This window comes from Ensifer oleiphilus, assembly GCF_013371465.1.
Classification (GTDB): Bacteria; Pseudomonadota; Alphaproteobacteria; order Rhizobiales; family Rhizobiaceae; genus Ensifer; species Ensifer oleiphilus.
In genome coordinates, this window is sequence record NZ_JABWDU010000001.1 from 566,810 (window position 1) to 622,478 (window position 55,669).

General features: G+C 60.9%; 62 protein-coding genes (2 of these 62 cut by a window edge). 54 read left to right on the plus strand and 8 right to left on the minus strand.

Annotation, left to right across the window (positions count from 1 at the left end; translation table 11 throughout):
- The 17 genes from HT585_RS02725 to visR all read left to right on the plus strand — a co-directional run.
- A protein-coding gene (locus HT585_RS02725; RefSeq protein ID WP_176351502.1) for an ABC transporter permease crosses the window boundary here: on the plus strand, positions 1 to 70 show its final stretch. Its footprint begins 935 nt before the window's first position; the window shows 70 of its 1,005 coding nt (coding positions 936-1,005); its start codon lies beyond the left edge, outside the window; its stop codon occupies positions 68 to 70.
- A 7-nt stretch (positions 71 to 77) separates the two neighbouring features.
- Positions 78 to 392, plus strand: a complete 315-nt coding sequence (gene rhaM / locus HT585_RS02730) for an L-rhamnose mutarotase (protein ID WP_176351503.1) — start codon at positions 78 to 80, stop codon at positions 390 to 392.
- Positions 393 to 396: 4 nt separating this feature from the next.
- Positions 397 to 1,821, plus strand: a complete 1,425-nt coding sequence (locus HT585_RS02735; protein ID WP_176351504.1) for an FGGY-family carbohydrate kinase — start codon at positions 397 to 399, stop codon at positions 1,819 to 1,821.
- A 666-nt stretch (positions 1,822 to 2,487) separates the two neighbouring features.
- Positions 2,488 to 4,110: a globin-coupled sensor protein gene (locus HT585_RS02740; RefSeq protein WP_176351505.1), complete on the plus strand. Its 1,623-nt coding sequence runs from the start codon at positions 2,488 to 2,490 to the stop codon at positions 4,108 to 4,110.
- A 41-nt stretch (positions 4,111 to 4,151) separates the two neighbouring features.
- On the plus strand, positions 4,152 to 4,445 hold the full coding sequence (locus tag HT585_RS02745) for an STAS domain-containing protein (RefSeq protein WP_077504355.1): 294 nt from the start codon (positions 4,152 to 4,154) through the stop codon (positions 4,443 to 4,445).
- A gap of 3 nt (positions 4,446 to 4,448) precedes the next feature.
- Positions 4,449 to 4,814 (plus strand): response regulator, encoded by a 366-nt coding sequence (locus tag HT585_RS02750; protein WP_065784641.1) that lies wholly within the window; start codon positions 4,449 to 4,451, stop codon positions 4,812 to 4,814.
- A gap of 19 nt (positions 4,815 to 4,833) precedes the next feature.
- Positions 4,834 to 7,122 (plus strand): chemotaxis protein CheA, encoded by a 2,289-nt coding sequence (locus HT585_RS02755; RefSeq protein ID WP_176351506.1) that lies wholly within the window; start codon positions 4,834 to 4,836, stop codon positions 7,120 to 7,122.
- Positions 7,123 to 7,127: 5 nt separating this feature from the next.
- Positions 7,128 to 7,598, plus strand: coding sequence for a chemotaxis protein CheW (locus HT585_RS02760; RefSeq protein WP_077504418.1), 471 nt, complete (start codon positions 7,128 to 7,130; stop codon positions 7,596 to 7,598).
- The gene (cheR, locus tag HT585_RS02765) at positions 7,595 to 8,503 is read left to right on the plus strand and encodes a protein-glutamate O-methyltransferase CheR (protein WP_176351507.1); all 909 of its coding nucleotides are present in this window, start codon (positions 7,595 to 7,597) and stop codon (positions 8,501 to 8,503) included. Before HT585_RS02760 ends, cheR begins: the two co-directional genes overlap by 4 nt.
- The gene (cheB, locus tag HT585_RS02770) at positions 8,500 to 9,558 is read left to right on the plus strand and encodes a protein-glutamate O-methylesterase CheB (RefSeq protein WP_077504352.1); all 1,059 of its coding nucleotides are present in this window, start codon (positions 8,500 to 8,502) and stop codon (positions 9,556 to 9,558) included. The genes cheR and cheB overlap by 4 nt, the downstream gene beginning before the upstream one ends.
- Positions 9,558 to 9,947: a response regulator gene (locus HT585_RS02775; protein WP_025425902.1), complete on the plus strand. Its 390-nt coding sequence runs from the start codon at positions 9,558 to 9,560 to the stop codon at positions 9,945 to 9,947. The genes cheB and HT585_RS02775 overlap by 1 nt, the downstream gene beginning before the upstream one ends.
- Positions 9,944 to 10,498 (plus strand): chemoreceptor glutamine deamidase CheD, encoded by a 555-nt coding sequence (cheD, locus tag HT585_RS02780; RefSeq protein WP_176351508.1) that lies wholly within the window; start codon positions 9,944 to 9,946, stop codon positions 10,496 to 10,498. The genes HT585_RS02775 and cheD overlap by 4 nt, the downstream gene beginning before the upstream one ends.
- Positions 10,499 to 10,569: 71 nt before the next feature.
- Positions 10,570 to 10,962: a chemotaxis protein CheT gene (cheT, locus tag HT585_RS02785; protein ID WP_176351509.1), complete on the plus strand. Its 393-nt coding sequence runs from the start codon at positions 10,570 to 10,572 to the stop codon at positions 10,960 to 10,962.
- Positions 10,963 to 11,423: 461 nt separating this feature from the next.
- The gene (gene fliF / locus HT585_RS02790; protein WP_077504349.1) at positions 11,424 to 13,100 is read left to right on the plus strand and encodes a flagellar basal-body MS-ring/collar protein FliF; all 1,677 of its coding nucleotides are present in this window, start codon (positions 11,424 to 11,426) and stop codon (positions 13,098 to 13,100) included.
- Between the two features lie 395 nt (positions 13,101 to 13,495).
- Positions 13,496 to 13,918 carry a hypothetical protein gene (locus tag HT585_RS02795; protein ID WP_176351510.1) on the plus strand — a complete coding sequence of 141 codons (423 nt, stop codon included), beginning with the start codon at positions 13,496 to 13,498 and terminating at the stop codon, positions 13,916 to 13,918.
- A gap of 22 nt (positions 13,919 to 13,940) precedes the next feature.
- A complete protein-coding gene (gene visN / locus HT585_RS02800) occupies positions 13,941 to 14,681 on the plus strand; it encodes a transcriptional regulator VisN (RefSeq protein ID WP_176351511.1) in 741 nt (246 codons plus the stop codon).
- 12 nt (positions 14,682 to 14,693) lie between these two features.
- Positions 14,694 to 15,437, plus strand: coding sequence for a transcriptional regulator VisR (visR, locus tag HT585_RS02805; protein WP_176351512.1), 744 nt, complete (start codon positions 14,694 to 14,696; stop codon positions 15,435 to 15,437).
- A 12-nt stretch (positions 15,438 to 15,449) separates the two neighbouring features.
- Here visR and HT585_RS02810 read toward each other — a convergent pair whose 3' ends face one another.
- The 6 genes from HT585_RS02810 to motA all read right to left on the minus strand — a co-directional run bounded on the left by HT585_RS02810 (position 15,450) and on the right by motA (position 20,793).
- A complete protein-coding gene (locus HT585_RS02810; RefSeq protein WP_176351513.1) occupies positions 15,450 to 15,890 on the minus strand; it encodes a hypothetical protein in 441 nt (146 codons plus the stop codon).
- Positions 15,891 to 15,895: 5 nt separating this feature from the next.
- On the minus strand, positions 15,896 to 16,975 hold the full coding sequence (gene flhB / locus HT585_RS02815; protein WP_176351514.1) for a flagellar biosynthesis protein FlhB: 1,080 nt from the start codon (positions 16,973 to 16,975) through the stop codon (positions 15,896 to 15,898).
- Between the two features lie 236 nt (positions 16,976 to 17,211).
- The gene (gene fliG / locus HT585_RS02820) at positions 17,212 to 18,243 is read right to left on the minus strand and encodes a flagellar motor switch protein FliG (protein ID WP_176351515.1); all 1,032 of its coding nucleotides are present in this window, start codon (positions 18,241 to 18,243) and stop codon (positions 17,212 to 17,214) included.
- A 29-nt stretch (positions 18,244 to 18,272) separates the two neighbouring features.
- Positions 18,273 to 18,902 (minus strand): flagellar motor switch protein FliN, encoded by a 630-nt coding sequence (gene fliN, locus HT585_RS02825; RefSeq protein ID WP_176351516.1) that lies wholly within the window; start codon positions 18,900 to 18,902, stop codon positions 18,273 to 18,275.
- 60 nt (positions 18,903 to 18,962) lie between these two features.
- Positions 18,963 to 19,910, minus strand: coding sequence for a FliM/FliN family flagellar motor switch protein (locus HT585_RS02830; protein WP_176351517.1), 948 nt, complete (start codon positions 19,908 to 19,910; stop codon positions 18,963 to 18,965).
- A 4-nt stretch (positions 19,911 to 19,914) separates the two neighbouring features.
- Positions 19,915 to 20,793 (minus strand): flagellar motor stator protein MotA, encoded by an 879-nt coding sequence (gene motA, locus HT585_RS02835; RefSeq protein WP_077504340.1) that lies wholly within the window; start codon positions 20,791 to 20,793, stop codon positions 19,915 to 19,917.
- 185 nt (positions 20,794 to 20,978) lie between these two features.
- On the opposite strand from motA, the gene HT585_RS02840 reads away from it, so the two are divergent.
- The 14 genes from HT585_RS02840 to fliP all read left to right on the plus strand — a co-directional run bounded on the left by HT585_RS02840 (position 20,979) and on the right by fliP (position 30,727).
- Complete coding sequence (locus HT585_RS02840; RefSeq protein ID WP_176351518.1) at positions 20,979 to 21,758, plus strand: DUF1217 domain-containing protein; 780 nt, start codon at positions 20,979 to 20,981, stop codon at positions 21,756 to 21,758.
- A 2-nt stretch (positions 21,759 to 21,760) separates the two neighbouring features.
- Complete coding sequence (gene flgF, locus HT585_RS02845) at positions 21,761 to 22,486, plus strand: flagellar basal-body rod protein FlgF (protein WP_173418994.1); 726 nt, start codon at positions 21,761 to 21,763, stop codon at positions 22,484 to 22,486.
- 18 nt (positions 22,487 to 22,504) lie between these two features.
- Entirely contained in the window at positions 22,505 to 23,905 is a 1,401-nt protein-coding gene (fliI, locus tag HT585_RS02850; protein WP_176351519.1) for a flagellar protein export ATPase FliI, read from the plus strand.
- Positions 23,905 to 24,462 (plus strand): flagellar protein, encoded by a 558-nt coding sequence (locus HT585_RS02855; RefSeq protein WP_176351520.1) that lies wholly within the window; start codon positions 23,905 to 23,907, stop codon positions 24,460 to 24,462. The genes fliI and HT585_RS02855 overlap by 1 nt, the downstream gene beginning before the upstream one ends.
- A 175-nt stretch (positions 24,463 to 24,637) precedes the next feature.
- Positions 24,638 to 25,018 carry a flagellar basal body rod protein FlgB gene (gene flgB, locus HT585_RS02860; RefSeq protein WP_077504416.1) on the plus strand — a complete coding sequence of 127 codons (381 nt, stop codon included), beginning with the start codon at positions 24,638 to 24,640 and terminating at the stop codon, positions 25,016 to 25,018.
- 5 nt (positions 25,019 to 25,023) lie between these two features.
- On the plus strand, positions 25,024 to 25,443 hold the full coding sequence (gene flgC, locus HT585_RS02865) for a flagellar basal body rod protein FlgC (RefSeq protein WP_053250468.1): 420 nt from the start codon (positions 25,024 to 25,026) through the stop codon (positions 25,441 to 25,443).
- Complete coding sequence (gene fliE / locus HT585_RS02870) at positions 25,443 to 25,784, plus strand: flagellar hook-basal body complex protein FliE (protein WP_077504336.1); 342 nt, start codon at positions 25,443 to 25,445, stop codon at positions 25,782 to 25,784. The genes flgC and fliE overlap by 1 nt, the downstream gene beginning before the upstream one ends.
- Positions 25,785 to 25,794: 10 nt before the next feature.
- Positions 25,795 to 26,583 (plus strand): flagellar basal-body rod protein FlgG, encoded by a 789-nt coding sequence (gene flgG, locus HT585_RS02875; RefSeq protein WP_115420949.1) that lies wholly within the window; start codon positions 25,795 to 25,797, stop codon positions 26,581 to 26,583.
- Between the two features lie 17 nt (positions 26,584 to 26,600).
- Complete coding sequence (gene flgA / locus HT585_RS02880; protein ID WP_176351521.1) at positions 26,601 to 27,113, plus strand: flagellar basal body P-ring formation chaperone FlgA; 513 nt, start codon at positions 26,601 to 26,603, stop codon at positions 27,111 to 27,113.
- Positions 27,110 to 28,225 (plus strand): flagellar basal body P-ring protein FlgI, encoded by a 1,116-nt coding sequence (locus tag HT585_RS02885; protein WP_077504333.1) that lies wholly within the window; start codon positions 27,110 to 27,112, stop codon positions 28,223 to 28,225. The genes flgA and HT585_RS02885 overlap by 4 nt, the downstream gene beginning before the upstream one ends.
- Complete coding sequence (locus tag HT585_RS02890; RefSeq protein WP_176352166.1) at positions 28,225 to 28,758, plus strand: MotE family protein; 534 nt, start codon at positions 28,225 to 28,227, stop codon at positions 28,756 to 28,758. The genes HT585_RS02885 and HT585_RS02890 overlap by 1 nt, the downstream gene beginning before the upstream one ends.
- Positions 28,755 to 29,465: a flagellar basal body L-ring protein FlgH gene (gene flgH / locus HT585_RS02895; RefSeq protein ID WP_173419000.1), complete on the plus strand. Its 711-nt coding sequence runs from the start codon at positions 28,755 to 28,757 to the stop codon at positions 29,463 to 29,465. The genes HT585_RS02890 and flgH overlap by 4 nt, the downstream gene beginning before the upstream one ends.
- Before the next feature lie 18 nt (positions 29,466 to 29,483).
- A complete protein-coding gene (locus tag HT585_RS02900; protein ID WP_176351522.1) occupies positions 29,484 to 29,981 on the plus strand; it encodes a flagellar basal body-associated FliL family protein in 498 nt (165 codons plus the stop codon).
- 8 nt (positions 29,982 to 29,989) lie between these two features.
- A complete protein-coding gene (gene fliP / locus HT585_RS02905) occupies positions 29,990 to 30,727 on the plus strand; it encodes a flagellar type III secretion system pore protein FliP (protein WP_173419001.1) in 738 nt (245 codons plus the stop codon).
- A gap of 381 nt (positions 30,728 to 31,108) precedes the next feature.
- Here fliP and HT585_RS02910 read toward each other — a convergent pair whose 3' ends face one another.
- A complete protein-coding gene (locus tag HT585_RS02910; RefSeq protein ID WP_176351523.1) occupies positions 31,109 to 33,034 on the minus strand; it encodes an O-linked N-acetylglucosamine transferase, SPINDLY family protein in 1,926 nt (641 codons plus the stop codon).
- A 392-nt stretch (positions 33,035 to 33,426) separates the two neighbouring features.
- Between HT585_RS02910 and HT585_RS02915 the strand changes: the two genes are divergently transcribed.
- The 22 genes from HT585_RS02915 to HT585_RS03020 all read left to right on the plus strand — a co-directional run bounded on the left by HT585_RS02915 (position 33,427) and on the right by HT585_RS03020 (position 53,677).
- Positions 33,427 to 34,344: a flagellin N-terminal helical domain-containing protein gene (locus HT585_RS02915; protein WP_176351524.1), complete on the plus strand. Its 918-nt coding sequence runs from the start codon at positions 33,427 to 33,429 to the stop codon at positions 34,342 to 34,344.
- 262 nt (positions 34,345 to 34,606) lie between these two features.
- Positions 34,607 to 35,524, plus strand: coding sequence for a flagellin N-terminal helical domain-containing protein (locus tag HT585_RS02920; protein WP_176351525.1), 918 nt, complete (start codon positions 34,607 to 34,609; stop codon positions 35,522 to 35,524).
- A gap of 329 nt (positions 35,525 to 35,853) precedes the next feature.
- A complete protein-coding gene (locus HT585_RS02925; protein WP_077504326.1) occupies positions 35,854 to 36,822 on the plus strand; it encodes a flagellin N-terminal helical domain-containing protein in 969 nt (322 codons plus the stop codon).
- Positions 36,823 to 37,274: 452 nt separating this feature from the next.
- A complete protein-coding gene (locus HT585_RS02930) occupies positions 37,275 to 37,934 on the plus strand; it encodes a hypothetical protein (RefSeq protein ID WP_176352167.1) in 660 nt (219 codons plus the stop codon).
- Entirely contained in the window at positions 37,931 to 39,145 is a 1,215-nt protein-coding gene (locus HT585_RS02935; RefSeq protein WP_176351526.1) for a MotB family protein, read from the plus strand. Before HT585_RS02930 ends, HT585_RS02935 begins: the two co-directional genes overlap by 4 nt.
- 5 nt (positions 39,146 to 39,150) lie before the next feature.
- Positions 39,151 to 40,461, plus strand: a complete 1,311-nt coding sequence (gene motC / locus HT585_RS02940; RefSeq protein ID WP_176351527.1) for a chemotaxis protein MotC — start codon at positions 39,151 to 39,153, stop codon at positions 40,459 to 40,461.
- Positions 40,458 to 41,924: a flagellar hook-length control protein FliK gene (fliK, locus tag HT585_RS02945; protein WP_176351528.1), complete on the plus strand. Its 1,467-nt coding sequence runs from the start codon at positions 40,458 to 40,460 to the stop codon at positions 41,922 to 41,924. The genes motC and fliK overlap by 4 nt, the downstream gene beginning before the upstream one ends.
- On the plus strand, positions 41,875 to 42,432 hold the full coding sequence (locus HT585_RS02950) for a transglycosylase SLT domain-containing protein (RefSeq protein ID WP_425513722.1): 558 nt from the start codon (positions 41,875 to 41,877) through the stop codon (positions 42,430 to 42,432). The genes fliK and HT585_RS02950 overlap by 50 nt, the downstream gene beginning before the upstream one ends.
- 270 nt (positions 42,433 to 42,702) lie before the next feature.
- Positions 42,703 to 43,374, plus strand: coding sequence for a transcriptional activator Rem (rem, locus tag HT585_RS02955; protein ID WP_025425938.1), 672 nt, complete (start codon positions 42,703 to 42,705; stop codon positions 43,372 to 43,374).
- Between the two features lie 92 nt (positions 43,375 to 43,466).
- Positions 43,467 to 44,699 (plus strand): flagellar hook protein FlgE, encoded by a 1,233-nt coding sequence (locus HT585_RS02960; protein ID WP_176351530.1) that lies wholly within the window; start codon positions 43,467 to 43,469, stop codon positions 44,697 to 44,699.
- Positions 44,700 to 44,722: 23 nt separating this feature from the next.
- Positions 44,723 to 46,138, plus strand: coding sequence for a flagellar hook-associated protein FlgK (flgK, locus tag HT585_RS02965; protein WP_176351531.1), 1,416 nt, complete (start codon positions 44,723 to 44,725; stop codon positions 46,136 to 46,138).
- A 2-nt stretch (positions 46,139 to 46,140) separates the two neighbouring features.
- A complete protein-coding gene (locus HT585_RS02970) occupies positions 46,141 to 47,193 on the plus strand; it encodes a flagellar hook-associated family protein (RefSeq protein ID WP_176351532.1) in 1,053 nt (350 codons plus the stop codon).
- Positions 47,194 to 47,228: 35 nt separating this feature from the next.
- Positions 47,229 to 47,576, plus strand: coding sequence for a flagellar biosynthesis regulator FlaF (gene flaF / locus HT585_RS02975; RefSeq protein ID WP_025425942.1), 348 nt, complete (start codon positions 47,229 to 47,231; stop codon positions 47,574 to 47,576).
- Positions 47,573 to 48,022 (plus strand): flagellar biosynthesis repressor FlbT, encoded by a 450-nt coding sequence (gene flbT, locus HT585_RS02980; RefSeq protein ID WP_025425943.1) that lies wholly within the window; start codon positions 47,573 to 47,575, stop codon positions 48,020 to 48,022. The genes flaF and flbT overlap by 4 nt, the downstream gene beginning before the upstream one ends.
- On the plus strand, positions 48,013 to 48,423 hold the full coding sequence (gene flgD, locus HT585_RS02985) for a flagellar hook assembly protein FlgD (RefSeq protein ID WP_176351533.1): 411 nt from the start codon (positions 48,013 to 48,015) through the stop codon (positions 48,421 to 48,423). Before flbT ends, flgD begins: the two co-directional genes overlap by 10 nt.
- Positions 48,424 to 48,430: 7 nt before the next feature.
- The gene (fliQ, locus tag HT585_RS02990; protein WP_176351534.1) at positions 48,431 to 48,697 is read left to right on the plus strand and encodes a flagellar biosynthesis protein FliQ; all 267 of its coding nucleotides are present in this window, start codon (positions 48,431 to 48,433) and stop codon (positions 48,695 to 48,697) included.
- A 111-nt stretch (positions 48,698 to 48,808) separates the two neighbouring features.
- Positions 48,809 to 50,896 carry a flagellar biosynthesis protein FlhA gene (flhA, locus tag HT585_RS02995; RefSeq protein ID WP_176351535.1) on the plus strand — a complete coding sequence of 696 codons (2,088 nt, stop codon included), beginning with the start codon at positions 48,809 to 48,811 and terminating at the stop codon, positions 50,894 to 50,896.
- Positions 50,893 to 51,645, plus strand: coding sequence for a flagellar biosynthetic protein FliR (gene fliR, locus HT585_RS03000; protein WP_176351536.1), 753 nt, complete (start codon positions 50,893 to 50,895; stop codon positions 51,643 to 51,645). The genes flhA and fliR overlap by 4 nt, the downstream gene beginning before the upstream one ends.
- Positions 51,646 to 51,649: 4 nt before the next feature.
- Entirely contained in the window at positions 51,650 to 52,063 is a 414-nt protein-coding gene (locus HT585_RS03005; RefSeq protein ID WP_176351537.1) for a hypothetical protein, read from the plus strand.
- A 113-nt stretch (positions 52,064 to 52,176) separates the two neighbouring features.
- Entirely contained in the window at positions 52,177 to 52,728 is a 552-nt protein-coding gene (locus HT585_RS03010; RefSeq protein ID WP_176351538.1) for a rod-binding protein, read from the plus strand.
- Positions 52,729 to 52,742: 14 nt separating this feature from the next.
- The gene (locus HT585_RS03015) at positions 52,743 to 53,111 is read left to right on the plus strand and encodes a hypothetical protein (RefSeq protein ID WP_173419016.1); all 369 of its coding nucleotides are present in this window, start codon (positions 52,743 to 52,745) and stop codon (positions 53,109 to 53,111) included.
- Complete coding sequence (locus HT585_RS03020; RefSeq protein ID WP_176351539.1) at positions 53,111 to 53,677, plus strand: hypothetical protein; 567 nt, start codon at positions 53,111 to 53,113, stop codon at positions 53,675 to 53,677. Before HT585_RS03015 ends, HT585_RS03020 begins: the two co-directional genes overlap by 1 nt.
- 19 nt (positions 53,678 to 53,696) lie before the next feature.
- On the opposite strand, the gene HT585_RS03025 is transcribed toward HT585_RS03020, so the two are convergent.
- Positions 53,697 to 54,686, minus strand: coding sequence for a glycosyltransferase family 2 protein (locus HT585_RS03025; RefSeq protein ID WP_176351540.1), 990 nt, complete (start codon positions 54,684 to 54,686; stop codon positions 53,697 to 53,699).
- A 143-nt stretch (positions 54,687 to 54,829) separates the two neighbouring features.
- Here HT585_RS03025 and HT585_RS03030 point away from each other — a divergent pair, with 143 nt between their 5' ends.
- Positions 54,830 to 55,669, plus strand: partial view of a glycosyltransferase gene (locus tag HT585_RS03030; protein WP_176351541.1) — the 5' portion only. It continues 396 nt past the right edge of the window; 840 of the gene's 1,236 nt are visible here — the first part of the coding sequence; the start codon lies at positions 54,830 to 54,832; its stop codon lies off the right edge, out of view.

The following is a 55,669-nucleotide window of genomic DNA, read 5'->3' on the forward strand; positions in this document are numbered from 1 at the left end:
TTTGCTGTTGATCTCGGTGATCGCCCTGCCCATTCTGTGGCGCCGCGCCCGCCGCCGTCTCGCCCACTGAGGTTTTCATGGAAAAATACGCTTTTCGCATGCGGCTCAACCCGGGAATGGCCGCCGAATATACCGCGCGCCACGACGCCATCTGGCCGGAACTGGTGACGCTGCTGAAAGATGCGGGCGTCACGGATTACTCCATTCATCTCGACGAGGAGAACGATCTGCTCTTCGGCGTTCTCTGGCGCACGGACGATCATGGCATGGCCGATCTGCCCTCACATCCCGTGATGCAGAAGTGGTGGGCCCATATGGCCGACATCATGGAAACCCGTGGCGATAACGAGCCGGTCGCCGTGCCGCTCAAAACCGTCTTTTACATGAGCTGACCCGATGCGGATTGTGGGCGTTATCGACATCGGCAAGACCAATGCCAAGGTCGCAGCGGTTGATCTCGATCGCTTCGAAGAGATCGCTGTGCGAAAGACTGCAAACGGTGTCGTCCAGGGCTATCCGTACCCGCATTTCGATGTCGACCGTCTCTGGGCTTTCGTGCTCGACAGCTTGAAGGCGCTCCATGCCGAACACCCCATAGAGGCGATCTCGATCACCACCCACGGCGCGACGGCGGTCGTTCTCGACCAAGCAGGCGGACTTGCCTTGCCCGTGCTCGACTACGAATTTGGCGGGCCGGATACTCTGTCGGAAGCTTATGAGCGCGTTCGCCCGCCCTTTGCCGAAACCGGTTCGGCGCGCCTGCCGATGGGACTGAATGTTGGCGCGCAACTGTTCTGGCAGCAGCAGACCTTTGCCGATGCGTTCGCCAGGGTCACGACAATCCTGACCTACGCGCAATACTGGACTTTCAGGCTGACCGGCATCCGCGTCAACGAACTGACCTCGCTCGGCTGCCACACCGATCTCTGGAACCCGACGGCCGGCACGTTCTCGACGCTGGTGGAAAGCCAGGGGTGGGGCCAACTGTTCGCGCCGGTTCGCAAGGCTAACGATATCGTCGGTGCGTTGCTGCCTGAGCTTTGCGCCGCCACCGGCATTCCTGTCGGCACGCCCGTCTATTGCGGCATCCACGATTCCAACGCATCGCTGCTGCCGCACCTCTTGACCCGCAAGGCGCCTTTCTCGGTCGTGTCGACCGGCACCTGGGTGGTGATGCTGGCGGTCGGCGCTGACACGGTGACGCTCGATGAACGCCGCGACACGCTGATCAACGTCAACGCACTCGGCGACCCGGTTCCCTCGGCGCGCTTCATGGGCGGTCGCGCCTTCTCGCTGTTGCTCGGCGACGGCGCGGCGTCCACCTCGTTCGAAGACGAGCAGGCCGTTATTGCGGCCGGGCACATGCTCTTGCCTTCGCTTCCCGAAGGCTCCGGGCCTTTCCCGTCAGCCAGGGCCCGTTGGACGGTGGATGAAGAGAAGCTGACGCCAGCCGCCAAGGTTGCCGCCGTGTCTTTCCATTTGGCCCTGATGACGGCGACTTGCCTCGATCTTATCGGTGCGCGCGGGGATATTGTCGTCGAGGGGCCGTTTGCCGCAAACGCTGCCTATCTGCGCATGCTTCAGGCAGCAACGGGACGCCCGGTCCTTGCTGACAGCCGCAATGTGACCGGCACCAGCCTCGGAGCTGCAAGCCTTGTCGACGGCCGCCATGTGCGCACCGGAGCGCAAGCCTTCGCCGGCCCCATGCCGGAGAGTTTTGTGCGCTATGCGCAAGACTGGCGCGCGCTGACGAAACGCCATGTGCAGCAGGGCAATGACGAAGGTCGAGGTCGGCTTGGGGAGAGTAACGGCGTCGCGTGAAAGACGCCTGTGAGAAGACGAAGCGTGTTCTTCCGCTCAGAAAACCGAGCTGCGGTTTGCCGAACGGTTATGCTCGAGATTGAGCACGATGGATACGGCCATCATCGTCAGGATTGCTGTGAGTGCGGCGCCAATTCCAAGAACAATCATTGTTCGTTTCCCGTCAGCGCATCATCATGATTGCGCTTTGCTTGCTGCAAAGGTTTATTCCGCGCGATCCGCGCCGACTTCACTTTCGCTTCGATACGCGAGCGCAAGTAGAAGTACAATTCTAAACTCTTGTGAGTGAAAACCTGTTGAAATTCGAGGCTAATAGTGCGGCATTGCTGCGCTGCAAAAACAGTGCCCGAAAACGTCCGGCGAATTTTAGTGATTCCGGTTACAGGCTATCAACCGTTAACCTTCAAGCAAGGAATTAACCATAAACATTGTCCCACACGTCGGAATGGGAAAAATTCACAGTCTCCTCAAGGCATGATGCCGCCCCGCCGTACCGGTTCCGGTCCGGTATCGATTCTTCACCGAATTTACTTGCGGGATGGACGATAGCAGACGCCCAAGCGGCGGGGGCTGATCGCATCGATGTGGCGTGCACGTCCGGTGGACCGTGGACTGTCCTGATCCTCCCCAGGTGAATTCCAAGCATGAAAAACCGGGGATTGAGCGTTGAGGCAGGAAGCATCGTCAGAACAGGCAAGGAAGGGCCAGGCAGGCAGTCTGCTGGAGCGCTTGCGTTTTGCCGGGCTCGACGACGAGAGCTGTTCCCGCGTCCGTGACACCCGGCATAAGCTTTCCCCCCGCATCGACGCAGCACTTCGCGATCTTTTCCAGCGCCTGCAGAGTTATCCCGACGCAGCCCGGCACTTCGATAGCGACCGGCAGCTCGAGCGGCTGCAGGACATCCAATCCTCGCACTGGAACGTGCTGACCGACGCGCGTTTCGATGGCCTCTATGCTGAGCGCGTCAAGGTGCTTGCCGATACTTCGAACCGCATGGGCCTCGATCCACGTTGGCAGATGGCAAGCCATGCAGTCGTGCTTGAGCACCTGGTTATCGGCCTCATTGAAGAGGCTTGGCCGAAGTCCTTCCTGCCGATGGGCAGAGGACGACGCAAGGAACTGTGCGATCTGGTCGCGGCGCTTGTCCGCACCGTCTTCGTCGATACCGAGATCGGCGTCTCGCTCCGCTTCAACGCCCTGCGACAGCAGCACCAGCGCCAGCTCGCCGACCAGCACAGTGCCGACGAGCAGGCTGTAACGACGCTTTTCGGCGATTTCGCCAAGGGCTTGGGCGAGGGGGACCTCGGCGTGCGCCTGTCCGAGAACGCACCCGACGCCTACCAGCCGATCGTTGCCAGCCTGAATGCGGCGCTCGACACGATCCAGCAGAGCCTGCAGTCTGCCGATCAGCGCGGCCAGGCGGCCGAGACTCTTGTCGGTCGTTTGCGCGAAGGTGCCGCCGGTTTCTACGATAAGGCAACCGCGGAAGCCGATGCCCTCTCGGGCCAGATTGCGGCCCTTTCCGACATGACCGAACGCATGGCCACAGGCTCGAACCGCATCAGCGCCACCGAGATGAAGGCCAACGAGACGCGGGTTGCCGTCGAGCGCAGTGGCGAGATCGCCGGCCAGGCCATTTCCGCCATGGCCGACATCGAGGCATCGGCCGAGAAGATCGGCCAGATCATCGGCGTCATCGATGAGATCGCTTTCCAGACCAATCTCTTGGCGCTGAACGCCGGCATCGAGGCTGCAAGGGCGGGCGACAGCGGTCGTGGCTTTGCCGTCGTTGCCCAGGAAGTGCGCGCGCTTGCGCAGCGCTCCGGCGAGGCAGCGCGCGAAATCAAACAACTGGTAACGGGCACCAAGTCGCAGGTCGAGACCGGCGTCGAGATCGTCGGCCGCACGCAGGATGCGATCAGCAGCATCGTCCAGCAGGTCACATCGATCAATGCCGCGGTCTCCGGCATCGCCCGCGAAGCCGAGCAGCAAGTCGGCGACCTCAAGGGCGTAACATCCGACATCGGGGCGATCTCGCACGCCGTCAAGGCAAGTGCGGCGATGGCGGGCGAGACGGTCCGCTCTTCCGACGATCTGCACAATGTCATCGTCGAGCTTGGCGAGACGATCCGCAGGTTCCGTGTCGAACGTCGCCACGCGGTTTCACCAACACCGACTGCCAGCCAGGGACGCCGCCTCGCGGCTCCTGTGGCCACGGTCGAAGACGAAATGGCGACGCCGTTGTTCGATGACGGCCCGCAACGTCAGTTCGCCGGTTGGCAACGCTGATCCCAGGGACACTCAAGAGTTAGCAGTCGAGGAAAACAGGAATGGCCAGCAAGAAGACCGCCCGCAAGACGCTCAGCCTCGCTCCGGTGTTGGACCTGAACGAAGCGACGACGTTGCATGAGAAGCTTTTGGGCCTGAAGGGCAGCGATCTCACGATCGATGCCTCGGCGGTCGAGCGGGTGGGAACGCTTTGTGTCCAGGTCCTGATGGCTGGTGCCAAGACTTGGGAAGAAGAACATTTGTCTTTCACCTTCAGCAAGGTGTCGGACGCTTTCGAGAAAACGACACAGCTCATCGGGGTCGACATCGACCACCTGATGGCAAAGGAGATTTGAAGAATGAAAAAGCGAGTTCTGACAGTCGACGACTCCCGGACGATCCGGAACATGCTTCTGGTCACGCTGAACAATGCCGGCTTCGAAACGATCCAGGCGGAAGACGGCGTCGAGGGCCTCGAGGTTCTTGAGGAAGCCAATCCCGATGTCATCGTCACCGACATCAACATGCCGCGTCTCGACGGCTTCGGCTTCATCGAGGGCGTGCGCAAGAACGACCGCTACCGCGCTGTGCCGATCCTGGTGCTGACCACGGAAAGCGACGCTGAAAAGAAGAACCGTGCCCGTCAGGCCGGTGCCACCGGCTGGATCGTCAAGCCGTTCGACCCGACCAAACTGATTGATGCAATCGAGCGCGTAACGGCCTGAAGTCCGAGGATAGCCTCCAATGGATATGAACGAAATCAAAGAGATCTTCTTCCAGGAATGCGAGGAACAACTCGCCGAACTGGAATCGGGTCTGCTGAAGCTCAATGATGGCGACCGCGATCCGGAAACGGTCAATGCCGTGTTTCGCGCGGTGCACTCGATCAAGGGTGGCGCCGGTGCTTTCGGGCTCGACGACCTCGTCTCCTTCGCCCACGTGTTCGAGACGACACTTGATTGCGTTCGTTCCAACAGGCTCGACCCCGGCCCTGAGGTTCTGAAGGTGATGCTGAAGTCGGCCGACGTGCTCGCCGACCTGACGAACGCTGCCCGCGATGGCGGCAGTGTCGACGAGGCGCGCAGCCGCCAGCTGATCAAGGAGCTCGAGGCGCTTGCCAATGGCGAAGTGCCCCAGGCATCGTCCGTAGCCGAGCCGGTCGCCAAGGCCGCCCCGGTTGCCGCAGCACCCGTCGTCAACGACGAAGGCTTCCAGCCTGTCGCCTTCTCCTTCGACGATTTCGAGACGGACGAGCCGGCCTTGATGGACTTGCCGACCTACGAGATCGTCTTCAAGCCGAAATCCGATCTCTACGCCAAGGGCAACGACGCGACTTTGCTTCTGCGCGACCTCTCGCGCCTTGGCGAGATGAGCATCCATTGCGACATGGACGCGCTCCCGGCGCTCGATCGCCTGAGCCCGGAAACGGCCTACTTCTCCTGGAAGGTGTCGCTGAAGACGGACAAGGGTGAAGACGCGATCCGCACGGTTTTCGAATTCGCCGAGTGGGATTGCGACCTCGACGTTTCGCGGGTCTCGGGCGATGCCGCCCCTGTCGGCGAGGAGCTGCCGATGCAGCCGGTACCGTTCGATCTGTCGATCCTCGACGACGAGCCGGCTGGCCCCATCGGCGTGATCGAGGAAGAAGAACAACTGGCAGCACAGCAGGAGATCCGCAACGCGGCCGTCGCTGCTGCCGGTACCGCCAGCAACGTGTTGCAGATGGCCCAGTCCGCCGCCCGCGCACCCGCTGAAAAATCGGCCGGCGCCGCCGCCAGTGCTGCTGCTCAATCCGCAGCCGCTCAGCAGGCAGCAGCGTCCGCTGCGACACCGACCATCCGCGTCGATCTCGATCGCGTCGACCGCCTGATCAACCTCGTCGGCGAACTCGTGATCAACCAGGCAATGCTGTCGCAGAGCGTGGTCGAGAACGACGCCAACGGCACCTCGTCGATCAACATGGGCCTCGAAGAGCTGCAGCAGCTCACCCGCGAGATCCAGGACTCGGTGATGGCGATCCGCGCGCAGCCGGTAAAGCCGGTATTCCAGCGCATGTCGCGTATCGTTCGCGAAATCGCCGACATGACGGGCAAGTCTGTCCGCCTCATCACCGAGGGTGAAAACACCGAAGTCGACAAGACGGTCATCGACAAGCTGGCCGAACCGTTGACGCACATGATCCGCAACGCCGTCGACCACGGCCTTGAAACGCCCGAGAAGCGTCTCGCCGCCGGCAAGAGCGCCGAAGGCACCGTGCGCCTGACCGCAAAGCACCGTTCGGGCCGCATCGTCATCGAGCTTGCCGACGACGGTGCCGGCATCAACCGCGAGAAGGTGCGCCAGAAGGCGATCGACAACGATCTGATCGCCGCGGACGCCAATCTCTCCGACGAGGAGATCGACAACCTGATCTTCCACGCCGGCTTCTCGACGGCCGACAAGATCTCCGACATCTCCGGCCGCGGCGTCGGCATGGACGTGGTCAAGCGCTCGATCCAGGCGCTCGGCGGCCGTATCAACATCTCGTCGAAGCCTGGCCATGGCTCGGTCTTCACCATGAGCCTGCCGCTGACGCTGGCCGTTCTCGACGGCATGGTGGTCACGGTCGCCAACCAGACGCTGGTGGTGCCGCTGACGGCGATCGTCGAAACACTGCAGCCGGAAGCCGCCGCAATCCATTCCTTCGGCTCCAACCAGCGGCTGATTTCGATCCGCAACTCCTTCTGCCCGCTGGTCGATGTCGGTCGCATCCTCAACTTCCGCGCCAGCCAGGCAAACCCGGTCGAAGGTGTTGCGCTTCTGGTGGAATCGGAAGGTGGTGGCCAGCGCGCACTGATGGTCGACGCCATCCAGGGCCAGCGCCAGGTCGTCATCAAGAGCCTCGAGGCCAACTATACGCACGTGCCGGGCATTGCAGCCGCCACCATTCTCGGCGACGGCAGGGTGGCGCTCATCCTCGATGTCGACACGATCGTGGCCGCCTCGCGTGGCCAGTCGCTGAAGCCTGAAATGTCTCTCGCTGCTGCTGGATGAATGTGATGACCTATGCCGCAAAGAATCTGACCACGGACGGACGAGAGCTGATCGCTTTCCGCGTCGGCGATCAGGAATTCTGCGTGAACGTGATGTCCGTGCGCGAAATTCGCGGGTGGACACCGGCGACTGCGATGCCGCATGCGCCGTCCTACATGCTCGGCATCATCAACCTGCGCGGTGCGGTGTTGCCGATCGTCGATCTGTCGGCACGCCTCGGCATGAAGCCGGCCGAGCCGACCGTCCGCCACGTCATCATTGTCGCCCAGGTGAAGAGCCAGGTGGTCGGACTGCTCGTTGACGCCGTCTCCGACATCCTGACGATCACCGACGACAAGATCCAGCCGACGCCGGATGTCATCTCGTCCGAATTCGAAAGGAGCTTCGCCCGTGGCGTGCTCGCGATCGAAGGTCGGTTGATCTGCCTAATAGAACTCGAATCTGTCTTCCCGCAGGAAGAAAGGGAAGCAGCATGAGAAACCAGGCCGTTCTCGAACAGAAGCAGTCGCCCGACGAATGCCTGGCAAGCGGCGAGTATCCGCTGACGCGCCGCGATCTCAATGAAATCGCAGCGATGATCTACGCCGATGCCGGCATCTACCTCAACGAAACCAAGGCATCCCTGGTCTATTCCCGGCTGTCGAAGCACATCCGCAACCTCGGTCTCAAGGGCTTCCGCGAATACTGCCAGCTGGTCTCTTCGCCTGCGGGTGCCGCCGCCCGGCGCGATATGCTCTCGCACTTGACGACGAACTTCACGCGCTTCTTTCGCGAGAACCATCACTTCGAGCATCTGAAGACGGATGTTCTGCCGGAGTTGATTGCCCGCGCCAAGGCCGGAGGTCGCGTGCGCATCTGGTCGGCCGCCTGTTCGGACGGGCAGGAACCCTACTCGATCGCGCTGACGGTGCTGTCGCTGCTGCCGAATGCGGCGGACTACGACTTCCGCATTCTCGCCACCGATATCGATCCGAAGATCCTGGCGCTGGCACGGGCCGGTGCCTATGACGCTACCGCACTCGAAACGGTCAATCCGGCCATGCGCAAGCAATGGTTCGACGAGGTCAATTCCGGCGGCCGCTTCAAGTGGCAGATCGACGATCGCGTCAAGAAGCTCATCACCTTCAACGAACTGAACCTGATGGCGCAATGGCCGTTCAAGGGACCGTTCGACGTGATCTTCTGCCGCAACGTCGTCATCTATTTCGACGAGCCGACCCAGATGAAGATCTGGTCGCGCTTCGCCGGAATGCTCGGCACCAACGGCCATCTTTACATCGGTCATTCCGAGCGCGTGTCGGGCGACGCCAAGTCGCAGTTCGACAATATCGGCATCACCACCTATCGCCATACCGGCAAGTTTCATGGAGGACGGGTATGACCGCACCCGCTCGTGTTCTCGTCGTCGATGATTCAGCCACCATGCGTGGCCTGATCACGGCAGTTCTCAATTCCGATCCGGGCGTAACCGTCGTCGGCCAGGCGGCCGATGCGATGGAGGCGCGCCAGGCGATCAAGCAGCTCGATCCCGATGTCGTGACCCTCGACATCGAGATGCCGAACATGAATGGCCTGGAATTCCTCGACAAGATCATGCGCCTGCGTCCGATGCCGGTCATCATGGTCTCGACGCTCACGCACAAGGGGGCCGAGGCAACAATTGCAGCGCTTGAAATCGGTGCGTTCGACTGCGTCGGAAAGCCGCTTCCGGGTGACCCCAATCCTTTTGCCGGTCTCGTCGACAAGGTAAAGGCGGCCGCGCGTTCGCAGCGCAAGTTCATCATCACCGGCAACAAGACGGCAGCACCCGCTGCAGCCAATGCCAATGGTGCCTCTGACTATCGGGCAGGCCGCAAGATCATCGCGATCGGCGCCTCGACCGGCGGCGTCGAGGCCCTGATCACCGTGCTGCAGAAGTTCCCGGCAAACTGCCCGCCGACGGTGATCACGCAGCATATGCCGCACACCTTCACCAAGAGCTTCGCCGAGCGGCTCAATCGCCTATGCGCACCAACGGTGCAGGAAGCAACCGACGGCGCGCGGCTGGAAATCGGCAAGGTCTATCTGGCTCCGGGTGGCGAGCGTCACCTGCAAGTGGCCAATCCGACGGCACCGTGCTGCCGTCTGGTCGACCGAGATCCCGTCAACGGCCATCGTCCTTCGGTCGATGTGCTGTTCGATTCGGTCGCCGAACTTGCCGGTCGCAATGCGATCGGTGTCATTCTGACCGGCATGGGCCGCGACGGCGCATCCGGTCTCCTGAAAATGCGGCATGCCGGAGCAAAGACCTTCGGCCAAAACGAAAAGACATGTGTCGTCTACGGCATGCCGAGAGTTGCATATGAATTGGGTGCCGTCGAAACGCAGCTCCCCCTCGGTTCCATCGGGGAAGAGATACTGAAGACAGCGGCGCTCCGGAAGGAAGGAAGCGAATAATGTCCATCGCCGAAAAAATCAAAGTACTGATCGTCGACGATCAGGTCACGAGCCGCCTGCTTCTGGGCGATGCCTTGCAGCAGCTGGGCTTCAAGCAGATCACGGCTGCTGGTGACGGGGAACAGGGCATGAAGATCATGGCCCAGAACCCGCATCACCTTGTTATCTCCGACTTCAACATGCCGAAGATGGACGGCCTCGGCCTGCTCCAGGCCGTGCGCTCCAACCCGGCGACGAAGAAGGCGGCCTTCATCATCCTGACGGCGCAGGGCGACCGCGCGCTGGTCCAGAAGGCGGCCGCACTCGGGGCGAACAACGTGCTGGCAAAGCCGTTCACCATCGAAAAGATGAAGGCCGCCATCGAAGCCGTATTTGGGGCGTTGAAATGAACATGGAAGCCGTCGGTAAGCGCGTGCATGTCATCCAGGGCGAGTACAAGGTCTTCAACGATCCCAATGTGGTGTTGTCGACCATTCTCGGTTCCTGCGTGGCGGCCTGCATGCGCGATCCCGTGGTCGGAGTCGGCGGCATGAATCATTTCCTGCTGCCGGGATCGGCGTCATCGCCCGCTTCCGGCGGCGACGCTACCCGCTACGGTGTCCATCTTATGGAGCTGTTGATCAACGGCCTGCTGAAGCAGGGCGCTCGCCGCGATCGGCTCGAAGCCAAGATCTTCGGCGGGGCCAAGACCATCGCGCGGTTCTCGAATGTCGGTGAGCAGAACGCTGCCTTTGCCCGGCAGTTCCTGCTCGACGAAGGCATTCGCATCGTCGGCGAGAGCACGGGCGGCGAACACGGCCGCAAGCTCGAATACTGGCCGTCGTCGGGACGCGCCCGTCAGTACGCACTGACAGGCGTGGAAACCCAGCGCACCGTTCAGCTGGAAGTGCGTCCGGTCGTGGCGCCGCGTCCGGTCGAAAGCTCCATCGAATTCTTTTGATCCTGCGGGGTTTGTCCCGCAGGCGACCCAACACCTGCACTATCGCTAGAAAAACCACGTGAGAACCGACAATGCAGACTGACTACCAGGGCCACATGCCGCACGTGGAAGAATCACTGCCCGAAGTGTTGATGCGCGTGGTCACCGAACTTCACGACGTCGCTTATCTCATCGAACGGATCGAGCCGCAGCTGCTCGGCGGTCGAGGCGCCTCGGCGCTCGACAGTCCCGAAGAGATGATGGTGCTGCAGGGCATCGATTTGGCCGTGCAGAAGACCCGCGGACTTGCCGAGTTCATCGATACGATCACGGCGGCGATCCCCGATACCTGCCTCGTCGACGTTACAACCGCCGTCAATCTGGTCAAGCTCGCCGACATGAAGAAGGCGCTCGGCAACGGCATGTTGCGTCACGGCCATTCCCAGCCGTTGACGAAGGCAGCAGGCGACTTCGAAGCATTCTAGGTCGCCGAGCGTTCGGAAGGACACACCAAGGACGTTTCGGCACTTTGATACCGGCGCATCTTGTCCGCTTTCGGTGGATACGCTCGAAAGCGGTATGCTCAAGAGCATTTCCGGGAAGCGCGCGAGGCGGTTTTCCGCCAGGAAATGCGAGAAAACAAGCGGATAGAACGTTTCCACGCCTCCGTTCAAGACGGAGGCGCCTCGGCGATCGAGGCCGCATCGATCGCCGATGCATCCTGATTTCTCGCCAGCAATATCCCCCGAATTCGCCGAAGCTGTCGGCAAAAGCCAAGTTCGCACAAGTTTCGTTTCCTACGGTCCCGATCGAGGCTGATGGATTCGTGTGTATTGGACGTCGTTACGGGGCACACGACACTCATCAAACCCGAATGTTGGAACTGCGCAGGGCGCTCGTCGGATGACCGGCTTGAACGTCCTGCGATACTGGGTGCGGAAACAGAATGAGTCTGTTGAATCAATTTTCGATGTTCACGAAGAACCTCGCCGGGCTGGGGCAAGGCAAGCTGATAGCGCTGGCCGCCGCCGGCATTATCGCTGTCGGCATGGTCCTGGGGGCCGGTATCTACGTCAACAGACCATCGTTCGAGACGCTCTATGTCGGGCTTGAGCGAAGCGATGTCACTCAAATCAGCATTGCGCTCGCAGAGGCCAATATCGACTTCAACGTCGGTGCCGATGGTGGCAGCATCCAGGTTCCCGTCGGCATGACCGGCAAGTCCCGTCTGCTGCTCGCCGAGCGCGGTCTGCCGAGCAGCGCCAATGCCGGCTATGAACTCTTCGATAATGTCGGCTCGCTCGGCCTGACCTCCTTCATGCAGGAAGTCACTCGGGTTCGCGCGCTTGAAGGCGAAATCGGACGCACCATCCAGCAGATCTCCGGTATCGCCGCCGCCCGCGTCCACATCGTCATGCCGGAGCGCGGCAGCTTCCGCAAGGCTGACCAGAACCCGACCGCCTCGGTGATGATCCGCGCCAGCGCCACGGTCGGCCGCAGCGCGGCAGCGTCCATCCGCCACCTGGTCGCCTCGTCCGTACCGGGGCTCGACGTCGACGACGTCACCATTCTCGATTCGACCGGTCAGCTTCTCGCTTCGGGAGACGATCCGGCCAATAGCGCCCTCAACCAGTCTCTGGGTGTGGTTCAGAACGTCCAGACCGAGCTTGAGAAGAAGATCGACAACGCGCTCGCTCCGTTCCTCGGCATGGACAACTTCCGCACCAGCGTCACGGCACGCCTCAACACTGACACGCAACAGATCCAGGAGACGATGTTCGATCCGGAATCGCGTGTCGAGCGTTCCACCCGCGTCACCAAGGAAGAACAGAAGTCCAGCCAGCAGCAGCCGGACAATGCCGCGACCGTGCAGCAGAACATTCCGCAGGCTGCTCCACGCGGCGGCGCCGGCCCGCAGTCGAACGACCAGGCCGAGAAGAAGGAAGAACAGACCAACTACGAAATCAACAGCAAGACGATCGCGACCGTAAAGAACAGCTACACGGTCGAGCGCCTGTCGATTGCCGTCGTGGTCAACCGCGGTCGCCTCGCCGCCATGGTCGGCGAACCGGCCGACCAGGCGAAGATCGACGCCTATCTCCAGGAGATGCAGAAGATCGTATCGTCGGCCGCCGGCATCGATGCGAACCGCGGCGACGTCGTCACCTTGAACGCGATGGATTTCGTCGAGACGCAATTGCTTGACCAGGCCGTCTCAGGTCCTGGCATCATGGAGACACTGACGCGCAATCTCGGCGGCATCATCAATGCGCTCGCCTTCGTCGTCGTCGCCTTCCTGGTCGTCTGGATGGGCATGCGGCCGCTGGCTCGCCAGCTTGGCCTTGGTGGAAGCTCCGGCCAGCTCGCCAATGAGTCCGCCGGTCTCGAACTGCCCGATTTCTCCCCTGCGACGGCAGGTGCCGGCGGCGCCCTCATGGACGGCTTCGGCTCCGACTTTGGCTTCGACAGCACCGACGACCTTCTCAGCATGGGCGAAGACGCCGGCGCCTTCAACCGCCGCGTCAAGGAAGGGCCGGAAAGGCGCCTTGCACGAATGGTCGAGATCAGCGAAGAGCGCGCTGCCAAGATCCTGCGCAAATGGGCTATCGAGAAAGCCGCCTGATTACACACGGAAATCGTCTGTTCGAGGAAAATCCCGCCACTTCGGCGGGATTTTTCGTTTCGGTGGTGATGCGGAGGCCGCGCGGATGCCGACATGTCCGGCGCAAATATTGTGCGAGTCTCTGCGGTCGGCGGGCCCTGTCGCAGGATTCCCGGCAAGAATCGTTACGTCGTCGTCAGAGTCATGAATGCGACCCGCGATTGTAATACTTTAACGAGATCTTAATTTGTAGATTCGTTCGTCGCCGCGGGCCTGCGGAGGGCGGGCTAGTTTACTGCTTCCGTCGTGCTCAATACATAGATAAACCGGAATATAAATCCGATCATGCGATAATAATCGATGTCGCATTCCGTTTTTATATAGTGAAAGACTTCGATTGTTCGGTCGAATGACTGGTGCATTTCCGCAACAGGCGTGGTTCTAAAGTAAAAAATGCGTCTATTCGACGATTCTCCCGACTCCGTCGGGCAGCAACATTTCCGCTGGAATTGTGCTCAGCACTGCATCCGGCGCTGTGCAAAATCGATGCGGCAGCGGAGCAGGAGCAATTCGCAAACAAAAACTCTTTTAAATATCAACGCTGTGCCAAGGCAGCGTGCTGCGGGATGCCGGGATCCGGAAATGTCGAAGTGGCATCTTTGCGAATCGTTTCACGAAAGGTGGGGGAAGTAAATAGCGAGAAGATGGCGGTGGTTTTTTTTGAGGACGGATGTACATTTTTAACAGTTGATTCGCGTCCTGAATTGCGACTGGTGGTGATATTCGGCTTGAGCCGGCTGTCGGCGGCGACAGTGCAAGCACAGGTTCCAGGGCGGTGAATCCGGCACGGGGGCTGACATCATGGACATTTCGCAAGCAGACATAACTGTCTGGCCTTTGCCGACAGCGTCGACACGCATACGCGGTGGCGGGCTCACGCGTGACCAGTTGTTCCGGCGGCTGGGCGACATGGCCGGGCGCGCCAACCTGGGAACCGGGCTTGCGGCCCTGACCGAGTATGTCGGCGCGAGCCATTATCTCCTGGCACGATACGATCTCTCGCAAGACAACGGCCTGGACTTCGTCGTCTGCTCCGATTGGCCGTTCGATATCGTCAGGCGCCTTTCGGCCATCGTCATCGGGCTTCACGCCAAGACCACCGAGCTTGAGAAGTGCCTCTCGGTGTTGCAGCCAATGTTCTATTCGTTGCCCGACGACATCGACCTGCCGCGCGGTATCAGCCGCGAGTACTGCGCGGTCACCTTCAATGTCGGGCGGTTGCGCTTCTCGTTGATGCTGCTCGTTCCCGAGGACGTCATCCTGTCTCAGGAGAACCTGCGCGATGTGACCCTGCTTGCCGGATACCTGGCAAGTTTCACCACGCGCGCGGAAGTGCGGCACGATCGCGACTTCGAACTCACCGAACGCGAGCTGGAATGCCTGTTCTGGATCGCCGAGGGCAAGACGAGCGAAGAGATTGCCGTCATTCTCGGGATCTCCCGCAACACGATCAACAACTACATCACCAGCGTCATGCGAAAGACGGCGACGCGAACCCGCTCCGAAGCGATCGCCTACGCCGTCCGAAACAACCTGGTCTGAGAGGCGAGACCGATGACCCATTTCCTCGCCAATGGACGCAATGACGACGACCAGCGGCACAGCCGCAGCGGCAGAGCGGCGCGCGCAGCGACCCTGATCACGCGGTTGCAGGCGATGCAGCGCCAGATCAACGCCAAGCATTTCGCTGTCCTGCGCCTCAACAGCAAGGGCATGGGCGCGGTGCGCAAGATGACCTGCGTGCTCGACAACTGGGGCATTTCCTCGGAAGCGAATGCCCACGATCTCATAACCGTCTACGGCGAGGAACTGACGGCCCATCTCGATACGTCGCTGCTGCCCGTTCTTTGGAATGGCTCAGGCGAACATCAGGCGGCGGAGATGTCAGAGTTCGGACACTTCGGCCATCGTCTGAAAGGGCGCAAGCTGCCCTATTCCGGCATCGCCTTTCCCGTGCGCCTCGGTGCCCAGGGCAACGGATATGTCGTCTTTGCCGGCAGCTATGTCGACGCGACCACCGAGCAGGTCGTCGACCTGCACGGACGCAGCTGCACGATCATGACCGACCTTTTGGCCGCCGACGAGAAACGCATGGTGCAGGCCGAGACGCTCAGCGATCGTGAGATCGCTTGCCTGCAGATGGCGGGCGACGGCCACATCAGCGAGGAGATCGCCGAGCGGATGGGGCTTTCCGTCCACACCGTGAATGCCTATCTCGGCGCCGCCACCACCAAGCTCGATTCGGTCAACCGTATCCAGGCGATCGCCAAGGCCATTCGCCTCGGTTACATCAGCTGATGGCACAGCGGGTCAGCTCGCCAGTGGCAGCTGATACGATGTGATGAACTTCGCGTCCGCGAGGCTCTTTGCAAGAAAGGCCGTGTTCTCGTCCGGATCGGCCGACGGATTCTGGAAAGCGATGTGGCTGATCTCGATGCCGGCGGTTTCGTTGCCGAGAGAAAGCCGCACGTAGATGGTCACGCCGCGCGGCTTGAGCTCGAGATCGAGCACGATTTCCGGCTCGCTGTCCCAGTCGAGATTGTAGTTGCCGCCAAGACCGAAATTGACCGTCCCGGGCAGGAAATAGAGCTCGGCGGCCGATTCAACGAGGTCAGCGAGGCTGGCATAGGATTCGAACCGCAGGAGAGCGATGAAGTCCGCAGCGTCGATGAGACGCAATTCGGTCGCCACTGGGCGGATCGCTTCGGCTACTAATTGTTCCCGTCTCTCGGAGAATTCGCACTTTTTCATCGGCGTTACGTCATCCGTTTTGGTTGCGATTGCGCGTGCACCCTGTGAATGAGTTCGGCTACTGCCTTGTAAAACACGGGTGGAATCACACTATCGACCGAGACTTGTGCAAACATGGAGCGTGCAAGCGGCGGATCCTCAAAGACGGGGATGCCGTTTTTCTCAGCAATTTCACGGATTTTGAGGGCGACGAGGTCCTGGCCGAGAGCAACGACAACCGGTGCGTCGCTTTCTTCGCGGACATAACGCAGGGCAACGGCATAGTGAGTCGGGTTGGCGATCACCAGCGTCGCCCGCGGCACGGATGAAATCATGCGCTTGCGCGCGCGATCGCGCTGCATGGAGCGCAGGCGCGACTTGACGATCGGGTCGCCCTGCGCCTGTTTCATCTCCTCCTTCACTTCCTGCTTCGTCATCATCAGCTCGGTGTACCAATGATGGCGGGACCAGAAGATGTCGGCGATCGCCAGGACGGCGGTCGCCAGCATGATGACGATCATTACCTGGTTGAGATCGGACGTCATCGTCGCAAAGATCGTCACCGGATCGGAAAACATCAGGTCGAGCGTGGCGAAATAGTCGTTCCACAGAACCAGCACGACGAAGATCGACACGACGATGATCTTGAACAGCGACTTTCCGAATTCCACCAGGCCCTGAACGCCGAAGATCCGCTTCATGCCGGCCATCGGCGAGATCCGGTTCATCTTCGGTTGGATGCGGTCGAGCACCGGCCGCGGCAGGTTCTGAAAGATCGATGAGCCGACGCCGAAGACGATCAGCAGCACGAAGGCAGGAATGAGCAGTGCGGTCGATTTCCAGGCGAGGTGCGTCATCAGCGCGACGACATCCGTGGCGTTGTTCAGCCGCCAGGCCTCCGGCTGTTCGAAAATGTCCTTGAGCGCCTCTGCGACCGTACCTGCACCATCGGCGAGGAAAAAGACGAAAAAGATGTAGATCGCCACCGTCGAGGCAAAGGTCGTCGCCTCGCGGGAGAAGGGCAGATTACCCTTGTCGGCGGCGTCGGAAATCTTCTTTTCCGACGGGAGCTCTGTTTTACTGTCCTTATCCTGATCGTCCGACATGCGACAGGAAGTCTCCCGACCGGTTTCCACAAGCCAGCGCTGATCTTGCGCTGCCTGTAGTGAACCCGGAAAACAAGCCAGACAAGAGCCTCGCCGAGGCAATCATGCCGGGTCAACAGGAAATGCGGGGCGTTGAGCCCGCCAACGCAAAAACGCAGGCCCGAGGGCCTGCGTTGTCATTCTAGGGGCAGATGTAGCAGCCATCCTGGCGAGACAATCCCGCCGTCCGAAAGGGATCAGGCGGCCCGGGCTTCCTTGTCCTTCAGCTCCAGCTGACCGCTGGCGGCGAGACGGATCGCCTCCTGCGTGATCGAGCGGCGGGCAATGGCAATATCGCGCGGGTTGATGCCAGCGTCGCCCATGGCCAGATCGGATTCGATCATGCGGCGCTGACGTGCGCCGATGGAGGCGAGCACCGATTCGCGCAGATCCGAGGTCGAGCCACGCAGCGCCATGGTGATGATGTCGGTCGAGACATCGTTGAAGAGCTGAACGCGGCTGCGCTGCGGCATGTAGAGAACGTCGTCGAAGAGGAAGATCTTCGGGCGAACCTTCTTGGCCGATTCGGTGCTGAGAGTTTCGAGCGAGGCAAGCAGAGTGTCGACCTGCGGCTTGTCGAGCTCGTTCATGACCTCGGCGATCTTTGTCGGGCCGGCGGAGTTGCGCTCGGCTTCCATCTCGCCGATCATTTCCATGACGCGGTTCTCGATGATCGATGCAGCCTTGGGGCTGACGTCCTTCATGTTGACGGCACGCTTCAAGATGTCGGGGCGCTGCTCTTCGGCGAGCTGCAGCAGAACCTTGGCGCCGAAGTTTGAAGGCATCATCGACAGCACATAGGCGATGGTCTGCGGATGTTCCTTGGCCAGTTGCAGCGCGACTGCGACCGGGTCGCACTCCTGCAGCCGGTCCCAGATATTGGCTTCGTAGGACTGGAAGGTGGCGCGGCGGCCGAGCAGGCCGTCGACTTCATCCGGCGTCAGGCCTTCTTCGAGAATGCTCTCGATCGCCTTGGCGTTGTCCATGAGGCCCGCGCCCTCGGTGAAGAGGTCCTCGAACTCGTTGACCAGCGCTTCCAGCTCGTGGGGAGGGATGGCCCGAAGCGACTGCGCGGAGGCAATGATCGCCTGCAGTTCGCTCTGGGTGAAGAACTTCAGCAGCTTTCCGGCGACCGTCTTGCCCATCGCCAGCAGAACAGCCGCTGCCTTATCCGTCTGGTTGAGAGGCCTGGAAAGTGCCTGAGCCTCAAAACTTTCGAAATCCATCATGGATTCATCCCTCGCCCAATAATTGGGTTCTATGACTTCTTGCTGCCCTTGATCTCGATGAGCTTGACCCCGAACCGGGTGTCGTCGCCTTCGAGAACGGTAATTTCACCACGGCCGATGATGCGGCCGTTGACCATGATTTCGACCGGTTCGCCGATCCGCCGGTCGAGCGAAATCGTAGCACCTTCCGTCAGGTTCATGAGGCCCGATACCTGCATCCGGCTGGTGCCGAGAACGATCTGGACATCGATCGGAATGTCCATGATCAGGTCGAGATTGGCGGTCATGCCGCTGCCGGGCGGCGTATCGGTGGCGGTTTCACCGGCATCGAATGCCGGTGCGCCGAAATCGCTTGCGCCGAAACTGCTGCCGCCGCCGAAATCGGTGGAGGCAGGGGCAGCCGACAGGTCGCTGCCGAAAGTGTCCGAGCCGAAGTCGCCGCCAAAGGCGCCGAGACCGTCGGCAGGAGCCGCGAAATCGCCGCCGAATTCGGCGGTTCCGCCGAACGTATCTTCGCTGCCAAACTCAGCGCCGAAGCCATCCGGCGCGCTCGTGTCTTTCTTGAGAACACCGCGCAGATCGTCGATCGCCTGGTCGAGTTCCATGTCTCCGACAGCGACTGCGGCCTGTTCGTTGATTGGTGCTTTCTTGGGTGCCATGTGCGAACTATTCCAGTTGAAGCTTGCCTCAGGCCTACTGCCTGTCGACGGCGAGCCGAATTAACTCATGATGTGGCGAAGGATGTCCTGTTCGGAACCGTGGGTATCCTTGACCCGCACGGTATATTTCGCACCCGAACGACCGAACTCGCAGACGTAGAGGTCGCGGCCGTTGGCGTTGACGTCGACGCGAACGTCCTGGGCATCGTGGAAGGGAATGACGTCGCCGGCCTGGAGACGGCTGATCGTCTCGAGCGTCAGGCTCTCCAATCGGATCCGCGCCTCGATCGTGACGGCGGAGCGGCGAACCTGCTCCTCCATCTGCTCGGTCCATTCGGTCTTCTGCTTGCGGTTCTGCCCGGCGCCTTTTGGAAACACGACCTGTGTCTTCAAGAGCACGCTTTGCGGCACGATGATCGAGAAGGTGGACAGGACGGGACCGAAGCCGATCGTCATGTCGATTGCCGCCGCATGCACGTCCTCGACAACAGGATCGGGTTTGCCGCGCGCAGCGCTGTTCTGCGCGCGCGCTACGATCGGCTCGAAGCCGCCCGGCGCGTTGACCGCGGTGCGCAGCACGTCGGCAATCTTCTCCAAGATCGGTTGGGCGACGTCGATTTCGATCGGGGAAAGCGTGCGCGGCTGCGGCTCTTCTATATCCGTCGGCTCAGCCCCCAGCAGCGCCTCGACCATGGTGATGATGATCGGGCTGTCGCAGCTGATCTGAAAGTCGGGGCACCAGTTGCGCAAGGAGACGTCGCCGATCAGCACGCCGTTTCCGAGCTCGGCGATCAGAGTGTTGCGAAGTCCGGTGCGGAAGCCCGCATAGGCGATGGCGATGTCGAGGCCGGTTTCCGCCTTGCAGATGTCGGGAAGGAATTCGCCGAACACATGGCCGAGATCGAGCGCCACCCTGCCGATCGCGCGGTCGTCGCCGAGCGCGCCGGTCATGCGCGCCAGCAGTTTCCTGTCGAAGGGATGAACGTTTGTTGTCGTACCTGCAATCATCGGATCAAGCCGCCTTGCTCTCGCTGCCGCCGCCGGGGTTCATCATTTCCTGCTCGACCGCGTCGATCGAAGGACGCTCATAGGCGGAAATCGTCTTGCGGCCATATTCGAGCGCGACCTGCGGAACCGAGCCATTCATGTAGGCAAGCAGCGTCTGCTTGACGATGATGTAGAGGCGGTTCTGCTTTTCACGCACCGACTTGATGTTGGCGACGATGGGCGCGACGATCGAGTAGGAGAGGAAAACGCCGAGCAGGGTGCCGACGAGGGCGGCGGCGATCTTGGCGCCGAGAACCTCCGGCGCCTCGCTGATCGCGCCCATGGCTTTGATAACGCCCAGAACCGCCGCGACGATGCCGATCGCCGGGAAGGCGTCGCCCATGATCGTCAGGGCATGGTAGGACTTCATCTTGTCGTGGGTGATGGTCTGGATTTCCTCGTCCATCAGCGCCTCGATCTCGTGCGAGCGGGCATTGCCGATGATGATCAGCCGGACGTAGTCGCAGATGAAGGCCGTCAGTTCCTTGTTCTTAAGGACGGTCGGCGCTGACTGGAAGATCGACGATTCCTCGGGGTTGTCGATGTGGCTTTCGATCTCGTTGCGCGACTTCGTTCTGAGATCCCGCATCAGCGAGTAGAGAACGCCGAGCGTATCGAGATACTCCCGCTCCTTGGGAACCTTGTGGCGAAACGCTTCGCCGAGAGCCTTGCCGGTATCCTTCACCACCTTCATGGAGTTGGCCATGATGAAGCCGCCGATGCCGGCGCCGCCGATAATCAGCAGTTCGAAAGGCTGGTTGAGGACTTCCATATGGCCGCCCATGGCCACGTAGCCGCCGAGAATACAGCCGAAAGTCACAAGAAGCCCGATGATGATGTTCATTTTCGATACCCGTCACGATCCCATTTTCGTCTATCGGGATAAGGTCTCTGCCTTGTGTGAGGCTGGCCGCCTAGGTCGCGGGAATCATTGTGATGGAACAGGTTCGCGCAAGCCAATCCGGTCAGGATTTGGTATGGCCGGCTCTCCAGTCGCGCCCGTCTCATTCCGCTAAGGGCGATCCGACCGTGACCACGACCTATACGAGCTACAAGCTGATCACAGCCGACTTGGGCAAGTCGCTGGAGCGTGTCGCCAAAGAACCTGATGTCGCCCGCGAGACCGAGTATTACCTGTCGAAGATCGGCGACATCAAAACCATCGACCAGTTCTTCGCCGACACGCGGCTATATAACTACGCGATCAAGGCGCACGGCCTGGAAGACATGGGTTACGCCAAGGCGTTTATGCGCAAGGTGCTGACCGAAGGCGTGGACAATGAGGATGCGTTCGCCAACAAGCTGACCGACAGCCGCTACAAGCAGCTGGTCGAATCGCTGAATTTCGCCCGCCAGGGCGAGGCTGCCACGTCCTTCGATCGTGCCCAGAAGGGTGTCGTTGACAAATACGCCCGCGAGACGCTCGAGCAGAGTGCCGGCGAAGAGAACGCCGGCGTGCGCCTTGCGCTCTACTTCGCGCGGATGGCGCCGTCGATTACCAGCGGCTATGCCATCATTGCCGACGAGGCACTGGCGCAGGTGGTGCGCACGACGCTGCAGCTACCGAACGAATTCGCCGGAACCGAAGTCGATCGTCAGGCGGCCGCCTATGAGGCCGCAATCGATCTCAAGGACTTCCAGGATCCGGCCAAGCTGACGGATTTTCTCGATCGCTTTACGGCTCTCTGGGAAATCGACAATTCAACGGACGGTTATGACCCGCTTGCGGTTTTCGGTGCGTCGAGCGGCTACGGCATCTCTTCCGACCTGCTCCTGTCCATCAACAGTCTGAAACTCGGGGGACGCTGAACGTGCAGACCGGTCTTTACGTCGCGATTTCGTCGCAGATGGCGCTTGAAAAGCGCCTCAACACCCTTGCCGACAACATCGCAAACTCCGGCACAGTCGGTTTCCGTGGCACGGAAGTGAAGTTCAACCAGATGCTCGGCGATACCAAGCCGACGAAGGTTTCCTACGTCAGCAAGGGCGAGGAATTTCTCAATACCAACAATGGTTCGCTGACACGCACCGGGGCCGCGCTCGACTTTGCCGTCAAGGGCGATGCCTGGTTCCAGATCGACACGCCCTCCGGTCCGGCGTTAACGCGCGACGGTCGCTTTACCCTGACCGAAACCGGCGAACTGGTGACCATTCGCGGCTATCCGGTTCTCGACGCGGGCGGTGCGCCGATCCAGATCAACGGTTCGGGCGGCGAGGTGACCGTCGGCGCCGACGGCGCCTTGCACCAGAATGGTGTCGCCGTGGCCTCGCTCGGTCTCTACCAGGCGGATTTCAGCAAGGGTTTCATTCGCCTCGACAACAGCGCCGTGCTTCCGACCGTCCAGCCCGAACCGGTCGTCGATCGCTTCGATGTTGGCGTCATGCAGGGTTTCCTCGAGGAGTCCAACGTCAACGCCGTCGCTGAAATGTCGCAGCTGATCATGGTCACCCGCGCCTTCGACAACATCACCGCGCTGATGCGTGACAGCGAAGGATCGCTCAGTGAAGCGATCAAGACGCTCGGTGGCAGCCGCTAAGGCGTGACAGGAAACGGTATGGAACGCGAAGGCCTGAAGACGAGCGCCGCATCGACATCGCTGGCTGCCCTTGCCGGCCTGGTCGAGCGCTACGCCAAACCCGAACATTCGATCGCGCCGGGCGGTCATGTCCAGACGATCTCGCCGGGCCACTATACCGTGACCGGCCTGTCGCGGCATGTCCGGCTTGGTGATTTCGTGGCGCACAAGAGTTCGACCGGTACGCATCTCGGCGAAGTCGTGCGGGTCGAGCCCGAGCGCGTCGTCGTCTGCCCGATCGAACCGGGCGACCCCATCGGCATCCACGATACCGTCATCCGCAAGGGTGCCTTCCGCATCGCGCCGACCGACCAATGGTGCGGCCGGGCAATCAATGCCCTGGCCGAGCCGATCGATGGCCTCGGTCCGCTGTTGCAGGGTGACGTTCGCCGCTCGATTTCCAACACGGCACCGCCGTCGATGACCCGCAAGCGCGTGGAGCACGGCTTTCGCACCGGCGTGCGCGCGATCGATATCTTTTCGCCGCTCTGCCTCGGGCAGCGCCTCGGCATTTTTGCCGGCTCCGGCGTCGGCAAATCGACGTTGCTGTCGATGCTGGCGCGCGCCGATGCTTTCGACAAGGTGGTCATCGCGCTGGTTGGCGAACGTGGCCGCGAAGTGCGCGAATTCATCGAAGACACACTCGGCGACAATCTCTCCAAGTCGGTTGCCGTTGTCGCCACCAGCGACGAAAGCCCGATGCTGCGCAAGATGGCGCCGCTGACTGCCGTCACCATTGCCGAGCATTATCGCGACAACGGCGACAACGTGCTGTTGATCGTCGACAGTGTCACCCGTTTTGCCCACGCCATCCGCGAAGTGGCGACCGCATCCGGCGAGCCGCCGATCGCCCGTGGTTATCCCGCTTCGGTCTTTACCGAATTGCCGCGCCTGCTCGAGCGTGCGGGCCCGGGCGCCGAGGGCGCCGGCACCATCACTGCGATCATCTCGATCCTGGTGGACGGCGACAACCACAACGACCCGATCGCCGACTCGACCCGCGGCATTCTCGACGGTCACATCGTGCTCGAACGCAGCCTGGCGGAAGAAGGGCGTTATCCGCCGATCAATCCGCTGGCGTCGATCTCCCGTCTGGCGCGCAAGGCCTGGACGCCGGACCAGGAAAAGCTGGTGTCGCGGCTGAAGGCGTTGATCCACCGCTTCGAGGAAACGCGCGACCTGCGCCTGATCGGCGGCTACCGCCCAGGCGGCGACCCCGATCTGGACATGGCGATCAAGCAGGTTCCTGTCATCTACGACGTCCTGACGCAGACGGCGGGTGAACCGCCGACGCAGGACGCATTTTCCGATCTTGCCGGCGCGCTGAAAGCCGCTGCGATGGGCAATCAGCCGGGTGCTGCAGGGATGAGGCCGAGGTGATGGGTGTGACGGATTACGACGCGGACGAAACGATCCATCAGCGCAAGCGCGAAGGCGGCATGCCGATGATCGACAAGGCGCTGGCTGCGACCGGCATCATGCTGGCCGCACTTGCGACTTTCTTTCCCTGGTATGCCTTCTTCAACCAGGACAAGTTCACGATGCCGCCGTTGTGGCAGGGATCGACGCGCGATCTGCCGGAGAAGCCGGCGCGCAATGTTCTGTCCGTCTCGCCGCTGGCAATGTCCGACATGGACGGCGAGACCGTCGCGGCAATCGACCAACTGACGACTGCCACGGTGCCAAGCCTTGGCGGCGGTCCCGCGGCCGAGGGGACGGCACCGAAGGAAGGGCTCGAGCAGCCGTTCCCGGGCAAATCCGGCTTCAAGCTGATGCATGTCGCCAATGGCCGCGCTCTGATCGAGGATACGGCTGGCATGTACATCGTGCGCATCGGCTCGATCCTGCCTGACAACAGCCGTCTGGCGACGCTTGAAGAGCGTGACGGCCGCTGGGTGATGATCACCTCGAACGGCGACATCTACCGGGCCGACTGAACAGCCACAACATTTTGTCGAAGTCCTTCTCCGTTGCGGATTGATCGCCATCCGCGGCGGATAATATCGTGCGCAATTCTCGCGTATCGCGTGGTCTGCGACGAGGCCGTTTTCAACGACAAGTCCCACGCAAGATTACCCACCTAGGTTCGCATCACCAAGCATGGAGCTTTTGATGCAACCGATTCAGCTTTTCGAACTCGCGTCCCGGCAGGCCCAGTGGCTGACCGTCCGCCAGAACGTGGTGGCCGGCAACATCGCCAATGCGAATACGCCGCACTACAAGGCCAAGGACGTCAAGCCGTTCGAAAGCGTGTTGCAAAACACCGGCATCCAGATGGCCGCCACCAACAAGGCCCACTTCACCGAGAGCCTCGAAGCCTCGCAGGTGGCCGAGGTCGGCATGCTCGACGGCGTTCAGATCCAGCAATCCGGCAACAGCGTCGCGATCGAGCAGGAAATGATGAAGACAGGTGAGATCAAGCGCGACTACGAGCTCAGTGCCGGGCTCGTCAAAGCGTTTCACCGAATGATGCTCATGACGGTACGGAAGTAACAACCATGGATCCTTTGACTTCGGCCATGAAGGTCTCGGCCTCCGGTCTGCAGGCAGAATCGACCCGCCTGCGCATCGTTTCCGAAAATATCGCCAACGCACGCTCCTCGGGCGACGTCCCGGGCGCCGATCCGTACCGGCGCAAGACCATCAGCTTTGCAGCCGAGGTCGACAGGGCCAGCGGTGCGTCGCTCGTCGAAATCGAGCGGCTCGGCACGGATGATTCGAACTTCACCATCGAGTTCGATCCGGGCAACCCGGCGGCCGACGAGAAGGGCATGGTCAAGATGCCGAACGTCAACATCCTGGTCGAAATGGCCGACATGCGCGAAGCCAACCGCGCCTATGAAGCCAACCTGCAGACGATCAAGCAGTCGCGCGACCTGGTTTCCCAAACAATCGACCTGTTGAGAGCATCACAATAATGATCGACGCAATTAATTCAGTCGGCGCATTTTCGGTCATGAAAGAGGCCGAGGGTACCCGCCTTACGTCCTCTTCGTCGTCGGTCTTCGGCGCAGCTGCCGCGGCCCCCGCAGCCCCCCAATCCCAGAGCTTCGCCTCGGTTCTCGGCGACATGGCGACGGACGCCATCGGCGCCATGAAGAAGGCCGAAGGTGCCTCGCTCGACGGCATCCGCGGCCAGGCGAACACCCGTGAAGTCGTCGATGCGGTGATGAATGCCGAGCAGTCGCTTCAGACCGCAATCGCGATCCGCGACAAGGTGGTGACCGCCTACCTCGAAATCGCGCGCATGCAGATCTAAGGAACGAGACATGAAGGCCCTTTCCATTGCCGCAACCGGCATGAACGCCCAGCAGCTGAACCTTGAAGTGATTGCGAACAACATCGCGAACATCAATACGACCGGCTACAAGCGTGCCCGCGCAGAGTTTTCCGACCTGCTTTATCAAACCGAGCGCGCCCAGGGCGTGCCGAACCGCTCCAACCAGGCGATCGTTCCGGAAGGCGCGATCATCGGCCTCGGCGTCCAGACGGCTGCCGTGCGCAACCTGCATATCCAGGGTAGCCTCGTCAGCACCGGCAATGACTACGACCTCGCACTGGTCGGCCGCGGCTGGTTCCAGGTGGAAACGCCCGATGGCGAAACGGTCTATACCCGTGCCGGCGCCTTCAACAAGAATGCCCAGGGCCAGCTCGTCACCATTGACGGCTACACCGTCGTGCCCGGCATCACCGTTCCGCAGGACGCTACCGAAATCGCCTTCACCAGTTCCGGGCAGGTCATGGTGCGCGTCGGCAACGATCCGGCGATGCAGGAAATCGGCCAGCTGACGGTTGCCAACTTCGTCAATGAAGCGGGCCTCGAGCCGCAGGGCGAAAACCTCTTCAAGCAGACGCCTGCCTCCGGCGAGCCGATCGTTGGCACGCCGGCTGATCCGGGCTTTGCGCTGATCAAGCAAAAGTATCTCGAAGCGTCGAACGTCGATCCGGTCAAGGAAATCACCGACCTGATCTCGGCCCAGCGCGCCTATGAGATGAACTCCAAGATCATCCAGGCCGCAGACGAAATGGCGGCTACGGTGAGCAAGAACCTCAGGTAACGGAAGAGGGGGCAAACATGACGTTTCGCCGAGCCGCTGGCATGACAGCTCAGAAAGACGGTTCCGCGCCAGGCGCGCGGCACGTGGTGGCGGGCGTTTTGCTTGCCGCCGCTTTCCTGTCGCCTTCGGCAGGCTTTGCGGAACGGCTGACGGCAGTCATCCCCAAGCAGACGATCTACCCCGGCGAAGCGATCGACGCTAGCCGGCTCGAGGTCGTCGATGTGACCAACCCCGATCTGACGGACGGCTACATCAGGACGTTAAGCGAGATCGACGGCAAAGTCAGCAAGCGCACGCTGCTGCCCGGCCGCGTCATTCTGGCCTCGGCCCTGCGCGAGCAATACGCAGTCGAGCGCGGCTCCACCGTCCGTCTGGTCTTCAGCAATGGTGGCCTCACCATCAGCGCGGCCGGTTCGCCCCTTCAGGACGCCGCAATCGGCGATCTGATCCGGGCTCGTAACATTGATACTGGCGTTATCGTCTCCGGAACGGTGATGGCCGACGGCACGATACATGTGGTGGCGAAATGAAAATGCTTGCCTGCAAATGGTTCCTGACGCTGGCCGTCGCGCTGTCTACAGCGATGACGCCTGCCTTTGGCGCGTCGCGAATCAAGGACGTCGCCTCGCTGCAGGCCGGCCGTGACAACCAGCTGATCGGCTACGGCCTCGTCGTTGGCCTCCAGGGAACGGGCGACAGCCTGCGCTCGTCGCCGTTCACCGATCAGTCGATGCGCGCCATGCTGCAAAACCTGGGGATCTCGACCCAGGGCGGAGAATCGCGCACCCGCAACGTCGCGGCCGTTCTCGTCACCGCGAACCTGCCGCCCTTTGCCAGTCCCGGCAGCCGCGTCGACGTCACGGTCGGATCCCTCGGTGACAGCACCTCGCTTCGCGGCGGCACCCTGGTGATGACCTCGCTTTCGGGCGCTGACGGTCAGATCTATGCGGTGGCCCAGGGCTCCGTCGTCGTCACCGGTTTCACGGCGCAAGGCGACGCCGCGTCGCTCAACCAGGGGGTTACCACCTCCGGCCGCGTGCCGAACGGCGCCATCATCGAGCGCGAACTGCCGTCGAAGTTCAAGGACGGCTTCAACCTCGTGCTGCAATTGCGCAACCCCGACTTTTCCACCGCGGTCGGCATGGCCGCCGCGATCAACAAATATGCCGCCGGGCAATATGGCGGCCGTATCGCCGAGGCCCGCGATTCTCAAGCCGTTCTCGTCGAAAAGCCGAAGATGGCGGATCTGGCGCGGCTGATGGCGGATATCGAAAACATCGTCATCGAAACCGATGTTCCGGCAAGGGTCGTGATCAACGAACGCACCGGCACGATCGTCATCGGGCAGGATGTGCGCGTCAACGAGGTCGCTGTCAGCTACGGCACCTTGACCGTGCAGGTCAGCGAGACGCCGACGGTTGTTCAGCCGCTGCCGTTCGCTCGCGGCCAGACGGCAATGGAGCCGAACACCACGATCGAGGCCCAGTCCGACGGCGGCACGGTCGCGATCCTCAACGGGTCCAGCCTCCGGTCTCTGGTTGCCGGTCTCAACAACATCGGCGTCAAGCCTGATGGCATCATTGCCATCCTGCAAAGCATCAAAACGGCTGGGGCCCTTCAAGCGGAGCTTGTCCTGCAATGATGAACATCGACCGCTTTCTCGGAAGATCCCGCAACATCCTGCTCGCCTCAGTCGCCGTCGCGTCGATGCTGGCGATGCCCGGCGCCTTTGCCCAGGACGTCACAGCCCCGCCAGCCGGCAACGCGACGGCCAACGAGATCCAGCAGTTCTGCACCAATATCGCTGACGCTGCCCGCGACCAGCGCTATGTCCTGCAGCGCAAGGAACTGGAAACGCTTCAGGCCAATGTCGACGACCGGATCGCGACGCTCGAAAAGCGGCGCGAGGAATACGAAGACTGGCTGAAGCGTCGCAACGACTTCCTCAAGCAGGCCGAGATCGGCCTCGTCGGCATCTACAAGACGATGAAGCCGGACGCTGCCGCGGGCAAGCTTGAAATGGTCAATCCGGAGATTGCCGCCGCCATCGTCATGCGGCTACCGGCGCGCCAGTCGTCGTTGATCCTCAGCGAGATGAGCGATGAGAAGGCGGCCATCCTGACCAACATCATCTCGAGTGCCAGTGATCCGAACACCTCGAAGGAACCATCATGAAAATGCGTCTAACGGCCGTATTGGCCGCGGGCCTCCTCGCAGGATGTCAGAACCAGGCTTTCAACGAGATCGGCCGGGCCCCTGCCATGAGCCCGATCGGCAGCGGTCTGCAATATACGCAGACGCCGCAGCTTGCGATGTATCCGAAGCAGCCACGCCAGGTCTCCAACGGTTTCTCGCTCTGGAACGATCAGCAGTCGGCGCTCTTCAAGGATGCGCGCGCATTGAACGTCGGCGACATCCTGACGGTCGAGATCGCCATCAACGACAAGGCCTCGTTCGACAACAAGACCGATCGCAGCCGCAAGAACACCAGCGGCTTCAACATCGGCGCGAGCGGTCAGTCGGAGGCCAGCGACTTCGGCTGGTCGGGTGATCTGAAATACGGTTCGAACACCAAGACCGAAGGCGATGGCTCGACCGAGCGATCTGAGAAGCTGCAGCTGCTCGTCGCCGCCGTCGTCACCGGCGTGCTCGAAAACGGCAACCTCCTGATCAGTGGCTCGCAGGAAGTACGCGTCAACCACGAGCTTCGCATCCTCAATGTCGCCGGTATCGTGCGCACGCAGGACGTCGACGCCAACAACGTGATCTCCTACGACCGGATCGCCGAGGCACGCATTTCCTACGGTGGCCGCGGCCGCCTGACGGAAGTGCAGCAGCCGCCTTACGGTCAGCAGGTCATGGATTTGATTTCGCCGATCTGATCGGCAGGGAACGGCAAGATGGAAGAACTCGATACCGCCGCGCCTGCGAAATCACCGTCGAAGGTGATCACGATCGCAATCGTTGCTGTCCTGACGCTCGTCGCCGGTGGCGGCGGCTGGCTGGTCGGCGGCATGCTGGCGCCGCCACCGCCCAAGGAGCAAGTGGACGCGGCGAAGGAGGTCGCCCCGAACGCGACAGGCGAGGAGGGCGTGCCGAAGGTCGCGACGGAGGCCAATGGCGTCGTTCAGCTGGAGCCGATCACCACGAACCTTGCCTACCCCTCTGAAAACTGGGTCCGGCTCGAGGTGGCGTTGCAGTTCGACGGTATCCCGGACCCGGCCGTGGCCGAGCAGATCCACCAGGATATCGCCGCTTATATGAAAACCGTGTCGCTGCAGCAGATCCAGGGACCGCGCGGGTTTCAATATCTCAGGGATGACATCCAGGAACGGGTTGACCTGCGCTCGGATGGGCGCGTAACCAACGTTATGTTCAGAACCTTCGTCATTCAATGATTCGCTAAATGATCCGGCTCATCGCCTTCATAGTCGCCATGACGGCGATGTCCGGAATTGCCGGCGCCCAGAGTTTTCCCTCTGACATCCTGAACACGCCTATCGACGGCTCTGCCGCGTCCTGGATCATCCGGACCTTCGGCCTTCTGACCGTTCTGTCGGTGGCGCCTGGCATCCTGATCATGGTCACCAGCTTTCCGCGCTTCGTGATCGCGTTTGCCATCCTGCGCACCGGCATGGGTCTGGCGACGACGCCGTCGAACATGATCATGGTGTCGCTGGCGCTGTTCATGACGTTCTATGTGATGGCGCCGACCTTCGATCGTGCCTGGCGCGATGGCATCGACCCCTTGATGAAGAACCAGATCACGGAAACGGAGGCCTTGCCGCGCATCGCGGAGCCGTTCCGTGAATTCATGCTGGCCAACACCCGTGACAAGGATCTGCAGCTCTTCATCGATATCGCCAAGGAAAAGGGTCAGACCGTAGTCGTCGACGACAAGGTCGACCTGCGCGCCGTCGTCCCCGCCTTCATGATCTCGGAAATCCGCCGCGGCTTCGAGATCGGCTTCCTGATCATGCTACCGTTCCTGGTAATCGACCTGATCGTCGCCACCATCACCATGGCAATGGGTATGATGATGCTGCCCCCGACGGCAATCTCCTTGCCGTTCAAGATCCTCTTCTTCGTGCTGATCGACGGCTGGAACCTGCTCGTCGGCAGCCTGGTGCGCTCATTTAGCTGAGCAGTTTTGCCCGTCCTGGCTGCGGCAACGGCATCGCCTTGCCGGTATGCAGGCCCCTCCATATAGGGTTTCGGCGTACCGGTCTTCCGTCAAGCCCGTCTAGATTTCGCGATTTTATCGGTTTGTCTTAAGCAACGTGCCTTCAAAGAACGCACGAAGGAAGCTCGGGCATTTTGTTTTCCGGCGATCTTATCCGCGTCAGCGAACTCACCTGAAAGCGGGATGCTGCTAGGCGTCACCCTGTCATTGCCGCGCAGGCGTGAGACGATGGGCGCGGTGTGCCCGCTGCCGGCCCGCGGTCCCGAACGAAAAAACCCCGCCGTGTGGGCGGGGTTTAAGGGTAGGCAAGGCGTGTCGGCGGTTTGCTCCGCCGTTCTTGATTTACTGTGCGAATGATCCCGTTCGTGCCGGCAGGGCCGGCACGTCGATGAGCGCGGGCTCCAAGCCGTTCCTGGCGCGCTCGGCCATCATCTCATAAGCTTGCTCGAGGTGGCGGCAGAAGCGCTCTGAGTCGAAGAGCGGCATCTGCATCCTGTTATCGGTGAGCCGCTGCCTGTACTCAGCGACCTTCGCGCGGTTCCCGTAAAGGGCGACCGCCTGCTCGATGTAGGCGTCGATGTCTGCGGTAACGAGTTCCGGCACGCCGATCGCGTGCAGCAGGCTTTCGCTGACGCGTGAGGCGAAGTGGGTGCCTTTGGGCGTCAGGACCGGCAAGCCCATCCACAGCTGTTCGGAGGTTGTGGTGTGGCCGTTACAGGGGAAGGTATCGAGGCCGAGATCTGCCGCCGGGATACGGCCGAGGTGCTTTTCGTAGTCGACCTTCGCGCAGAAGATGATGCGCTTCGTGGTGATGCCGTAGCTTTGGAAGCGCCGGAGAATATGAGCCTGGGCCTCGGGTTTCGGGCACATGAGCCAGAGTACGCTATCGGGGGTTCTGCGAAGGATCTCCGCCCATGCCTTCATCGTCTCAACCGTAATCTTGCGGTTGGCGTTGAACGAGGCGTAAACGAACGCGTCTTCAGGCAAACCGATCTCGGCGCGGCTCGTCGTTGCGGGCAGGGGCCGGCCGGCGGGGTCGTTCGGCTGGTAGGTCTCGGGCAACCGGCAGAACCGCTCATGGTAGTGTTCCTCGCTGCCATCGGGCAGGACGTAGTGGTCGCCGATGATGTAGTCGAGGTCGGTGTTGACGGTGGTGCCTGGGAAGCCGAGCCAGGCGACCTGAACAGGGGCGACCTTGTGGTTGAGAATGGAGACGCGACTGTTCATCGTGTGTCCCTTGAGGTCGACGAGAATGTCGATCTGTTCGTCGCGGATGGCCTGGGCAGCGTGCTCGTCGGAAAGGTGTTCGACGCGGACAATCCTGCCCCAGCTTTCCCGCCCTTGGCCGACGACCTTGAGATATTTCTCCGGCGTGTAGCAGAACAGGACGATCTCGAATTTTTCAGGATCATGGGCGGTCAGCACGGCCCGCAGCAGCTTCATGGTGGCGTGCAGGCCCCAGAAGTCGTTGGACAGATAGCCGATCCGGATTTTCTTGCCCCAGCTATGCGGCATGGAGCGACGCTCCTTTGGCAGGCCGGGCGGGAATGGCTGATCGAGTGCTGCAGCCAGGCGGTTCAGCTTTTCGTCGCGGCACCAGTGGATATTGTAGAATGGCGTTTCCGCGCGCAGGAATTTGCTGTTGTTCGACTGAATCACGCGCTCCAGGGCCTGCGCATAGTTTTCGATTTCATTGAAGTTGTTCACTTCCTGCATGAAAACGAGATAGGCGGACAAGAGGACCGGGTTCGAAGGCGTCCGCCGGAACAGATTGGTGACGATCTCGCGGTCTTCGTTGTTGCCGACGTCTGATGTCAGCAGCTTGGCCGCAAGCACCTGGTGTTCCTGCCGGGCGCTGGCCGAGAGCGTCGACTTGAAGGGGCCGAGAATGTCGGCCTGGTCGCGCTTCAGGAACAAGGTCACGATGATGTAGGCAAGCTCGGGATCCGTCTTGGCCTGCTCGAGGAGGGGCCGGCCGAGGCTCAAGGCCTGATCGTCATTGCCGCAGGCGAAATGCAGCTTCATGGCCTCGGCCAGGAAATGCTCCGAACGCAATCCGCCTTCTTCACCCGCCAGTTGATAGGCTTGCGCCGCATCGCTCCGGAAGCCGAGTTTCAGCAACACTTTCGCTAAAAGCGCATAGGTCTTGGCATCGCGGGTAAGATCGAGCAGCTGATTAAGGGAATCGAGGGCCTCGGTGTACTGGCCTTTTTGATACTGCCGCGAAGCGGAAGAGAAAATGGTGTGGGCGTTCAAGGGAAGCTCCATGGAATAAGCGCAACCGTTGTCACCGCGCAAGCCTGTGCAACGTCAATGTACCAAGATACCGTTTTGAAGCAGAAACCTTGCCCGAGGCGGGATTGCCGGGCGAATAGCGTATTGTTTTCCAATAAATTCAGTGTCGCCGAAGTCATTCTCGCGAGCTTGGGCGAAGCGAAAGTAACGTGCTGTTAACCATAGGATTTTGCTTCGAAAATATCTTGCCGCCTTAATGAAATCGCAAGCATTGGGGGTGATATTCACCCTCACATGACGGGTTTGGTTTCCTTCACTTGAGTGAGCGGAGCCGAGTGGCATGAAGCCGGTCCGTCATTACCGGTAGACGTTTTAGTCCGGTATGTCCCCAACCATGTAACCTTGTAATTTTGAGGGACAGTCTCATGACTTCTATTATGACCAACAACTCGGCAATGGCCGCACTCTCCACGCTGCGTTCGATCAATTCCTCGATGGAAACGACGCAGGACCGTATTTCGTCCGGCTTCCGCGTTGGTAACGCTTCCGACAACGCCGCCTACTGGTCGATCGCAACGACCATGCGTTCGGACAACAAGGCCCTCGGCACCGTTCAGGACGCACTCGGCCTCGGCGCTGCCAAGACCGACGTTGCTTACACCGGCATGAAGGCTGCGATCTCGGTCGTCGACGAAATCAAGGCAAAGCTCGTTGCTGCCAGCGAGCCGGGCGTTGACAAGTCGAAGGTCCAGAAGGAAATCACGCAGCTTCAGGATCAGCTGAAGAGCGTTGTCAAGTCCGCTGGCTTCTCCGGCGAAAACTGGCTCTACACCGCTTCGGGCGCAACCGCTCCGGGCACCAAGTCGATCGTCGGTTCGTTCAACCGCGACTCCAACAGCAATGTCAGCCTGACGACGCTCGACGTCGACACGACCAAGACCATGCTGATCGACGAAGCTGCAACGGCAAACGGCCTGCTGACGGCAGAACTCAAGGATGCAGGCGGCACGGCTATCTCTGGCGTCAGCGTTCTGAACCTCAACATCACTGCTGCCGACACGACCGCGCTGAAGAACTACCTCAGCGGTGTTGACACCGTGCTGAAGAGCATGACCGATGCCGCTTCGGACCTCGGTGCTGTCAACAAGCGCGTCGACCTCCAGAAGGACTTTGTCGACAACCTGATGGACTCGATCGAATCGGGCGTCGGCAAGCTCGTTGATGCTGACATGAACGAAGAGTCGACCCGCCTGAAGGCCCTGCAGACGCAGCAGCAGCTCGGCATCCAGGCTCTCTCGATCGCCAACAGCAGCTCGCAGAACATCCTGTCGCTGTTCCGTTAATCGGTCCAGACACCGGCGACTTCGGTCCCGGTCTGCAATACGAAAAACCGCGTCTCGATCGAGGCGCGGTTTTTCTTTTGGCTATACGGTTTTTTGGGTCTCGGCTTCAACGTTCGTTAACCATCTTGGTGTTTTCTATGCCTATCGAAACGGCGGGTTAACCAACAAGATTAACGCGTTAGCAGGCATGAAGCTGGCCGCCGTTTCCCGGTAATCCCGGAATGTCCCTTTCAATCCAGAATTCCCAAGGGGCACTCAGCCAATGACTTCTATCATGACCAACAACGCCGCGATGTCCGCACTCTCGACGCTGCGTTCGATCAATTCCTCGATGGAAATGACGCAGGACCGTATTTCGTCGGGCTTCCGCGTTGGCAATGCTTCCGACAACGCCGCCTATTGGTCGATCGCAACGACCATGCGTTCGGACAACAAGGCCCTCGGCACCGTTCAGGACGCACTCGGCCTCGGCGCTGCCAAGACCGACGTTGCTTACACCGGCATGAAGGCTGCGATCTCCGTCGTCGACGAAATCAAGGCAAAGCTGGTTGCCGCCAGCGAGCCGGGCGTCGACAAGTCCAAGGTCCAGAAGGAAATCACGCAGCTTCAGGAGCAGCTGAAGAGCGTTGTCAAGTCCGCTGGCTTCTCCGGTGAAAACTGGCTCTACACCGCTTCCGGCGCAACCGCTCCGGGCACCAAGTCGATCGTTGGTTCGTTCAACCGCGACTCCAACGGCGCTGTCAGCCTGACGACGCTCGACGTCGACACGACCAAGACCATGCTGATCGACGAAACCAACACGGCAAGCGGCCTGTTGACGGCAGAGCTTAAGGATGCAGGCGGCACGGCTATCGCCGGCATCAGCGTTCTCAACCTCAACATCACGGCTGCCGATACGACCGCGCTGAAGAACTACCTCAGCGGTGTTGACACCGTGCTGAAGAGCATGACCGATGCCGCTTCGGACCTCGGTGCCATCGACAGCCGCATCGACCTCCAGAAGGACTTCGTCGACAACCTGATGGACTCGATCGAATCGGGCGTCGGCAAGCTGGTTGATGCTGACATGAACGAAGAGTCGACCCGCCTGAAGGCCCTGCAGACGCAGCAGCAGCTCGGCATCCAGGCCCTGACGATCGCCAACACCAACTCGCAGAACATCCTGTCGCTGTTCAAGTAATCAGCGCATCGAACATGGGGGCGGATTCGCCCTCATGATCATCCACTCAAGGAAACCGCGTCGCCCGAGAGGGCGGCGCGGTTTTTCCGTTTGTGGTCTGTGGCTTGCTGCCATTAACGCCTGCTTCATATTTCCTTATTTTTGTTCACCTTCGTTACTGACTTCTGAATGGCGTTAACCGTTTGTTAACCAAACAATCGTTACACATTCGTTAAGAGCGAAGGGTCGCCCCCAGGGCAAAACAGGGGCGGTTCGCATGACGCTGGTCCCGTCGCTGCCGGTCATTCACACCGGGATGTTCTCAGAAAATCATTCGGGGCAAGTGACCAATGACCAGCATCATGACCAACACGGCCGCCATGGCCGCACTCCAGACGTTACGCTCGATCAACACGAACATGGCCGAAGTGCAGGACAGGATCTCGTCCGGCTACCGGGTGCAGACCGCGGCGGACAATGCCGCCTACTGGTCGATCGCAACCACCATGCGATCCGACAACGCCGCTCTGTCGACGGTACAGGATGCACTCGGCCTCGGTGCGGCCAAGGTCGATACCGCCTATGAAGCGATGAAAGCTTCCATCGACATCGTCACGGAAATCAAGACGAAACTGGTTGCCGCGCGCGAGCCAGGTGTCGACAAGCTCAAGATCAACAAAGAAATCACCGAGCTGAAGAACCAGCTCATGTCTGCCGCGCAATCGGCGTCGTTCTCGAGCGAGAACTGGCTCTACAACACCAATACCGCCGCCGTCGGCACAAAGTCGATCGTCGCCTCCTTCAACCGCGACGGAAACGGCAACGTCTCCATTACGACGCTTGATTTCGACACGGCGCAATCGATGCTGATCGACTCAGGCAGCTCGGCACGCGGCCTGCTGACCAGAGGCTATGATGCCGACGCGCTCCTGGGAACGCCGACCGGCACCGCGGCTCCGTACTATCTGATCGTCGCACCGCCCGCAGCCCCTCCGACCGGCACCGAAATCAAGCTGTCCGCATCCACCACGCCTGCCGACATGGACGCGATGATCCGCGTCGTCGACAAGATCCTTGGACAGTTGACGGATGCCGGCTCGACACTTGGTGCGATCACCAAGCGCATCGACATGCAGGAAAGTTTCGTCGCCAACCTGATGGATACGATCGACAAGGGCGTCGGCCGTCTTGTCGATGCCGATATGAATGAGGAATCGACGCGGTTGAAGGCGCTGCAGACGCAACAGCAGCTCGGTATTCAGGCGCTCTCGATCGCCAACACCAATTCCGAAAACATCCTGCGCCTCTTCCAGCAGTAAGGTTTTCCAACCGGTGGCCCTCTGGCCCGCCGGTTTGAGATCGCTCGGCCGCATCCACTGAGAAGCGGATGCCGGAACGGGTTGAGTTCTGCCATGTCGTCGGTCACGGCACCCGGTGGAAACGGTTGGACCGCGCTAATTGCCCTGGCGCGGTCCAACACATTCATTTTCGCACAAGTTTGACCGAATAGCCTTCCCTCGCAGTCCTGTCGGTTGACTGCCGGCCAATATGAGATTTGCGCCGCCGCCTGCATCGGTCCACCGCCTGGATGAGAGTTTCCGAGCGCGACCTGTGTAAGTCCAAGCATGCAGGGTTCGCCGCTATCGGCGACCGGACCCGAGGGAGACATTTCAGCAGTGTCAGCATCATGGGAATTCTGCGCCGTAAGGCGGCGCCTGTCGGGCAGACGGGGATCGCCGGCTGTCGGCCTGCGCGCATCGAGGTTCCAGCCATGAGCGCGATGCTGTCCCGCTATCTCAAGGATTTCAGCGCGCCGAAAGTCGAACTGTCGATGATGCCGCCGAAATATTTTCCCGACCTTGATATCGACTATTCGGATAGCGACCGTTCCGCACCGCGGTCGATCGTCCCTCAGATCGATGTCGATGTCGATGCCGAGCGCCGTGAAGCATTCGAGCAGGGCCGTGCGGAAGCGCAGGCAGAGCTTGCCTTTGAACACGCCAACCAGATTGCCGACCTCCAGGCTGCCCACGCAGCCGAAATCGAAGCCCTGACCAAGCGCTTCGAGGAAGAGGCGGCAAGCCGCGTTGCCGAACGATTCAACGCGATGACGGACGAATTGGCCGTTTCCCTGGGCGACCAGACCGCGCGTGTGCTTGCTCCTGTCATGGAGGATGCGCTTTTGCAGCGGGCCGTTGCCGATATGGCTCAGATGATACGGCAAGGCATCGTCTCCGGCGAAGGGTGCGCAATCACCGTCAAGGGCCCGCTTCCCCTGTTCGAAGCGTTGAAGAGCAGCCTCGGCGACGACATGCCGGTGTTCCGCCACATTGAAACAATGGACGTCGATCTCGCCATCGAAATGGATGGCACGATCCTCGTCACGAGAATGGCGGCTTGGGCCGACACTGTCCGGAAGGTTCTCGCATGAGCGACGAAAGCCACCACAACGGCAAGAACGAAATCATCATCGTCAAGCGCGTCAGCGGCGGTCATGGCGAACATCACGGCGGGGCGTGGAAGATCGCCTATGCCGACTTCATGACGGCGATGATGGCCTTCTTCCTCGTCATGTGGCTGATCAATGCCGCCAACGAAGAGACGAAAGCGGCGATTGCCTCCTATTTCAACCCGGTGCAGTTGACCGACCAGAAGCCCGCCGAACGTGGCCTCAAGGACCCTGCCAAGGATGCGCAGGGCGAAGAGACGCAGCAACGATCGAAGGTCGACGGCGAGCAGGAAAAGTCCGGTGGCTCTGCCAAGACCGGCGACCAGCTGACGGCGACCTCGGGCGAGGAAACGAAGTATTCCGACGCCGACTTTTTCGAAAACCCCTATTCCGTGCTTTCCGAGATCGCGCAGGAGGTGGGCCAGCAGGCAAACATCAGCGTCAAGGGTGACGGAGGCGCAGCGCAATCCGGGCCATCGACCGGTGCGGAGGGCGGCGAAGCCTATCGCGACCCATTCGATCCGGATTTCTGGACCAAGCAGGTAGAAGTCAAGGAGGCCGGCAACACGGCCGAGACAGATGTAGCCCTGGCGTCCAAGGCGGCCATGGAAAGCGGCTCAGCGCCGCTGCAGAAAACGGCGGAAGACCAGAAGGCCGAGGACGGTGCGAAGCCTGCCGAAGCCGGCAAGACCGATGCCGAAAAGGCCGAGCTCCTGAAAAAGGATGCCGCGGCGCAGGCGGAAGCGCTGAAGGCCGAGATCAAGAAGGAGCTCGGCGCCGATGCCGGCAAACTGGCTGAAGGCCTCGTGGTGACGCCCGCCGAGGGCGGCCTGCTGGTGACGATCAGCGAGCAGACGGATTCCCAGATGTTTGCCGTCGGTTCGGCCGTGCCGCAGAAGGAACTGGTCATGGCCATGGAAAAGATCGGCAGGCTGTTGTCTGAGCGCCAGGGCGCCGTTGCTATCCGCGGCCACACCGATGGTCGTCCGTTCAAGGACGGAACCTACGACAACTGGCGCCTGTCGGCCGCGCGGGCTCAGAGCGCATATTACATGCTCGTTCGCGGCGGTCTGAAGGAAGATCGCGTCAGCCAGATCACCGGCTTTGCCGACAGACGGCTGCAGATCCCTGGCGATCCCTATGCGCCCGGCAACCGCCGCATCGAAATCCTGCTGCAGTCGGCAAAGGGCTAGGACCGATGCTGCGACGCCTGAGATCCGCCTTGATGATGTCGGCACTTGCCATCCCGCTTTCGGCGGGACTGGTCAGTGCCAACGATCTCGAGGAGCTTGCACCGTTCAAGATGATCCGGTCGCTGCAATATGTGCAGGATTCGGTGGTGCTCGGCGATCATTCGGCCATCGAGATGCAGCGCTTCATGCTGGGGGCGATCGACAAGCGGCTCAGGGCCGCAGACGCCTCCGTGTTCCGTGATCCGCGCAACGTCGATGCAGCGCTCGTCTACGCCATGAGCGGCGGCAACCCGGAGACGCTCAACTATCTCGCCGACCACGATGTCGACGGCAATTTCGATTCGCGCGTTACCGATGCGCTCCGCCAGTATCTCGGCGGCAAGGGCGGACTGATCGTCGAGAGCCTGTCGAAGGCGGCGCCCGAGTACCGCAACTCCCGTGTCGGTCCCTACCTGTTTCTGATCCTGGGCAATGCCACCTCGCAGCAGGATCCGGTTGGGGCGATGAAGTTCTACGACTGGGCGCGATTGACGGCTCCAGGCACGATCATCGAAGAGGCGGCACTTCGCCGCTCTGTCTACCTCGCAGTGCAGGCGAACTTGCCGGAGAAGGGCTTCCGCTACGCGCTGAACTACGCCCGCCGCTACCTGACGTCGCCCTACGCGAGCCAATTCGCTGATGTCTTCGTCGAGCTGGCCATGGGGCATTTCGAAGAAGGTGCACATGAGCGGATCTCCGAAGTCCTGACTTTCATGGACGCGCCGCGCCAGCGGGAGGTCTATCTGCGCGTCGCGCGGCGCGCCGCCATCAGCGGCAAGCAGACCCTGGCGAAGCTCGCGTCCGAACGAGCCGAACAGCTTGCAGTCGACGGCGCCTCCGAGCCGCGCGTGCTTGCCAATTTTTACGCCGGGCTGGCGTCGGTGCCATCGTCCGATGTTTTCGCCGCGACCCAAAGCATCGCCGCGATCCCGGACGCGGAACTCTCGCCGCGCGACCGCGCCCTGCGCGATGCCGCCAAGGCGGTTGCAGACGCGGTCGTCAGACCACCGGACGATGAAAGCTTCACGCAAGCGTTGTCCGTTAGACCGGTTGGACCAGTCACGCCGAACGATGACGTCGACGGCGCGGAAACGGGAAGCGGCATGAGCCCGTTCGGGGAACCGAAGGCGCAGACCGGCGCCCCGACAGCGGAAGAGACGACAGAGGTTAGCGCCGACACTGCCGACGCCTCCGACCCCGCCCACGATGGTTTTGTGGCGAAGGGCCGGTCAAAGGTCGACGAGATCGATGCGCTGCTGAGGGGGGAAGGCAAATGAGAGCTCTGGATGAAAGCCTGCGCGCACCGCCTCCAACCCAGACGGGCAAGGCGGGCGCCCGCGCGGGCGGCAAGGAGCAGGCCCCAGGTGGCTTCGAGGATGCCGTCGCGACCGCCGGGCGCCAGAAGGCGAACGGTCAGGGCGCACAGGGTTCGATCGCCGGAAGCGGCGATGCCGCAGAGGGCGATCATTCGGGAGCTGCAACTTTGATCGGCAACGATGGCATCAAGGGCGGTGACGCAAAGATCTCGATCTCCAAGCCGACGCACCGCGCGCCTGGGGATCTCGAAGATCCGACGCCTGAAAATCAGAATGCTCAGAACGAGCGCTTCTCGCTCGCAGCGCGTGAAAAGGACGCCAAACGTCTTGCTGCCGCCAGGGCAACGCTGGCCCGGGAGAATGCGGGCGCGCCCGACCTGGCCGGCGACACGGACGACGTGGCTGCGCGCATAGCTGCGCTGTCGCGCGGGCTTGGCAAATCCCAGGCCGGCGGCCCTCAAGGCGTCGACGGCAACAGCGAGGCGACGGACGGGCAGGCGGCTTCCGATGCCAAGCCGTTGCCAAACGCCAGCATGGACGATCTGCTGACGCTGCTCGGCGGCAACGCGATGCCGTCGGCGCGTCCGGATGCGCAAGGCGGCGCGGCCGGACCGGCCGACGCTCACGCCATCGGCGACAGCAACGCCAAGGGCGCAGCCCACGGCGATATGGCCGATGCGCATGGCGCGAATGCGGAAGGTGCCGAGGGCGAACAGGGCACGGACCGGCTGTTTCGCTTTGCCCGCGCCGATGGCAAGGGCCAAGCGATCTCCATGAGCATATCGAAGGACGGCGAACACGCGACGGTCGACGCAGCGCGGTCAAATGCCAAGGCTGAGAACGTCACCGTGCTCGAGGCACGACGGTATCTCGGCATTTCGATGAGCACGAACTCCACCAATGTCACCAGTGCGATCGCCGGTGACGCAGGTTTTGCCCAATCGTTGCAGCCCAGTACGGCCCTCGGCCAGCCGGGCGCCTGGGCCCAGGCAGGCAAGACCCTGAACACGCTCAAGATCCAGATGCATCCGATCGAACTCGGCCTTGTGACCGCGACGTTGCGGTTGAAGGACGACGAGTTGCAGGTCGAGTTGAAGGTCGAAAACGCCGACGCTTTCCGACAGCTGCGCGACGACCAGAGCGAAATGGTCAAGGCGTTGCGGGCCCAGGGCTTCGCAGTCGATCAGATCAACGTCGTCTTCAATTCTGGCAGCGATGCCTCGACCGGCGGCGGCAGTTCGCAGCAGCAGGCTCAGGCGGGCCAGCAGAGCCGCGAGCGCGCCGAGGACGGGGGCGGCCAGGGGCGGCAGCGACAGAATGGCGACAGCCAGGCTTCAATGGCGGAAAGGCGAGTTGGCAATGGCGGTACGGATGATGCGGTTTCCGGCACTGAGCGTTCTCGCACTGGTCACGTCTACATGTAGCGCATTCGCCAGTGCTGACACCGGCATCTGCGAGCGTGAAATCATCACGGCAGCGTCGAAATACGGCGTCCCGGCAGGCATCCTCTATTCCGTCGGGCTGACGGAGACGGGCCGCAAGGGATCGCTGCAGCCATACGCGATGAACATCGAGGGCAAGGCTTACTTCGGCAACAGCACCCAGGACGTGCTGGTCCACTTTGCCAATGCCCGGGCTGAGGGTGCCAAGCTCATCGATCTCGGTTGCATGCAGATCAATTACTACTTCCATGGCGATCAGTTCGCATCGCCGACGGAGATGCTTGACCCGCGCAAGAATGTCGAATATGCCGCGCGCTTCCTGTCCAACCTCCGCGCGAAGCACGAGAGCTGGACCATGGCCGTTGCGCGCTATCACGCCGGCCCGAACAACGACCCGGCGCAGAAGAAATATGTCTGCCGGGTGATCGCGAATCTGGTCGCGACGGGCTACGGCAAGTGGACGCCGAACGCCACGCAGTTCTGCCAATAGACAACCAATGATTGCTTGATCTCGGGCTGTGCCGCATTGTGGCGACAATGCGCGGAGAATGTGACGGCAAGTGGTTTTGTCGCAGGCCGTTAACTTTTCCACATTATTTTAGTGCGATCGTTAACGTCGAGCCACTAGATGTAGATCAAATCGGCGCGACATGGTTAATCAATTATTAATTCCACCCATTCACTTCCTCTAGTTGTTCATGAATCCCTCGATTCGTACCTCTCAATCAGTGCGGTGCCATACTGATTCGGAGGCGGACGAATGATCGTAGTGGTTGACGATAGAGAACTCGTGAAGGACGGCTATACGTCGCTTTTCGGGCGAGAAGGAATTCCCTCGACGGGCTTCGATCCCAAGGAGTTCGGTGAGTGGGTGAATGCGGCGGCGGATTCAGATATCGATGCGGTCGAAGCGTTTCTGATCGGCCAGGGTGACAGCACCTTTGCCTTGCCGCGCGCGATCCGCGACCGGTCGATGGCGCCCGTCATCGCCGTCAGCGATACGCCCTCCCTCGAAAACACGCTGGCGTTGTTTGACTGCGGCGTCGACGACGTCGTTCGCAAGCCGGTCCACCCTCGCGAAATCCTGGCCCGGGTGGCGGCGATCCGCCGGCGTCTGAAGGCCATCAACAACTACACCGACATCGGCCCGATCCGCGTGTTTGCGGACGGTCGTGATCCGGAGATCAACGGCGACGTGTTTGCCTTGCCGCGCCGCGAGCGCCGCATTCTCGAATACCTGGTCTCGAACCGCGGCCGCCGGGTCTCCAAGTCTCAGATTTTCAACGCGATTTACGGCATCTTCGACGAAGACGTCGAGGAGAACGTCGTTGAAAGCCATATCAGCAAGCTGCGCAAGAAACTGCGCAAGAAGCTCGGCTTCGACCCGATCGATTCCAAGCGTTTCCTTGGCTACTGCATCGACTGGAACTAAGGCGCGCTCAAGCGGTCGACTGCGGCACCTAAGACAGGTTCACGCAAGGCCCGCTTCCTAGTGTCGCTGCAACGTGGAAATGAGGATCCGATATGAGTCTCTATGGCAGCATGCGAACGGGCGTCTCCGGTATGAACGCTCAGTCGAACCGTCTCGGCACAGTCGCCGAAAACATCGCAAATGCGAACACGACGGGCTACAAGCGTGCCTCGACTGAGTTCTCGTCGATGATCCTGCCTTCGGGCGGCGGCAACTACAATTCCGGCGGTGTCGAGACCCAGGTGCGCTACAGCATCTCGCAGCAGGGCGGCACCAGCTACACGACGTCGTCGAGCGACCTTGCGATCAACGGTGGCGGCTTCTTCATCGTGCAGGGCAATGGCGGTGAGAACTTCCTGACCCGCGCCGGCTCTTTCGTGCCGGACAAGGACGGCAACCTCGTCAACACTGCCGGCTTCAAGCTGATGGGATACGAGTACAAGGCCGGCGCCGACCCCACAGTCGTCGTCAACGGTTTCGACGGCCTGACGGAAGTCAAGCTCAAGGACGAAGGCCTGGTGGCATCCGGTTCCACCAAGGGTGCGATGGAAGCGAACCTTCCTTCGGGTGCGGCCATCGGCGACGAAAAGCCGACGTCGCTCGTCGTCTACGACAGCCAGGGCAACACCCGCATCCTCGATTTCGTTTACAAGAAGACCGGCGTGAACCAGTGGTCGGTTGAGATCAGGGACCGTTCGACCTACACGGCTGGCCCGCCGGCAACGGGCGTGATCGGCTCGCAGAGCATGACTTTCGATGCGGCCGGCAAGCGCATTTCGGCCACGCCCGCTACGCTGACGACGACGCCTATCAACAACCTGCCGGGCACGGGCGCCAATCTCGGCGCCCTGACGATCGACACGACAAAGACGTCGCAGCTCGGCGGCGATTTCACCAGCACCGGCGGCGGCATCGACGGTTCGAAGCCGAGCAAGATGTCGGGCTTCGAGATCGACAAGGAAGGCATCGTCTACGTCAAGTACGGCGACGGCAACCTCATTCCGAAGTTCCGTATCGCACTTGCCACCGTACAGAGCCCGGACAGGCTCCTGCCGCAATCTGGCAACGTCTATTCGCAGGGAACCGATTCCGGCGTCATCGTCACCGGTTTTGCCGGCTCCGGCGCTTTCGGCAACATCCAGTCCAAGGCGCTCGAGAACTCCAACGTCGATATCGCCAACGAGCTGACCTCGATGATCGAGGCCCAGCGCAACTACACGGCAAACTCCAAGGTGTTCCAGACCGCGTCTGACCTGCTTGAAGTTCTGGTCAACCTGAAACGGTAATTGAAAGAGATACGGTCCGCGTCATGTCGCTGTCCTCCGCAATATCCATCGCACAACAGGCCTTCAGCAACACGGCGCAGCAAACCGCGATCGTGTCGAAGAACATCGCGAATGCGGGCAACGCGGACTACTCGCGTCGGCTTGCGCTGCTCGGGAGTACGGCGAACGGAGCGCAGGTCGTATCCATCTACCGTGCCCAGAACGAGGCGTTGCTCAAACAGAGCATCGCCGGCATGGGCGAGGCTTCCGGTCAGGCACGGCTCCGCGAGGGACTGGAACTGATGAAGTCGGCGCTCGGCGGCAACAATTACGAGACGGCGCCGTCCAAGCTGCTGGCCGACTTCCGCAACAGCCTTCAGACCTTTGCAGCGACCCCCGGCAACAAGTCGATCGCCGCCACGGCGGTGTCCGATGCCGGGGACCTGGCAGATTCTCTGAACAAGGCGTCCAGGTCCGTTCAGGACATGCGCGAAAATGCCGACAAGGAAATCGCGCTGGAGGTCGACAAGCTGAATGGCTTGCTGGCGGAGTTCGAGAAGGCCAACAATGCGGTCAAGGCGGCAACCGCTCAGGGGACCGACCCGAACGACGCGCTCGATGAGCGCGACAAGATCCTGAAGCAGGTTTCCGAGATCGTCGGTATCTCGACGACGACGCGCGGCAACAACGACACCGTGATCTTCACCACCGACGGAACCGTTCTGTTCGAGAACATCCCGCGGTCCGTCACCTTCGCGTCGCAAAACACCTATGATGCAACGACTGTCGGCAACAAGATCTATGTCGACGGCGTGCCGATCGCAGCCGGAACCGGCGCCGACACGACGGCCAAGGGCAAGCTTGCCGCACTCGTGCAGCTGCGCGACGACGTCGGGCCGAAATTCCAGTCGCAGCTCGACGAGATTGCACGCGGTCTGGTGACCTTGTTCCAGGAAGGCGGCCAACCCGGCCTGTTTACCTGGGGATCGCCCGGTATTCCGCCCGTGGGCATCGTGCCGGGCATGGCATCGAAGATCACGGTCAACGCGCTTGCCAAGGCAAACCCGCTGATGTTGCGCGACGGCGGTTTCGACGGCACGTCGAACAACCCGACCGGCAATGCCGGCTACACCGATCTGCTGGATGGCTTCGTCAACAAGATGGGCGAGAACATGGCGTTCGACCCATTGTCCGGCCTCGACAGCAGCAGCAACATCATGAACTTCGCCACCAGCTCCGTTGGCTGGCTGGAGCAGTTCCGCAAGACGGCGTCGACCGCCGACGACAGCAAGCAGGCGCTGCTGTCACGCACGGCGGAAGCACTGAGCAAGCAGACGGGAGTGAGCATCGACGAGGAACTGTCGCTGCTGCTCGATCTCGAACAATCCTACAAAGCATCGGCCAAGCTGGTCAGCACCGTGGACGCCATGATGGCGGCCCTTATGGAAGCTGTGAGGTAATCATGAAGACGTCCTTCGTTTCAAACCTGGCGATTCAGAGCGCCATGCGCCTGACGATTCAGCAGACTCAAGCCGAGCTGCTGAAGCGTTCGCAGGAACAGACAACCGGCATTCACTACGATCTTGGGTTGACGCTCGGCGCAACGACGTCGCGATCGCTCAACCTCCAGCGCGAGCTGGACAGGATGTCGGCGATGAAGAGCACCAATGCCGTCGTCACGCAGCGCCTTTCGGCGTCCCAGGGTGCGCTTGAGACGATGCAGAAGGCGGCCGAGAAGGTGCGTGATACACTCGTGACCTACAAGGGTAACGACGGCGTCGACGCGATGAAGATCCTGAAAACCGAAGTGAACGGCGCCCTTCAGATCTTTACGTCGGCGGCCAACACCTCCTTCAACGGCGAGTTTCTATTCTCGGGCATCAACACCGACGTCAAGCCGCTGGCCGAATACAACTCCGTGCCTCCGTCTGCGGCGAAGGCCGCTTTCGATACGGCGCTGACCAATTACATGTCGGCGAACAGTCTCACCGACATGAGCCAGTTCACACCGGCACAGATGCAGGATTTCATCAGCAACACGCTGGAGCCGATGTTCACCGGCCCTGGCTGGGATGCCAACTGGTCGGATGCGTCGAGCCAGAACATGACGAGCCGCATCAGCGCGAGCGAGGTCATCGAGAGCTCGACCAACGCCAACACCAAGAGCTTCCGCATGTTCGCGCTTGCAAGCGTGATTTCGTCGGAGCTGATGGACAAGAACGTCAATTCGCAGGTTCGCAACACGATCAGCAATGCGGCATTCGGTTATGTCGAGCAGGCCATTGCCGGCCTGAATGGCGAACGCAGTTCGCTCGGCATCTCGGAATCGCGCGTCAAGAAGGCGACCACGTCGCTCGAGGCGCAACAGAAGCTGCTCAATACACACATCCTGGACATCAATGGCATCGATCAGATCGAAACGGCGACCCGTGTGAACACCTTGAAGACCCAGCTCGATACATCCTACGCGCTGACGTCGAGACTGCAGCAGATGAGCTTGCTCAACTACCTCTGAGAAGAGGAGACCGGACAAACATGAAGGATGTCTGAATGTACCAATTTTCCTATGCCGAGATCATGGAGGACGGCGTTGCCGACTCCAAGAATCGAGAACGGCAGGTACTCGATCGCTCGATCGCGCTCCTGGAAGCCGCGAGACAGCAGAACGGGTATTCGAGAGAGGCCATCGAGGCCATCTATTTTACCCGGCGCGTCTGGATCCGCTTCATCGAGGATCTTCGCGCACCGGAAAACCAGCTCAACGAAGAGCTGCGCGCCAATCTGATTTCGATCGCCATCTGGATACTCAACGAGACGGAAAAGATCCGCAAACGCGAATCCTCCAACTTCCAGGGCATAATTGACATTACCACCATCATCAGGGATGGACTGAAATGAAGAGCACACTGCGTATCTCGCTGAAATCGGGCGAAAGAATTTTTGTAAACGGCGCGGTGCTTCGCGTTGACCGCAAGGTCGCCGTCGAATTCCTGAATGACGTGACCTTCCTTCTGGAAAACCACGTCCTTCAGCCGGAAGATGCGACCACGCCGCTGAAGCAGCTCTACTTCATCGCCCAGATGATCCTGATCAACCCGGAAGGCGCCGAGCAATCGACCGCCATGTTCCGCAAGTCGGTCGTCATGCTGCTCAACTGCTTCAAGAACGAAGAGATCCTGGCTGAGCTGAAGCGGGTCGACGGCCTGGTCACCAATGGCCGCGCCTTCGAGGCGCTGAAGGCAATCCGCGGGCTCTATGCAATCGAAGACCGCATCCTCAACACGCAGGAAATCACGCCGGCCACGGTCGAGCAGATTCGCAAGGAGATTGCACCATGGCGGTAAGCGGCGTCAGCAACAAGGACTACTCCCCGATCGTCTCGGGTGCCGATTCTGGCAACGACGCCAGCAAAGCGTCGCTGAATTATGAGAGCTTCCTCAAGCTGCTCGTCGCCCAGATGAAAAATCAGGACCCGACTCAGCCGATGGACGCCACGCAGCAGATCGCGCAGCTTGCGACATTCTCGCAGGTCGAGCAGACGATCAAGACCAACAAGAATCTCGAGAGCCTGCTGCAACGCACGTCGCTCAGCGAGGCGGATGCGGTGATCGGCAAAACTGTCACCAACGCTGACGGTACGGTCACTGGCGTCGTCAAGGAAGTCAAACTATACTCTGACGGAATCATTGCAGTGCTCGATAACGGCAAGGAGCTCGTTATCGGCCCAGGCGTCAAGGTAAAGTGATACCCGAATGAATGAGGCGGATGCCCTCGATATTGTGCAGGCTGCGATCTGGACCGTGATCGTGGCCTCAGGGCCCGCCGTTCTTGCCGCGATGATCGTCGGCGTCGTCATCGCCTTTATTCAGGCGCTGACCCAGGTTCAGGAAATGACCCTGACCTTCGTCCCGAAGATCCTTGCGGTAATGATCACGGTCGCCATTTCCGCGCCCTTCATCGGCGCGCAGATCTCGATCTTCACCGACATCGTCTTCTCCAGGATACAGTCCGGATTCTGATCGCGCTTTCGCGCTACCACCTTCGCGCAAGCTTGGGCCTCTATCTCCAGTCTTAGATTGGGGCAGCGCGTGTGAATGCTGCCCGACCTCTCATGAAGAGACGGAAGAGACATGGCACAACAAGCAGCGCTGATCATCCCGAAAGTAGCACCAAAGGGCCGGGACATCGGCTTTGCGCTCGGGATCGTCATGATCCTGGCAATCCTCTTCCTGCCGATCCCGCCGTTCCTCATCGACATGGGGCTGGCGTTCTCGATCGCCTTCTCGGTTTTGATTCTGATGGTGGCGCTGTGGATCCAGCGGCCCCTCGAATTCTCGTCCTTCCCGACGATTCTTCTGATTTCGACCATGGTTCGCCTGGCGTTGAACATCGCAACGACGCGCGTCATTCTTTCCCACGGTCATGAAGGCCACGGTGCTGCAGGCGGCGTCATCTCCGGTTTCGCCAGTCTCGTCATGTCCGGCGATTTCGTCATCGGTCTGATCGTCTTCCTCATTCTGATCACGGTGAACTTCATCGTCATCACCAAGGGTGCGACGCGTATCGCCGAAGTCGGCGCGCGCTTCACCCTCGATGCCATTCCCGGCAAGCAGATGGCGATCGACGCCGACCTTTCGGCCGGTCTGATCGACGAGAAGGAAGCGCAGCATCGTCGTCGTGAGCTGGAGCAGGAGAGCTCGTTCTTCGGCGCCATGGACGGTGCGTCGAAGTTCGTCCGCGGCGATGCGATCGCCGGCCTGATCATCACCGCGATCAACATCTTCGGCGGGATCATCATCGGCTATCTGCGCCATGACATGCCGATCGGCGAAGCGGCCGACGTGTTCGTCAAGCTTTCCGTCGGTGACGGTCTGGTCTCGCAGATCCCGGCGCTGATCGTTTCGCTGGCCGCCGGCCTCCTTGTTTCGCGCGGCGGAACCGCCGGTTCCACCGACCAGGCCGTTGTCGGGCAGCTCGGCGGCTATCCCCGCGCCTTGATGGTCGCGTCCGGCCTGATCATCCTGCTTGCGCTGGTTCCGGGCCTGCCGTTTTTCCCGTTTGCGGTTCTCGGCGGCGGCATGGCCTTCTTGAGCTGGGTCATTCCACGGCAGATCGCGGCGGAAAACGAGGCGCGCCGGATGCAGGAAGCAGCGACTGCCCAGCAGACCAAGGAAGGCGAAGCAGACTCGGTCAAATCGGTGCTGAAGACCGCCGAGATCGAGCTGCTGCTTGGCAAGCAGGTGTCGACCCGCTTGCTCGGCGCCCACCAGGAACTGGCGTTCCGCGTCGGCAAGATGCGCCGCAAGTTCGCCGGCCAATACGGCCTCGTCATTCCGGAGATCAAGGTCTCCGACGATATCAGCATCCCCGACAAGGCCTATCATGTCCGCATTCACGGCACGACGATCGCGTCCAACACGGTGCGTGTCGGTGAAGTTCTTGTTGTCACCGGCGGCGGCCGCCGCCCGAGCGTGCCGGGAGACGAGATCCGCGAACCCGCCTTCGGCATGCCGGCGGTCTCGATCCTCGAGACCTTCACCGAGGACCTCAAGCGCGAAGGTTTCCATCCGATCGACAACGTCTCGGTGGTGCTGACGCATCTGTCCGAAGTGATCCGCAACAACCTGCCGCATCTCCTGTCGTACAAGGACGTCAAGGTGCTGATCGATCGGCTGGATCCGGAATATCGCAAGCTCGCCGACGAAATCTGCACCTCGCACATGTCCTACTCCGGGCTGCAGGCGGTGTTGAAGCTGCTGCTGGCGGAGCGGGTATCGATCCGCAACCTGCACCTGATCCTAGAAGCGGTGGCCGAACTCGCGCCGCATGTCAGAAAGACAGAACAGATCGTCGAGCATGTGCGCGTGCGCATGTCGCAGCAGCTGTGCGGCGACCTCGCCGACAACGGCATCCTGCGTGTCCTGCGCCTCGGCAACAAATGGGACATGGTTTTCCACCAGGCGCTGAAGCGTGATGCCAAGGGGGAGGTTGTCGAGTTCGACATCGATCCGCGCCATCTCGAAGAGTTCAGCGAACAGGCGACGAAAGTTATCCGTGAACATCTCGATCGCGGCATGCCCTTCGTACTGGTAAGTTCGCCCGAATCCCGCTCTTATGTCCGCATGATCATCGAGCGTCTTTTTGCCACTTTGCCCGTGCTCTCGCATGTCGAGCTTGCCAAGGGACTCGAGATCAAGATCATCGGCTCGATTTCATGATAACCGACCCCGAGGGCACGGTGCTCGCGCTGTTTGCGGCATTCTGCCGGATCGGGGCGTGCATCATGATCATGCCGGGGTTCTCGACCGCGCGCATTCCCATGCAGATCAGGTTGTTCATCGCCGTCGCCATCTCCATGGCGATCCTGCCTGTCATGTGGACCGATATCTACCCGCAGGTGACCGGCAAGGGCCACACCTACATCTACCTGATCGCGGCCGAAACGGCGGTTGGCGCGGTGATCGGTCTGGTGGCGCGCTACTATGTGCTCGGCCTTCAGTTCGCCGGCACGGCGATAACGATGCTGATGGGCTTCAACCCGCCGCCATCGTCGGACGTGCTCGAAGACACGGCGGAAAACCAGATCACCAGCATGATCAGTTTTGCCGGGCTGATGATCCTGTTCATGCTCGACTTCCACCACGTGATGTTCGAAGCGATCGCCCAGTCCTATCGGGTCATGCCCGTCGGCAGCGTCTTCGATCCGCAGGGCGTTCTCATCACCCTGACGGATTCGCTCGAGCAGACCTTCATGATCATGGTGAGGCTCGCCAGCCCCTTCCTGATCTACGGCCTCCTGTTCAACGTCGCCATCGGCATGGTCAACAAGCTGGCGCCGCAGATCCCGATCTACTTCATCTCCCAGCCCTACCTGATCATGGGGGGCATGTTCCTGCTCTATCTCGGTATCGCCGCAATGCTGCGCCTGTTCGGCGACGGCTTTGCACCCGTCATGCAGGGAGGCTAGGCAAATGAAGACGCGGTCACAGAAGCTCAAGCGCCTGGTCGCCGTTCAGCGTCATCTTGAGCAGATGGCGGAGGCCGACTTTGTCGAGATGACGCGCCAGCGCGACGTCCTGGCCGAGACGATTGACGTCGTCGTCGATGCCATGGGGTCGGGCCATCCGATGCATCGCATGTTTTCCGGCCACTATTCCTCGCAGGTCGGGCGCCTTGTGCAGAAGGACCAGATGCTGCTCGGCATTCAGCAGACGCACGAAGCGCGCATGCTGAAGGAGCGAGCCAAGGCGGACCGGCTCGAGGAAAACATGAAGGAGGCCCGACAGTCGGAGGACCGGGAAGAGGCCGACAATTCCATCTACGACCTGATTGATCAACACGTTGCCGGCCACGCGCCAGCTTCCGGTAAGGTTGAGCGGCGATAGTGTGACATCCGCAATGCTCGCCGATCGGCAGGGCGTTCGGATCGAGTGTTGAACGCGCGATTGCGTCGGTCCTGATCAAGGACGCCGCGGTACCGTTGTCGAGAGGAATTGTCATGGCTATCTCTCCGCCCAGCGATCTGGTGATGGACGTCGTACGCGCCGCCGATCCGGCCGAGGTGCAGGAAGCGCAGGCCCGGCTCAAGGCCAATCGCGCCGCCTTTCAGGCGACGAGCCTTGCGGAAAACGGCAATGGCTTCGCCGCTGCCGTCAACGTTCTCAACGCGTCGGAAGGATCGAGCGGCCTCGGCGACATCAACAATCGCGTCGAACAGAAGAAGGTCCCCGAGACCTACCGCAAGTTCGAAGCGATGATCTTGCAGAACTTCGTGAAGTCCATGCTCCCGAACGACAGCGAGAACGTTTTCGGCAAGGGCACGTCCGGTGACATCTGGAAAAGCATGATGGCCGAGCAGATCGGCGACGTCATCTCCAAGAGCGGCGGTATCGGCATTGCCGATCAGCTGGCCGCGGGCGACGCGCGCGAGCGCGTCAATGCATCGCTCGATGGCAACAGCCGAAACCTGGCCGCAAGCCTCGTGCAGGAATACGAGCGCAAGACGCTCACCGGCTATACGACTGAAGACGATAAAAACAAACAAGCTTAATTGGGAGTTCATTTATGGAAGCTGTGGCATCCAACGACGTCCGGATCCAGAACGTGCTCGGCCGGCTGGAAATGATCATCGACAATGAAAACAGCCGGATCGGCGTTGATCCGGAGTTCGATATCAAGACGTCGAACGCGCACAAAAGCCGTTGCCTCTACGAATTGACGATGCTTCACCGCGATACGCTGCCGGGTGAGTTTTCGCCGGCCTTCGCATCGCAGACCCGTCATCTGCGCGACAAGCTCGAGGTCAATTCACAGAAGGTCGAAGCCCATCTCGACGCCGTGCGATCGGTCGTCGATCTGCTGAAGACCGCAGCTCAGGACGCCGATGCCGACGGCATATATTCCGAAGCACAGTTCCGCTACAGCGATTTCTAATGCTTAAGCTCATTCTCACCGGGGTTTGGGTCTGCGCCGTCACGCTCGGATCCGTCTATTATTCCATGCAGAGCGCTTCGGCGCCCGTCGTCTCGGATGCGGAAGCAACGCGGCGTGCATCGGAACAATATGTTCCGGGGGAAATGATCACGGTCCCCGTCATCAAGGGCGGGGCCGTACAGGGCTATTTCCTGACGAAGCTTTCCTTCTCGGCAACGAAGGAAGGCATCAACAATCTGCGGGCGCCGCTTCGCCAGATGGTGACAGACGAGCTTTACGACATGCTCGTCGGCTCGCGGTTCATCGACGTTGGTGACACCGGCACGTTCGATCTGCCGACCTTCAAGTCGACGGTCAAGGATGGGCTCAACAAGAAGCTCGGCGGCGAAGTGATCACCGAGGTCCTGGTCGAACAGCTCGAATATCTGACCAAGGATGACGTCAAGCGCGTGGCCAACGGCCAGAACGTCCCGCGCCAGAAGCCTACCGCCATCGTCGACAAGAATGGCAATGTTGCCAACGACAAGCTGCCGGAAGGCGGCGTCAGCGCCAGCAGCGGCCACTGACCGTAAGGGCAGGTTCGCGTCAGTTCTTTTCCGGATTGCGGTATTGTTCGTTGACGAGGCCCAACTCCGCCATCAGCCGGCCGACGGCCACATGGAAGTGGTAAAGCCCGGCTGAGAAGAGACCGGTCTTCCTCCATAATTTGATGCCGCGCGGCAGCGATGCAGCGAGCAGGGCAAGCGATTTCCCGAAGGTTTTCACCCGTCCGCCGATGCTTGGATCCCGGCGGTGTTCGAGCATTGTCGAAATCGCCCCGTTTCTAAGGCTACGCGCACGAACCCATGACGCACTAGTGCGCCGCGCCGGCACCGTCTCGGCCACCCACGCCTCCTTGGCCCAGGCGAACGAAAACCCCTTTTCCTTGCCGCGGCTGTAGAAGTCGGCATCGCCGCCACCGATGAAGTTGAAAGCGGGATCGAGGAACGGGCGCGGCATGGCGTCCAGAACCCGGCGCGTCACCAGCACGTTGCCAGAGGAAAAGAGGATCGGCACGGGTCCGGTCGCTTCATAATGGGGCGTAAACACCGGGTGCCGCTTCCATTTCTGTCCGCTCGCATCCTCGAAAACGGGCAGCTGTGGTCCGCCGACCATGTCTGCCTGTGTCGCTTCCTGTGCCGTGATGAGGCAATCGAGCCACTCGGGTGCAGCGATCTCGTCGTCATCGATGATGGCAATGGCACGCAGGTTGGGATAGTTTTCGAGCGCCGTCGCCCAGCCGGCATTGTAGGCGTAACAGTTTCCGCGCTGGTGGGCGACGATGACGATGGAGTCCGAGGGATGTCCGAGGAAGAAATCTTTCGCCGCCGCGGCACCTGCAAGACCTTCATCGTCGTTCTCGATGACGACGGTCGCAAAGGCGACATCAGGCCGTTGGGATACAATTGTTTTCAGTGTTTTGATGACATGTTCCGGCCGACGAAAGGTCGGCAGCACGACGACGAGTTCGATGTCACCGGCGTCCTCCAGCTCGGTCCGGAAATAGACGGAAGTATCCTGGCCGATAGACGTCATCGTGAAACCTGTGCAAGCGGATTGCTGGCAAGCACTAAAGCAAATCTTCCTAAACAGATGCTGAACCGGGAAAACGACTTTTGAATGAATGCTTTAAGCGGTCCTTCACCCCACGCTGCTAAAGAGAGGGCAATGCTCCATCCATGACGTTTGGCAAAATGCATCTGATCCTGGTTTCATCGCTCGTTCCCGTCGACAAACCTGCTTCAGGTTTCGATATCGCCAATCGTGCGGTGCTCGATGGTTTGCTTGCGCTTGGCCACCGGGTCAGTGTCGTCGGCTTCCTTCAGCCAGGACGCAAGCCCGCCCCCGGTTGCGAGATGCATCTGCTCGGCGAACTGGAAGTGACCAATGCCAAGGTCGGCCGCCGGCAGAAGCTGAGCTGGCTTTCAGCCGCCTTTCTCAATCGGACTTCGGTGTCTTCAGCCAAGATGCTGGGCGTGCCGGCCGGCCGGATCCAGTCGATCCTGGACGGTCTTGCGCCCTTCGACGGCGTGGTGCTCAACTCGGTGCAGCTGCCGGCCGCCTTCGCGCAGGTTTTCCGCCCCTATCCCTCGATTTACGTTGCTCACAATGTCGAAGCCGATTCCGCCCTGGAGAACGCCGAGCGCGCCAAGGGTGCGTTCGAGCGGTATCTGTTCCGGCGTGAGGCGTCTTATCTCGAGCGTTACGAACAGCAGCTCGCCCAAAACGCCGTCGCGTTGTGGACCTTTGCCGAGGCGGATCGTCTCGGATTCGGCCGTGCCGTTTCCGACCGGGCGTTCGTGGTGCCGCTGGTTACCAGCTGGGATGCGCCAATTTTGCCGGATGTCGAGCGCCAGCACGACCTCGGCCTGATCGGCACATGGAGCTGGCGGCCGAACCGGATCGGACTGGACTGGTTCCTCGATCAGGTCGTTCCGTATCTGCCGCGGGACATGTCGATCGCGGTCGCCGGCCAACTGGAGGGGACGCCGGCCGTTTCGCATCCCGGCATTCGTTTT

Coding starts and splice junctions, on each gene's coding strand:
- rhaM (WP_176351503.1), top strand. CDS start 78: ATGGAAAAATACGCTTTTCGCATGCGGCTCAACCCGGGAATGGCCGCC.
- HT585_RS02735 (WP_176351504.1), top strand. CDS start 397: ATGCGGATTGTGGGCGTTATCGACATCGGCAAGACCAATGCCAAGGTC.
- HT585_RS02745 (WP_077504355.1), top strand. CDS start 4,152: ATGGCCAGCAAGAAGACCGCCCGCAAGACGCTCAGCCTCGCTCCGGTG.
- HT585_RS02750 (WP_065784641.1), top strand. CDS start 4,449: ATGAAAAAGCGAGTTCTGACAGTCGACGACTCCCGGACGATCCGGAAC.
- HT585_RS02755 (WP_176351506.1), top strand. CDS start 4,834: ATGGATATGAACGAAATCAAAGAGATCTTCTTCCAGGAATGCGAGGAA.
- HT585_RS02760 (WP_077504418.1), top strand. CDS start 7,128: ATGACCTATGCCGCAAAGAATCTGACCACGGACGGACGAGAGCTGATC.
- cheR (WP_176351507.1), top strand. CDS start 7,595: ATGAGAAACCAGGCCGTTCTCGAACAGAAGCAGTCGCCCGACGAATGC.
- cheB (WP_077504352.1), top strand. CDS start 8,500: ATGACCGCACCCGCTCGTGTTCTCGTCGTCGATGATTCAGCCACCATG.
- HT585_RS02775 (WP_025425902.1), top strand. CDS start 9,558: ATGTCCATCGCCGAAAAAATCAAAGTACTGATCGTCGACGATCAGGTC.
- cheD (WP_176351508.1), top strand. CDS start 9,944: ATGAACATGGAAGCCGTCGGTAAGCGCGTGCATGTCATCCAGGGCGAG.
- cheT (WP_176351509.1), top strand. CDS start 10,570: ATGCAGACTGACTACCAGGGCCACATGCCGCACGTGGAAGAATCACTG.
- fliF (WP_077504349.1), top strand. CDS start 11,424: ATGAGTCTGTTGAATCAATTTTCGATGTTCACGAAGAACCTCGCCGGG.
- visN (WP_176351511.1), top strand. CDS start 13,941: ATGGACATTTCGCAAGCAGACATAACTGTCTGGCCTTTGCCGACAGCG.
- visR (WP_176351512.1), top strand. CDS start 14,694: ATGACCCATTTCCTCGCCAATGGACGCAATGACGACGACCAGCGGCAC.
- HT585_RS02810 (WP_176351513.1), bottom strand. CDS start 15,890: ATGAAAAAGTGCGAATTCTCCGAGAGACGGGAACAATTAGTAGCCGAA.
- flhB (WP_176351514.1), bottom strand. CDS start 16,975: ATGTCGGACGATCAGGATAAGGACAGTAAAACAGAGCTCCCGTCGGAA.
- fliG (WP_176351515.1), bottom strand. CDS start 18,243: ATGATGGATTTCGAAAGTTTTGAGGCTCAGGCACTTTCCAGGCCTCTC.
- fliN (WP_176351516.1), bottom strand. CDS start 18,902: ATGGCACCCAAGAAAGCACCAATCAACGAACAGGCCGCAGTCGCTGTC.
- HT585_RS02830 (WP_176351517.1), bottom strand. CDS start 19,910: ATGATTGCAGGTACGACAACAAACGTTCATCCCTTCGACAGGAAACTG.
- motA (WP_077504340.1), bottom strand. CDS start 20,793: ATGAACATCATCATCGGGCTTCTTGTGACTTTCGGCTGTATTCTCGGC.
- fliI (WP_176351519.1), top strand. CDS start 22,505: ATGGAACGCGAAGGCCTGAAGACGAGCGCCGCATCGACATCGCTGGCT.
- HT585_RS02855 (WP_176351520.1), top strand. CDS start 23,905: ATGGGTGTGACGGATTACGACGCGGACGAAACGATCCATCAGCGCAAG.
- flgB (WP_077504416.1), top strand. CDS start 24,638: ATGCAACCGATTCAGCTTTTCGAACTCGCGTCCCGGCAGGCCCAGTGG.
- flgC (WP_053250468.1), top strand. CDS start 25,024: ATGGATCCTTTGACTTCGGCCATGAAGGTCTCGGCCTCCGGTCTGCAG.
- fliE (WP_077504336.1), top strand. CDS start 25,443: ATGATCGACGCAATTAATTCAGTCGGCGCATTTTCGGTCATGAAAGAG.
- flgG (WP_115420949.1), top strand. CDS start 25,795: ATGAAGGCCCTTTCCATTGCCGCAACCGGCATGAACGCCCAGCAGCTG.
- flgA (WP_176351521.1), top strand. CDS start 26,601: ATGACGTTTCGCCGAGCCGCTGGCATGACAGCTCAGAAAGACGGTTCC.
- HT585_RS02885 (WP_077504333.1), top strand. CDS start 27,110: ATGAAAATGCTTGCCTGCAAATGGTTCCTGACGCTGGCCGTCGCGCTG.
- HT585_RS02890 (WP_176352166.1), top strand. CDS start 28,225: ATGAACATCGACCGCTTTCTCGGAAGATCCCGCAACATCCTGCTCGCC.
- flgH (WP_173419000.1), top strand. CDS start 28,755: ATGAAAATGCGTCTAACGGCCGTATTGGCCGCGGGCCTCCTCGCAGGA.
- HT585_RS02900 (WP_176351522.1), top strand. CDS start 29,484: ATGGAAGAACTCGATACCGCCGCGCCTGCGAAATCACCGTCGAAGGTG.
- fliP (WP_173419001.1), top strand. CDS start 29,990: ATGATCCGGCTCATCGCCTTCATAGTCGCCATGACGGCGATGTCCGGA.
- HT585_RS02910 (WP_176351523.1), bottom strand. CDS start 33,034: ATGGAGCTTCCCTTGAACGCCCACACCATTTTCTCTTCCGCTTCGCGG.
- HT585_RS02915 (WP_176351524.1), top strand. CDS start 33,427: ATGACTTCTATTATGACCAACAACTCGGCAATGGCCGCACTCTCCACG.
- HT585_RS02920 (WP_176351525.1), top strand. CDS start 34,607: ATGACTTCTATCATGACCAACAACGCCGCGATGTCCGCACTCTCGACG.
- HT585_RS02925 (WP_077504326.1), top strand. CDS start 35,854: ATGACCAGCATCATGACCAACACGGCCGCCATGGCCGCACTCCAGACG.
- HT585_RS02930 (WP_176352167.1), top strand. CDS start 37,275: ATGAGCGCGATGCTGTCCCGCTATCTCAAGGATTTCAGCGCGCCGAAA.
- HT585_RS02935 (WP_176351526.1), top strand. CDS start 37,931: ATGAGCGACGAAAGCCACCACAACGGCAAGAACGAAATCATCATCGTC.
- motC (WP_176351527.1), top strand. CDS start 39,151: ATGCTGCGACGCCTGAGATCCGCCTTGATGATGTCGGCACTTGCCATC.
- fliK (WP_176351528.1), top strand. CDS start 40,458: ATGAGAGCTCTGGATGAAAGCCTGCGCGCACCGCCTCCAACCCAGACG.
- HT585_RS02950 (WP_425513722.1), top strand. CDS start 41,875: ATGCGGTTTCCGGCACTGAGCGTTCTCGCACTGGTCACGTCTACATGT.
- rem (WP_025425938.1), top strand. CDS start 42,703: ATGATCGTAGTGGTTGACGATAGAGAACTCGTGAAGGACGGCTATACG.
- HT585_RS02960 (WP_176351530.1), top strand. CDS start 43,467: ATGAGTCTCTATGGCAGCATGCGAACGGGCGTCTCCGGTATGAACGCT.
- flgK (WP_176351531.1), top strand. CDS start 44,723: ATGTCGCTGTCCTCCGCAATATCCATCGCACAACAGGCCTTCAGCAAC.
- HT585_RS02970 (WP_176351532.1), top strand. CDS start 46,141: ATGAAGACGTCCTTCGTTTCAAACCTGGCGATTCAGAGCGCCATGCGC.
- flaF (WP_025425942.1), top strand. CDS start 47,229: ATGTACCAATTTTCCTATGCCGAGATCATGGAGGACGGCGTTGCCGAC.
- flbT (WP_025425943.1), top strand. CDS start 47,573: ATGAAGAGCACACTGCGTATCTCGCTGAAATCGGGCGAAAGAATTTTT.
- flgD (WP_176351533.1), top strand. CDS start 48,013: ATGGCGGTAAGCGGCGTCAGCAACAAGGACTACTCCCCGATCGTCTCG.
- fliQ (WP_176351534.1), top strand. CDS start 48,431: ATGAATGAGGCGGATGCCCTCGATATTGTGCAGGCTGCGATCTGGACC.
- flhA (WP_176351535.1), top strand. CDS start 48,809: ATGGCACAACAAGCAGCGCTGATCATCCCGAAAGTAGCACCAAAGGGC.
- fliR (WP_176351536.1), top strand. CDS start 50,893: ATGATAACCGACCCCGAGGGCACGGTGCTCGCGCTGTTTGCGGCATTC.
- HT585_RS03005 (WP_176351537.1), top strand. CDS start 51,650: ATGAAGACGCGGTCACAGAAGCTCAAGCGCCTGGTCGCCGTTCAGCGT.
- HT585_RS03010 (WP_176351538.1), top strand. CDS start 52,177: ATGGCTATCTCTCCGCCCAGCGATCTGGTGATGGACGTCGTACGCGCC.
- HT585_RS03015 (WP_173419016.1), top strand. CDS start 52,743: ATGGAAGCTGTGGCATCCAACGACGTCCGGATCCAGAACGTGCTCGGC.
- HT585_RS03020 (WP_176351539.1), top strand. CDS start 53,111: ATGCTTAAGCTCATTCTCACCGGGGTTTGGGTCTGCGCCGTCACGCTC.
- HT585_RS03025 (WP_176351540.1), bottom strand. CDS start 54,686: ATGACGTCTATCGGCCAGGATACTTCCGTCTATTTCCGGACCGAGCTG.